This window comes from Pseudomonas aestiva (genome assembly GCF_039908605.1).
GTDB lineage: Bacteria > Pseudomonadota > Gammaproteobacteria > Pseudomonadales > Pseudomonadaceae > Chryseomonas > Chryseomonas aestiva.
In genome coordinates this window covers 2,033,584-2,090,111 of sequence record NZ_CP150916.1, presented here as the reverse complement: position 1 = coordinate 2,090,111, position 56,528 = coordinate 2,033,584, and the positions used below count along the sequence as shown (strand labels likewise).

The 56,528-nt window shown below is 65.6% G+C and carries 47 protein-coding genes, 6 tRNA genes and 1 other RNA gene (2 of these 54 only partly in view); 21 read left to right on the top strand and 33 right to left on the bottom strand.

Going from position 1 to position 56,528, the window contains the following annotated elements; genetic code table 11:
- From dnaX to smc, 6 genes are all read right to left on the bottom strand, one after another.
- A protein-coding gene (gene dnaX, locus AABM56_RS09685; RefSeq protein WP_133859286.1) for a DNA polymerase III subunit gamma/tau crosses the window boundary here: on the bottom strand, positions 1 to 1,935 show its 5' portion. The gene continues 45 nt to the left of window position 1, outside the view; the window shows 1,935 of its 1,980 coding nt (coding positions 1–1,935); it begins with the start codon at positions 1,933 to 1,935; its stop codon lies beyond the left edge, outside the window.
- Between the two features lie 178 nt (positions 1,936 to 2,113).
- Positions 2,114 to 2,395 (bottom strand): hypothetical protein, encoded by a 282-nt coding sequence (locus AABM56_RS09680; protein ID WP_133859287.1) that lies wholly within the window; start codon positions 2,393 to 2,395, stop codon positions 2,114 to 2,116.
- A gap of 185 nt (positions 2,396 to 2,580) precedes the next feature.
- Positions 2,581 to 2,677: signal recognition particle sRNA small type (ffs, locus tag AABM56_RS09675), an RNA gene on the bottom strand.
- A gap of 286 nt (positions 2,678 to 2,963) precedes the next feature.
- Positions 2,964 to 5,348 carry an NAD-dependent DNA ligase LigA gene (gene ligA / locus AABM56_RS09670; RefSeq protein ID WP_133859288.1) on the bottom strand — a complete coding sequence of 795 codons (2,385 nt, stop codon included), beginning with the start codon at positions 5,346 to 5,348 and terminating at the stop codon, positions 2,964 to 2,966.
- Between the two features lie 114 nt (positions 5,349 to 5,462).
- Positions 5,463 to 6,362, bottom strand: a complete 900-nt coding sequence (gene zipA / locus AABM56_RS09665; RefSeq protein ID WP_208690864.1) for a cell division protein ZipA — start codon at positions 6,360 to 6,362, stop codon at positions 5,463 to 5,465.
- A 205-nt stretch (positions 6,363 to 6,567) separates the two neighbouring features.
- A complete protein-coding gene (gene smc / locus AABM56_RS09660) occupies positions 6,568 to 10,053 on the bottom strand; it encodes a chromosome segregation protein SMC (protein WP_133859290.1) in 3,486 nt (1,161 codons plus the stop codon).
- 167 nt (positions 10,054 to 10,220) lie between these two features.
- Here smc and AABM56_RS09655 point away from each other — a divergent pair, with 167 nt between their 5' ends.
- Entirely contained in the window at positions 10,221 to 11,216 is a 996-nt protein-coding gene (locus AABM56_RS09655) for a sulfate ABC transporter substrate-binding protein (RefSeq protein ID WP_133859291.1), read from the top strand.
- A 91-nt stretch (positions 11,217 to 11,307) separates the two neighbouring features.
- Here the strand turns inward: AABM56_RS09655 and AABM56_RS09650 are convergent.
- The 6 genes from AABM56_RS09650 to AABM56_RS09625 all read right to left on the bottom strand — a co-directional run bounded on the left by AABM56_RS09650 (position 11,308) and on the right by AABM56_RS09625 (position 11,905).
- A tRNA-Gly gene (locus AABM56_RS09650) sits at positions 11,308 to 11,383 on the bottom strand.
- Positions 11,384 to 11,387: 4 nt separating this feature from the next.
- Positions 11,388 to 11,463, bottom strand: a tRNA-Glu gene (locus AABM56_RS09645).
- Between the two features lie 64 nt (positions 11,464 to 11,527).
- Positions 11,528 to 11,603 (bottom strand) — tRNA-Gly (locus AABM56_RS09640).
- A 4-nt stretch (positions 11,604 to 11,607) separates the two neighbouring features.
- A tRNA-Glu gene (locus AABM56_RS09635) sits at positions 11,608 to 11,683 on the bottom strand.
- Between the two features lie 64 nt (positions 11,684 to 11,747).
- Positions 11,748 to 11,823 (bottom strand) — tRNA-Gly (locus AABM56_RS09630).
- Positions 11,824 to 11,829: 6 nt separating this feature from the next.
- A tRNA-Glu gene (locus tag AABM56_RS09625) sits at positions 11,830 to 11,905 on the bottom strand.
- Between the two features lie 171 nt (positions 11,906 to 12,076).
- Between AABM56_RS09625 and AABM56_RS09620 the strand changes: the two genes are divergently transcribed.
- Positions 12,077 to 12,844, top strand: coding sequence for a hypothetical protein (locus tag AABM56_RS09620; protein WP_347884046.1), 768 nt, complete (start codon positions 12,077 to 12,079; stop codon positions 12,842 to 12,844).
- 25 nt (positions 12,845 to 12,869) lie between these two features.
- Here the strand turns inward: AABM56_RS09620 and AABM56_RS09615 are convergent, their stop codons facing one another.
- The 4 genes from AABM56_RS09615 to msrB all read right to left on the bottom strand — a co-directional run bounded on the left by AABM56_RS09615 (position 12,870) and on the right by msrB (position 15,231).
- Positions 12,870 to 13,358, bottom strand: a complete 489-nt coding sequence (locus AABM56_RS09615; RefSeq protein WP_133859292.1) for a GAF domain-containing protein — start codon at positions 13,356 to 13,358, stop codon at positions 12,870 to 12,872.
- Complete coding sequence (locus AABM56_RS09610) at positions 13,355 to 14,242, bottom strand: ATP-binding protein (protein WP_133859293.1); 888 nt, start codon at positions 14,240 to 14,242, stop codon at positions 13,355 to 13,357. Before AABM56_RS09610 ends, AABM56_RS09615 begins: the two co-directional genes overlap by 4 nt.
- Before the next feature lie 105 nt (positions 14,243 to 14,347).
- Positions 14,348 to 14,833 carry a glutathione peroxidase gene (locus tag AABM56_RS09605; RefSeq protein ID WP_133859294.1) on the bottom strand — a complete coding sequence of 162 codons (486 nt, stop codon included), beginning with the start codon at positions 14,831 to 14,833 and terminating at the stop codon, positions 14,348 to 14,350.
- Positions 14,830 to 15,231 (bottom strand): peptide-methionine (R)-S-oxide reductase MsrB, encoded by a 402-nt coding sequence (gene msrB, locus AABM56_RS09600; protein WP_347884045.1) that lies wholly within the window; start codon positions 15,229 to 15,231, stop codon positions 14,830 to 14,832. The genes AABM56_RS09605 and msrB overlap by 4 nt, the downstream gene beginning before the upstream one ends.
- A gap of 155 nt (positions 15,232 to 15,386) precedes the next feature.
- Here msrB and AABM56_RS09595 point away from each other — a divergent pair, with 155 nt between their 5' ends.
- The gene (locus AABM56_RS09595) at positions 15,387 to 16,598 is read left to right on the top strand and encodes a pyridoxal phosphate-dependent aminotransferase (RefSeq protein WP_133859296.1); all 1,212 of its coding nucleotides are present in this window, start codon (positions 15,387 to 15,389) and stop codon (positions 16,596 to 16,598) included.
- A 193-nt stretch (positions 16,599 to 16,791) separates the two neighbouring features.
- A complete protein-coding gene (htpX, locus tag AABM56_RS09590; RefSeq protein WP_007162229.1) occupies positions 16,792 to 17,670 on the top strand; it encodes a protease HtpX in 879 nt (292 codons plus the stop codon).
- Between the two features lie 39 nt (positions 17,671 to 17,709).
- On the opposite strand, the gene AABM56_RS09585 is transcribed toward htpX, so the two are convergent.
- Both AABM56_RS09585 and AABM56_RS09580 read right to left on the bottom strand, forming a co-directional pair.
- Entirely contained in the window at positions 17,710 to 18,885 is a 1,176-nt protein-coding gene (locus tag AABM56_RS09585) for a VWA domain-containing protein (protein ID WP_347884044.1), read from the bottom strand.
- A gap of 8 nt (positions 18,886 to 18,893) precedes the next feature.
- Positions 18,894 to 19,727 (bottom strand): MoxR family ATPase, encoded by an 834-nt coding sequence (locus tag AABM56_RS09580; protein WP_133859298.1) that lies wholly within the window; start codon positions 19,725 to 19,727, stop codon positions 18,894 to 18,896.
- A 110-nt stretch (positions 19,728 to 19,837) separates the two neighbouring features.
- Between AABM56_RS09580 and cysK the strand changes: the two genes are divergently transcribed.
- Positions 19,838 to 20,812, top strand: a complete 975-nt coding sequence (gene cysK, locus AABM56_RS09575; protein ID WP_133859299.1) for a cysteine synthase A — start codon at positions 19,838 to 19,840, stop codon at positions 20,810 to 20,812.
- Positions 20,813 to 20,916: 104 nt separating this feature from the next.
- Here cysK and AABM56_RS09570 read toward each other — a convergent pair whose 3' ends face one another.
- The 5 genes from AABM56_RS09570 to tig form a co-directional block, all read right to left on the bottom strand.
- On the bottom strand, positions 20,917 to 22,773 hold the full coding sequence (locus AABM56_RS09570) for a SurA N-terminal domain-containing protein (protein WP_347884043.1): 1,857 nt from the start codon (positions 22,771 to 22,773) through the stop codon (positions 20,917 to 20,919).
- 174 nt (positions 22,774 to 22,947) lie between these two features.
- Positions 22,948 to 25,344, bottom strand: coding sequence for an endopeptidase La (gene lon, locus AABM56_RS09565; RefSeq protein WP_133859301.1), 2,397 nt, complete (start codon positions 25,342 to 25,344; stop codon positions 22,948 to 22,950).
- A gap of 126 nt (positions 25,345 to 25,470) precedes the next feature.
- Positions 25,471 to 26,751, bottom strand: a complete 1,281-nt coding sequence (clpX, locus tag AABM56_RS09560; protein ID WP_133859302.1) for an ATP-dependent Clp protease ATP-binding subunit ClpX — start codon at positions 26,749 to 26,751, stop codon at positions 25,471 to 25,473.
- Between the two features lie 109 nt (positions 26,752 to 26,860).
- Complete coding sequence (gene clpP / locus AABM56_RS09555; RefSeq protein WP_007162222.1) at positions 26,861 to 27,502, bottom strand: ATP-dependent Clp endopeptidase proteolytic subunit ClpP; 642 nt, start codon at positions 27,500 to 27,502, stop codon at positions 26,861 to 26,863.
- Between the two features lie 90 nt (positions 27,503 to 27,592).
- Positions 27,593 to 28,903, bottom strand: a complete 1,311-nt coding sequence (gene tig / locus AABM56_RS09550; RefSeq protein WP_187979074.1) for a trigger factor — start codon at positions 28,901 to 28,903, stop codon at positions 27,593 to 27,595.
- Positions 28,904 to 29,184: 281 nt separating this feature from the next.
- Here tig and AABM56_RS09545 point away from each other — a divergent pair, with 281 nt between their 5' ends.
- On the top strand, positions 29,185 to 30,492 hold the full coding sequence (locus AABM56_RS09545; protein WP_133859304.1) for an Nramp family divalent metal transporter: 1,308 nt from the start codon (positions 29,185 to 29,187) through the stop codon (positions 30,490 to 30,492).
- A gap of 53 nt (positions 30,493 to 30,545) precedes the next feature.
- The gene (locus tag AABM56_RS09540) at positions 30,546 to 31,496 is read left to right on the top strand and encodes a 2-hydroxyacid dehydrogenase (protein ID WP_133859305.1); all 951 of its coding nucleotides are present in this window, start codon (positions 30,546 to 30,548) and stop codon (positions 31,494 to 31,496) included.
- 25 nt (positions 31,497 to 31,521) lie between these two features.
- Here AABM56_RS09540 and AABM56_RS09535 read toward each other — a convergent pair whose 3' ends face one another.
- Together AABM56_RS09535 and AABM56_RS09530 are read right to left on the bottom strand one after the other, a co-directional pair.
- The gene (locus AABM56_RS09535; protein WP_178083865.1) at positions 31,522 to 31,968 is read right to left on the bottom strand and encodes a hypothetical protein; all 447 of its coding nucleotides are present in this window, start codon (positions 31,966 to 31,968) and stop codon (positions 31,522 to 31,524) included.
- Positions 31,969 to 32,066: 98 nt separating this feature from the next.
- Positions 32,067 to 33,023: a LysR family transcriptional regulator gene (locus tag AABM56_RS09530; protein WP_133859306.1), complete on the bottom strand. Its 957-nt coding sequence runs from the start codon at positions 33,021 to 33,023 to the stop codon at positions 32,067 to 32,069.
- A gap of 208 nt (positions 33,024 to 33,231) precedes the next feature.
- On the opposite strand from AABM56_RS09530, the gene AABM56_RS09525 reads away from it, so the two are divergent.
- From AABM56_RS09525 to AABM56_RS09495, 7 genes are all read left to right on the top strand, one after another.
- The gene (locus AABM56_RS09525) at positions 33,232 to 34,965 is read left to right on the top strand and encodes an AMP-binding protein (protein ID WP_347884042.1); all 1,734 of its coding nucleotides are present in this window, start codon (positions 33,232 to 33,234) and stop codon (positions 34,963 to 34,965) included.
- A complete protein-coding gene (locus AABM56_RS09520; protein ID WP_133859308.1) occupies positions 34,962 to 36,476 on the top strand; it encodes a CoA-acylating methylmalonate-semialdehyde dehydrogenase in 1,515 nt (504 codons plus the stop codon). Before AABM56_RS09525 ends, AABM56_RS09520 begins: the two co-directional genes overlap by 4 nt.
- Positions 36,477 to 36,489: 13 nt before the next feature.
- Entirely contained in the window at positions 36,490 to 37,386 is an 897-nt protein-coding gene (gene mmsB / locus AABM56_RS09515) for a 3-hydroxyisobutyrate dehydrogenase (RefSeq protein ID WP_208694848.1), read from the top strand.
- Positions 37,383 to 38,435 (top strand): enoyl-CoA hydratase/isomerase family protein, encoded by a 1,053-nt coding sequence (locus AABM56_RS09510; RefSeq protein WP_347884041.1) that lies wholly within the window; start codon positions 37,383 to 37,385, stop codon positions 38,433 to 38,435. Before mmsB ends, AABM56_RS09510 begins: the two co-directional genes overlap by 4 nt.
- Positions 38,436 to 38,446: 11 nt before the next feature.
- On the top strand, positions 38,447 to 39,598 hold the full coding sequence (locus tag AABM56_RS09505; protein ID WP_133859311.1) for an acyl-CoA dehydrogenase family protein: 1,152 nt from the start codon (positions 38,447 to 38,449) through the stop codon (positions 39,596 to 39,598).
- Between the two features lie 138 nt (positions 39,599 to 39,736).
- Positions 39,737 to 40,537, top strand: a complete 801-nt coding sequence (locus tag AABM56_RS09500; RefSeq protein ID WP_133859312.1) for a universal stress protein — start codon at positions 39,737 to 39,739, stop codon at positions 40,535 to 40,537.
- Between the two features lie 148 nt (positions 40,538 to 40,685).
- Positions 40,686 to 41,237, top strand: a complete 552-nt coding sequence (locus AABM56_RS09495; RefSeq protein WP_133859313.1) for an ATP-dependent Clp protease proteolytic subunit — start codon at positions 40,686 to 40,688, stop codon at positions 41,235 to 41,237.
- Between the two features lie 62 nt (positions 41,238 to 41,299).
- Here the strand turns inward: AABM56_RS09495 and AABM56_RS09490 are convergent, their stop codons facing one another.
- On the bottom strand, positions 41,300 to 43,060 hold the full coding sequence (locus AABM56_RS09490; RefSeq protein WP_133859314.1) for a glycoside hydrolase family 5 protein: 1,761 nt from the start codon (positions 43,058 to 43,060) through the stop codon (positions 41,300 to 41,302).
- Positions 43,061 to 43,458: 398 nt separating this feature from the next.
- Here AABM56_RS09490 and AABM56_RS09485 point away from each other — a divergent pair, with 398 nt between their 5' ends.
- Together AABM56_RS09485 and AABM56_RS09480 are read left to right on the top strand one after the other, a co-directional pair.
- Complete coding sequence (locus AABM56_RS09485; protein WP_158891078.1) at positions 43,459 to 43,866, top strand: response regulator; 408 nt, start codon at positions 43,459 to 43,461, stop codon at positions 43,864 to 43,866.
- Between the two features lie 65 nt (positions 43,867 to 43,931).
- Entirely contained in the window at positions 43,932 to 44,144 is a 213-nt protein-coding gene (locus AABM56_RS09480; protein ID WP_273862864.1) for a hypothetical protein, read from the top strand.
- 15 nt (positions 44,145 to 44,159) lie between these two features.
- Here AABM56_RS09480 and AABM56_RS09475 read toward each other — a convergent pair whose 3' ends face one another.
- Positions 44,160 to 44,621 (bottom strand): Lrp/AsnC family transcriptional regulator, encoded by a 462-nt coding sequence (locus AABM56_RS09475; protein ID WP_027597697.1) that lies wholly within the window; start codon positions 44,619 to 44,621, stop codon positions 44,160 to 44,162.
- Between the two features lie 223 nt (positions 44,622 to 44,844).
- On the opposite strand from AABM56_RS09475, the gene AABM56_RS09470 reads away from it, so the two are divergent.
- The 5 genes from AABM56_RS09470 to AABM56_RS09450 are packed head-to-tail and all read left to right on the top strand — an operon-like array spanning position 44,845 to position 50,829.
- Positions 44,845 to 46,077, top strand: a complete 1,233-nt coding sequence (locus AABM56_RS09470; RefSeq protein WP_187979062.1) for a thiamine pyrophosphate-dependent enzyme — start codon at positions 44,845 to 44,847, stop codon at positions 46,075 to 46,077.
- Positions 46,078 to 46,081: 4 nt separating this feature from the next.
- Complete coding sequence (locus tag AABM56_RS09465) at positions 46,082 to 47,140, top strand: alpha-ketoacid dehydrogenase subunit beta (protein ID WP_187979061.1); 1,059 nt, start codon at positions 46,082 to 46,084, stop codon at positions 47,138 to 47,140.
- 1 nt (position 47,141) lies between these two features.
- Positions 47,142 to 48,428, top strand: a complete 1,287-nt coding sequence (locus AABM56_RS09460; RefSeq protein ID WP_273862862.1) for a dihydrolipoamide acetyltransferase family protein — start codon at positions 47,142 to 47,144, stop codon at positions 48,426 to 48,428.
- 2 nt (positions 48,429 to 48,430) lie between these two features.
- Positions 48,431 to 49,813, top strand: coding sequence for a dihydrolipoyl dehydrogenase (gene lpdA, locus AABM56_RS09455; protein ID WP_347884040.1), 1,383 nt, complete (start codon positions 48,431 to 48,433; stop codon positions 49,811 to 49,813).
- Positions 49,810 to 50,829, top strand: coding sequence for an AraC family transcriptional regulator ligand-binding domain-containing protein (locus AABM56_RS09450; protein WP_347884039.1), 1,020 nt, complete (start codon positions 49,810 to 49,812; stop codon positions 50,827 to 50,829). The genes lpdA and AABM56_RS09450 overlap by 4 nt, the downstream gene beginning before the upstream one ends.
- Here the strand turns inward: AABM56_RS09450 and AABM56_RS09445 are convergent.
- The 6 genes from AABM56_RS09445 to AABM56_RS09420 all read right to left on the bottom strand — a co-directional run.
- The gene (locus AABM56_RS09445; RefSeq protein ID WP_347884038.1) at positions 50,826 to 51,227 is read right to left on the bottom strand and encodes an ester cyclase; all 402 of its coding nucleotides are present in this window, start codon (positions 51,225 to 51,227) and stop codon (positions 50,826 to 50,828) included. The genes AABM56_RS09450 and AABM56_RS09445 overlap by 4 nt on opposite strands.
- 61 nt (positions 51,228 to 51,288) lie before the next feature.
- Positions 51,289 to 52,542 carry an amidohydrolase family protein gene (locus AABM56_RS09440; protein WP_347884037.1) on the bottom strand — a complete coding sequence of 418 codons (1,254 nt, stop codon included), beginning with the start codon at positions 52,540 to 52,542 and terminating at the stop codon, positions 51,289 to 51,291.
- Positions 52,539 to 53,846: an MFS transporter gene (locus AABM56_RS09435; RefSeq protein ID WP_347884036.1), complete on the bottom strand. Its 1,308-nt coding sequence runs from the start codon at positions 53,844 to 53,846 to the stop codon at positions 52,539 to 52,541. Before AABM56_RS09435 ends, AABM56_RS09440 begins: the two co-directional genes overlap by 4 nt.
- Before the next feature lie 183 nt (positions 53,847 to 54,029).
- Positions 54,030 to 54,932, bottom strand: a complete 903-nt coding sequence (locus tag AABM56_RS09430) for a LysR substrate-binding domain-containing protein (protein WP_347884035.1) — start codon at positions 54,930 to 54,932, stop codon at positions 54,030 to 54,032.
- Between the two features lie 65 nt (positions 54,933 to 54,997).
- A complete protein-coding gene (locus tag AABM56_RS09425; RefSeq protein WP_187979053.1) occupies positions 54,998 to 55,783 on the bottom strand; it encodes an enoyl-CoA hydratase in 786 nt (261 codons plus the stop codon).
- A 14-nt stretch (positions 55,784 to 55,797) separates the two neighbouring features.
- Positions 55,798 to 56,528: the 3' portion of an acetyl-CoA C-acyltransferase gene (locus AABM56_RS09420; RefSeq protein ID WP_347884034.1), read on the bottom strand. 454 nt of this gene lie beyond the right edge of the window; the window shows 731 of its 1,185 coding nt (coding positions 455–1,185); its start codon lies off the right edge, out of view; the stop codon is at positions 55,798 to 55,800.

The window sequence follows — 56,528 nt, the reverse complement described above, 5'->3', positions numbered from 1 at the left end:
GGCGGCGAACTGTTGCATCATCTGGCGGATGAGCGGGTCGTCCTGGATCGACAACTCCGCCTGCCGCTGCCGCTCCGCCCGGCGCCGCGCGGCGGCCTGGGCGGGCGTCTCCTGCTCGGGGGTCTGGATGGTGACCTCGAGCGTAATGGGGCGTCCCTGCTGCTGGTTCAGCGCATCGTTGAGCCGGCGCTGCTGGTTGGCATTGAACAGGGCGCTCTGCGCCGGATCCAGGTGCAGGTGCCAGCGATCGCCGTCCATGGCCACCAGGGTGCAGTTGGCGGCGATGCTGGCGGTCAGTCCGCCCAGCTTGAGATCGGGGAACAATGCCTGCCAATCGGCTGCCAGGCCCGTGGCCGGTTGCACCGCCGGCGCCGGCGCCGCGGCCACCGCTTCGGCAGTCGGCTCGCCGAGGCTGTCGAGATAGTCGTCCAGCCCCACCTCGTAGTAATCCTCGGCGGGTGGCGGCTCTTCGTCACCATCCAGATCGTCACCAGCGGTGTCCGCCGGCAGTTCGGCGATCACCGTGGCGTCTGGCGTCGTCTCGACCCGTGGCGTGGGCGCCGCCTGAGCGGCGGGCGCAGCGACCTGTGTCACCGGTGCGGGGGCTGGCGCCGCTGCCGCCTTGACCTGTGCTTGCCCAGACTCCTCCCAGGGAAGATCGACCGGCACCTCTACAGGGGTGGTATTGCTTGCAGGTGACGGCTCGGGAGCAGGCGCAGGGGCTGCCTGAGGCCTGGGGGCAGGCGTTGAAGCCACCGGAACCGCCGCGGCCACCGGACGGGGGTTGGAGTCAGCCGTGGCCGGGCTGGCTCCCGTCGTCTTTAGTGCCCGTCGCTCGGTAATCGCCGCGCCAGCCGGCCGGAAGGCCAGCATGCGCAGCAGGACCATCTCGAAGCCATGGCGCGGCTCCGGTGCCAGCGGCAGATCGCGCCGGCCAACCAGACCCAGCTGGTAGTAGTACTGGACATCCTCCGCCGGCAGCGTCTGCGCCAGGCTCAGCACCCGCTCGCGATCGCCCTGGCCGTTGTCGACCGCATCGGGCAGCACCTGGGCGATGGCCACGCGATGCAGCACATTGAGCAGCTCGGCCAGCACCCCGCCCCAGTCGGGGCCCTGCTCGGCCAGATGGCGAACCGCGTCCAGCACGGCGCGACCATCGCCTTCCAGCAAGGCCTGGAGTACGTCGTAGACCTGGCCATGATCGAGGGTCCCGAGCATGGCGCGCACATCGGCGGCCAATACCTTGCCCTCGCCAAAGGCGATCGCCTGATCGGTCAGGCTCATGGCATCGCGCATGGAGCCATCGGCCGCACGACCCAGCAGCCAGAGCGCATCGTCCTCGAAGGGAATGCCTTCCGCGGCGAGCACCTGCTGCAGGTGGGCAACGACCCGCTCCGGCGGCATGTTCTTCAGCGAGAACTGCAGGCAGCGCGAGAGAATGGTAACCGGCAGCTTCTGCGGATCGGTGGTGGCAAGCAGGAACTTGACGTGGGGCGGTGGCTCTTCCAGCGTCTTCAGCAGGGCGTTGAAGCTGTGGGTGGAAAGCATGTGCACCTCGTCGATGAGGTACACCTTGTAGCGACCGCGGGACGGCGCGTACTGCACGTTCTCCAGCAGCTCGCGGGTGTCTTCCACCTTGGTGCGACTGGCGGCGTCCACCTCGATGAGATCGACGAAGCGGCCTTCATCGATCTCGCGGCATACCGAGCAGCTGCCGCACGGCGTCGAGCTGACGCCGGTCTCGCAATTCAGGCACTTGGCCAGGATCCGCGCGATGGTGGTCTTGCCCACCCCGCGGGTGCCTGTGAACAGATAGGCATGGTGCAGCCGCTCGTTATCCAGCGCATTGATCAGCGCCTTGAGCACATGGGTCTGGCCGACCATTTCGCGGAACGACCGCGGGCGCCATTTGCGCGCAAGAACCTGGTAACTCATCGAGACCTGATCAGGAGAAGACGTGGGGGGAGCACATGCTAACGAAGAGGGGCCGCGAATGCATCCCGCAGCGTGGCATCGGAACGCCGCCACGCGGACTGCCGCTACCTCCCCAGATGGAGGCAGCCAGGCGGATTTTCAAGCGATCAGGAGGGGAAGCGGCAGCGAAAAAGCCGTTTCAGGCGCGCCGGCAGTGGTCTTCGCCGTCGGCCAGGACAACGCTGGAGACATAGGCTGCCAGGGCATCCAGCTGGCCGCGCAGGCGGCTCACGGTGGCGTTCATCTTGAATGGGTTGTTCGCCTCCTCGTTGGTCAGGTCGATCCTGATCAGCAGCAGGGGCTCGGAGGGGTGGTGGATCTGAGCGACCAGCGTCGTCTCGGTGTCGCGCCGGCAGTCGACGCGATACGGATGGAGGCCATTGCTCAGGACGCGTCCTGCGCTTTCGAGTCCGTTCTTCACGATGAATCCTTGGACATTCGTCCAGTAATGATGGTGCGGCGCGCATGATGGCATAGAGCCATGAACCAGAACAGTGCATTTCGTCACGAAAGCCGTGTGGCATGCTTCGCGGAGCGCTGAGCGGCGAGACAAAAAGGAAGGGGAAAAGCAGGAAGAGGAAAAGCGGGGGGCAGAAATGGAGGTGGCCCCGCCAGCCACACCCCGGCACACGACATCACCGCTGCGGCTGCTCCCTTCCGGGCCTGACCGGGTTCACGGTTGATCGTTGCGGGGGGACCGACAGAGCCACCATAACGCCTCACCCTGAGGTGAGGTGCATCATTCTACGCGGTTGGGGCGAAGTTGCAAGCCATACAAGGACTTAGGCTCGCCAAGGGATAACGGATGATACCTGGAACGGCAAAACTGTCCTGCTCCGGATCAAACGCCTACGACCTGCTGCCCGCGATAGCCAGGCAGGGGTATTGAGCAAGGCTGCGCCAGGATAGGACCACCCGTACCAGATCCAGTGAACACGAGCCGCCTCGGCCGCAGGTAGTGCCCGCACGACCGGAGCCTGCTCCTCTCGCTAGCGAACGCCCTGGGCTTCGAGGATCTGCAGGAAGGCGTCCTCGTCCAGCACCTTGATCCCCAGCTCGTTCGCCTTGGTCAGCTTGGACCCCGCCCCCGGACCGGCGACCACCACGGCGGTCTTGGCCGAGACCGAACCCGAGACCTTGGCGCCCAGGCCCTCCAGGCGTTCCTTGGCCTCGTCGCGGCTCATGGCCTCCAGCGTTCCGGTGAGCACCCAGGTCTGGCCGGCGAACGGCAGGCCCTGCACGGCCTGCCGGGTGCTTTCCCAGTGCATGCCAAAGGCCTTGAGCTGGGCCTCGATGGCCAGCGCCCGGGCGACGTTGTCCGCCTCGGCGAAGTACTCGCGCAGCCCCTGCTTGGCCCGTTCGTTGAGACCCGCGAGGGTCTTGAAGGTCAGCCAGTCCTGGGAGCCTTCGATCAGGGCCGCCAGGCTGGGAAAGGCAGCAGCCAGGGTCTTGGCGCCGGTCTTGCCCAGAGAGGGAATGTGCAACTGGTCGAGGAAGTCGGCGAAGGCGGCATAGCCGGCGAATTCGGCGTGCACCTCACCCTCGTCCGCCAGCGCGATGCCGTTGGCCAGCAGCGCCTCCAGGACCTCGCGGTTGTGCGCGGACTGGAAGAAGTTGTGGATCTCGAAGGCCACCTCCGGCCCGATGTCCGGCAGATAGACCAGCACCTCCGGCAGCGCCTCGCGAATGCGCTGCAGACTGCCCAGGGCGCGTGCCAGGCGCTTGGCGGTCTCTTCGCCCACTTCGGGGATGCCGAGGGCGAAGATGAAGCGGGCCAGCGCCGGCTGTCGGCTGGCTTCGATGGCCGCCAGCAGGTTGCGACTGGACACCTCGGCGAAGCCTTCCAGCGCGACCACCTGCTCGTAGGTCAGGGTGTACAGATCGGCCGGCGATTTCACCAGGTCGCGATCCACCAGTTGCTCGACGATGCGATCGCCGAGGCCGTCGATGTCCATGGCACGCCGCGAGGCGAAGTGGATGATCGCCTGCTTGAGTTGCGCCTGGCAGGCCAGGCGGCCGACACAGCGATAGACCACGCCTTCGCTGACCGACTCCCTGCCCTTGCCGCGCCTGATCAGCTGGGTGCGCTCCACCGCCGAGCCGCACACCGGGCAGTGCGTGGGGATCGCCACCGGCCGGGCATCCGCCGGTCGCCGCTCAGGCACCACCTGCATGATCTGCGGGATGACATCGCCGGCGCGGCGCACGATCACGCTGTCGCCGATCATCACGCCCAGCCGGGCGATCTCGTCCATGTTGTGCAGGGTGGCGTTGGTCACGGTGACGCCTGCCACCTGCACCGGCCTGAGTCGGGCCACGGGGGTGATGGCACCGGTACGCCCCACCTGGAATTCGACATTGAGCAATTCGGTCAGCTCTTCCCGGGCGGGAAACTTGTGCGCCAGCGCCCAGCGCGGTTCCCGGGCGCGGAAACCCAGCTCGCCCTGCCAGTCGAGCCGATTGACCTTGTAGACCACGCCATCGATCTCGTAGGCCAGGGCATCGCGGCGCTGGCCGATGTCCTGGTAGTAGGCACGACAACCTTCCGCGCCCTGCACCTTGCGCAGCTCGCGACTGATGGGGATGCCCCATTTCCGGAGCTGCTGGAGAATGTCGTACTGGGTGTCCGGCAGCGCCCCGCCCTCGACCCGTCCGAAACCGTAGCAGCAGAACTCCAGCGGCCGCTGGGCGGTGATCCGCGAATCCAGCTGGCGCAGACTGCCGGCCGCGGCATTGCGCGGATTGGCGAAGGTCTTGCCGCCGCTCTCCATGGCCCGGGCATTGAGCGTCTCGAAACCGGCGCGGGAGATGAACACCTCGCCGCGCACCTCCAGCACCGCCGGCCACCCTTCGCCCTGCAGGCGCAGCGGGACGTTGCGGATGGTGCGCACATTGGTGGTGATGTCTTCGCCGGTGGTACCGTCGCCGCGGGTGGCGCCGCGGGTCAACAGGCCGTTCTCGTACAGCAGACTGACCGCCAGCCCATCGAGCTTGGGCTCGCAGGTGTACTGGACACCGGAATCCGGTCCGGCGAAGTCGGTCTCGCCGAATTCCTCACGCAGGCGCTTGCCCACGCTGCGGTCGAAATCCTGCAGGTTCTCGTCGGCGAAGGCATTGCCCAGGCTGAGCATGGGTACTTCATGGCGAATGGTGCCAAAGGCGGCCAGGGCCGAGCCACTCACCCTCTGGGTGGGCGAGTCGGGTGTCACCAACTCGGGATGCTCGGCCTCCAGCGCCTTGAGTTCGCCGAACAGCCGGTCGTACTCGGCATCGGGCACGCTCGGCTCGTCCAGCACGTAGTAGCGGTAGTTGTGGGCGTCGATCTCGCTGCGCAGGGCGGCGATCCGGCTGACGGCATCTTGGGCGTCGGTCATGGCGGTCTCTCACTGTCGCCACCCAGGGGTGGCCCTGGCGGCACCCGGGGCGCCGCGGCAAAACTCACAAACAAAAAGAGCAGCCGAGGCTGCTCTTGGTTCGCTCCGGCGCGATCAGCGCTTGAGCATCAGGCTCTTGCGTTCGAAATCGACGATGCGCTGGCGATAGTGCTCGATGGTCTGGGCGGTCATGACGCTGCGCTGCTCGTCCTTCAGCTCGCCATTGAGTTCGGACGACAGCTTGCGCGCCGCTGCCACCATCAGGTCGAAGGCCTGCTTGGGATGGCGCGGACCGGGCAGACCCAGGAAGAAGCTCACCGCCGGGGTATGGAAGTCGTCGATGGCATCCAGATCGAAGGTGCCCGGACGCACGGCGTTGGCCATGGAGAACAGCACCTCGCCATTGCCCGACATGCTCTCGTGACGATGGAAGATATCCATGTCGCCGAAGCGCAGTCCGCTTTCCAGGATGCTCTGCAGCAGCGCCGGCCCGGAAAAGCCCTTCTCGTCACGGGAGATGACGTTGATCACCAGCACCTCGTCCACCGGCGCCATGGCGGCCTGACTGCTGCTCGTGCTGACGGGCTCGCTGACCGGCTCGCGCTCGGGCGCCTTGCTGCTCAGCGGCTTTTCCTTGCGCGGCTTGTCGCGACCACGGGTGGCGACTTCATCGGAATCGACGGCCAGGCCTGCCAGGCTTTCGTCGCTGGCGGACAGGTCGAAGCTGTCGGCACTGGGTTCTTCGCGGCGTTCATCGCGGCGCTTGCGCTGGGTGGAGCGCGGTGGCGTCGGCTCACCCGGATCATCCAGAGAGGGCTCCCTGGGCTCTATCACCCGTGTCGGGCCAACGATTTCCGGATCCTCGTCCTCGTGTTCCGGATGGCTGTTCAGCGACTGGTCAAGTTTGAACTTGAGCTTGCCCTTGCCGCTCATGCGACGCCAACCATCGAACAGAATACCGGCAATGACGATGACGCCGATGATGATCAGCCACTCGCGCAGACCCATATCCATGAAAAAGACATACCCCTGTGAAAATAATGGACCGACACCCGTCGGGAAACTTTGGAAAGTCGACGCTTGCGAGGTCTTTCCAAAACCTCCGAAACCTACGCCAAGTCAGTGTTCTTCCTAGCTTTTTCCACTTACCGCTAGCGCGGCCATAAGCTAGCACGACTGCTGCCAACTTTACACCGCCTAGCCGCGAGGCTGTGGGGCACTAGGCATCGACCATGGCCACCGCCTCTTCCACATCCACCGCCACCAGCCGTGAACAGCCCGGTTCGTGCATGGTCACACCCAGCAACTGATCGGCCATCTCCATGGCGATCTTGTTGTGCGTGATGTAAATGAACTGCACCTTCTCCGACATGCTCTTGACCAGCCGCGCATAGCGACCGACGTTGGCGTCATCCAGGGGTGCATCCACTTCATCGAGCATGCAGAACGGCGCCGGATTCAACTGGAAGATGGCAAAGACCAGTGCCAGCGCCGTCAGGGCCTTTTCGCCGCCCGACAACAAATGAATGGTGCTGTTCTTCTTGCCCGGCGGCCGCGCCATGATCGCAACCCCGGTATCGAGTAAATCTTCCCCAGTAAGTTCCAGGTAGGCGCTGCCACCCCCGAAAACTTTTGGGAACAGGGCCTGCAGGCCATGATTGATCTGGTCGAAGGTGTCCTTGAAGCGATTGCGGGTTTCCCGATCGATCTTGCGGATGACGCTTTCCAGGGTCTCCAGTGCCTCCACCAGATCGGCGTTCTGGGCATCCAGATAGGTCTTGCGCTCGGCCTGCTGCTGATATTCGTCGATGGCCGCGAGGTTGATCGGCCCGAGTCGGGCGATACGCGCCGCAACCGCCTCCAGCTGCTCTTCCCAGGCGGCTTCGCTGGCCTCCGCGGGCAGGGTCGCGATCACCGTCGGCAGGTCGTAGCCGTCGGCCGCCAGCTGCTCGGCGAAGCCACTGCGCCGGGTCGCCAGGCCCTGCCACTCCAGGCGATGCTGCTCCAGCTGGCCGCGCAGCAGCGTGGCCTGCTGTTCCGCCTGCAGGCGCCGCCGCTCGAAATCACGCAACTCCCGATCGGCATCCTCCAGCGCCAGCCGCGCCGTGCGCAGCTCCTCGTCCACCTGCAGGCGCCGCTCCAGCAACTCTTCCAGGCGCAGGCGTAATTCGTCGAGGGGCTCGCCGCCTTCCTCCAGATTGAGATTGAGCTGCTCGCAGCGCTCGCCGAGGCGCGCGGTCTGCAACTCAAGCCGCTCCAGCGCCTGGAGGGTCGACTGACGCTGGGCTCTCAGGGTGGTCAGCCGCACCGTCAGCTGATGCAGTTGTTCCTGCGCCTGGCGCTGGCGCTGGCGCGCCGCTTCCACCGCCTGCCGATGACGGTCGCGCTGTTCCTGCAATAGCGCGCGCTGCTCGGTATCCACGGCCATGGCGTCGAGGGCGTCCTGCAGGCGCAACCGGCATTCGCCCAACTCCTCCTGCTCATGCGCCAGCTGCTGCTCGACATCCTTGAGCTCGGCCTCCAGCTGCCGACGACGGATGCTCAACTGTTCAGCCCTTGCCTGTTGCGCGGACAGCTGGGCGCGGGATTCGGCCAGCCGCTGCTGCTCCTGCTGCTGGCGCCGCCGCGCCTCTTCACGCTCGCCTTCCAGCCGCTGCTGGGCCGCGCGACGCTCTTCCAGCCGTTCTTCCTGGAGGGCGAGCGCCTCGCTCAACTCCAGGCGCCGTGCCTGCAACTCTTCCAGTTCGCGTCCGCGGGCCAGGACACTGCCCTCGGCCGCCTGAGCACGCCGCACGCGCAGGAAATGCCGGGAGACCCAGTAGCCTTCCGGCGTGATCAGACTCTGCCCTGGGGCCAGGGCCGGCCGCCGCGCCAGCGCCTCGTCGTAACTGTTGGCGATCAGCACCTGACCCAGCCAGGGCGACAGGTCGCGCGGTGCCTGCACCCGCTCCAGCAGGCTACCCACCGCCACCGCTACCGAACCGGGCAGCGCCAGGTTCAGGGCGCCACTGGCGAAGGTGTCGAGCCGCAGGGACGCCAGATCATCCAGGCAGACCGCCTGCAGATCACTACCCAGCACGGTTTCCACGGCCAGTTCCCAACCCGGGGTGACCTGCACCTCGTCGGCCAGCTGCGGCGCCTGGTCGAGCCCTTCGGCTGCGAGCCACTGGGCTACCCCGGTTGCGGGAGCGAGGGCCGCCTGCTGCAGGGCCTCCAGCGAGGCGATGCGACCTTCCAGCCGCTGCAATTCGCCCTGACGCTGACTCTGCTCGCCCGCCAGCCCCAGCAATTCTTCCCGCAGCCGCTGCAGGCCCTCGGCGACCTGCAATTCCTGCTCGGCCAGGCCTTCCAGCAGCAACTCGTCCTCGGCGATCTGCTCTTCCAGCATGACCAGGCGCTCGGACGGACCGTCCTCGCCCAGCAGGGTGCGCTCGTCGCGCAGTCGACGCCGGCGTTCCGTGCCGCGCTCCAGACTCTGCTCCAGCGAGCGGATGCGTGCCTGCTGCACGTCCGCCTCCCGCTGCGGCTCGACGCTCGCCGCACTGAGCGCCTCCCAGCGCTGCTGCCAGTCCGCCAGCGCCAGCTCCGCCTCTTCCAGCGCGGCACCACCCTCCTCGCCCAGCTCCCGGGCCGCCTCTTCCTCGGGTTCGAGCATCGCCAGCTCTTCTTCGAAGGTGGCGAGCAGCACCCGGTCGTGCTCCAGGTGGGACTCGGCCTCGCTGCGGGCCTGTTCGGCCTCGCGCAGATCGTCCTGCAACTGCCGCTGGCGCTGCTGACCATGCTGAATGGTCTGCTCCAGGCGGGCGATGTCACCCCCCAGGGAGTAGAAGCGGCCCTGCACCAGGTTGAAGGCTTCGCTCAGCTCGTGATGGCCATCGCGCAGCCGCTCGATACCGGCATCCGCCTGGCGCTGTTCGGCAGTCAGGGCCTCGAGCGCGGTCTCCTGGTCGCGGATCACCTTTTCGCGCTGCTCGACGCGACCATCCAGTTCGCGCCAGCGCACCGCCTGCAACTGCGCCCTGAGTTGCCGCTCCTCCTGCCTGAACGCCTGAAAGCGCTCGGCCGACTGTGCCTGACGGTGCAGCCGCTCCAGCTGACGCTCCAGCTCTTCGCGCAGATCGGTCAGGCGGGCGAGATTCTCCTGGGTGCGGCGGATGCGATTCTCGGTCTCGCGCCGCCGCTCCTTGTACTTGGAGATGCCGGCGGCCTCCTCGATGTAGTGCCGCAGATCCTCGGGACGCGCCTCGATCAGCTTGGAGATCATTCCCTGCTCGATGATCGAATAGCTGCGCGGGCCGAGGCCGGTACCGAGGAAGATGTCAGTGATGTCGCGCCGGCGGCACTTGGTGCCGTTGAGAAAATAGGTGTTCTGGCCTTCGCGGGTCACCCGCCGGCGAATGGAGATTTCCGCGTAGCTCGCGTACTCCCCCACCAGAGTGTGGTCGGAGTTGTCGAAGATCAGTTCGATGGAGGCCTGGGACACCGGCTTGCGGCTGTTGGACCCGTTGAAGATGACGTCGGTCATCGACTCGCCGCGCAGATTCTTGGCCGAACTCTCGCCCATCACCCAGCGCACGGCGTCGATGATGTTCGACTTGCCGCAACCGTTGGGGCCGACCACCGCTGCCATGTTGCTCGGGAAATTCACCGTCGTCGGATCGACGAAGGATTTGAATCCCGCCAGCTTGATCGACCTCAACCGCATATCAGGAGCCCTTGTCCACCGCGCCGTGCCAACCGCAGGCGAAAGGGTGAAAGTCTACCACTGGCGACCACGACTGCCGTCGCCGCGCATGAGCTTATTTCCAGGCGTTCTGCACGCTGTCGGGACGACAGGCTATAGTCCTGCACCCTCACTCGCAGGATGCCCCCATGCAGATCCTTCGCCTCACCCTACTCGCCGCCGCCCTGGCGGCCAGCACCCAGATCCTGGCTGCTCCGCCGCTGCTCAACGTCTCCTATGACGTGATGCGTGACTTCTACAAGGACTACAATCCGGCCTTCCAGGCGCACTGGAAAGCCGAGCACGGCGAAACCCCGGTGATCCAGATGTCCCATGGCGGCTCCAGCAAGCAGGCGCGCGCGGTCATCGACGGTCTGCAGGCCGACGTCATCACCATGAACCAGGCGACCGACATCCAGGCCCTCGCCGATCGCGGCCTGGTGCCCAAGGACTGGGAAACCCGCCTGCCCGATCGCAGCGCGCCCTTCACCTCGGCCACGGTGCTCATCGTCCGCCAGGGCAACCCCAAGGGCATCCATGACTGGTCCGATCTGCTCAAGGACGGCGTCCAGGTGATCGTGCCCAATCCCAAGACCTCCGGGAATGGTCGCTACACCTATCTTTCCGCCTGGTCCTACGCCCTGCGCCAACCCGGTGGCGACGAGCAGAAGGCCCGCGGCTTCGTCGCCGAGCTGTTCAAGCACGTACCCATCCTGGATACCGGCGGTCGCGCCGCCACCACCACCTTCATGAAGAACCAGCAGGGCGATGTCCTGGTGACCTTCGAGAACGAAGCCGAGATGATCGCGCGGGAATTCGGTCGCGGCGGCTTCGAGGTGGTCTATCCGAGCATCTCGGTGCAGGCCGAGCCGCCGGTGAGCGTGGTCGACAGTGTCGTCGACAAGAAGGGCACCCGCGCCGAGGCCGAGGACTACCTCAGGTATCTCTGGTCCGACGAAGGCCAGAAGATCGCCGCGGACAACTTCCTGCGTCCGCGCAATGCCCAGATCCTGGCGCAGTACGGCGATCGCTTTCCCAAGCTCGAACTGATTGATGCCCAGAAGGAATTCGGTGCCTGGAGCGGTATCCAGAAGACCCACTTCGCCGATGGCGGGGTTTTCGACCAGATCTATACGCCCCAGTGACCGGCTCGCGCCCGGCCCGATGCCGGGCGTCTGGCGGACCGGAAAGACGCGCACACAAAAACACCGCCCTGAGGCGGTGTTTTTGTGTGTTTGGAGCGGGAAACGAGACTCGAACTCGCGACCCCGACCTTGGCAAGGTCGTGCTCTACCAACTGAGCTATTCCCGCAATATGGCGTCCCCTAGGGGACTCGAACCCCTGTTACCGCCGTGAAAGGGCGGTGTCCTAGGCCACTAGACGAAGGGGACGAAACCTCTTTCCACAAGGCCTTTCACCTTGCATCCCACTGTCATGAAACCGTGAGATTGTGTTTGGAGCGGGAAACGAGACTCGAACTCGCGACCCCGACCTTGGCAAGGTCGTGCTCTACCAACTGAGCTATTCCCGCAATATGGCGTCCCCTAGGGGACTCGAACCCCTGTTACCGCCGTGAAAGGGCGGTGTCCTAGGCCACTAGACGAAGGGGACGAAACCTCTTTCCACAAGGCCTTTCACCTTGCATCCGCCTGCCCGAGGGCAACCGGATTGTATTTGGAGCGGGAAACGAGACTCGAACTCGCGACCCCGACCTTGGCAAGGTCGTGCTCTACCAACTGAGCTATTCCCGCAATTTTTGGCGTCCCCTAGGGGACTCGAACCCCTGTTACCGCCGTGAAAGGGCGGTGTCCTAGGCCACTAGACGAAGGGGACCAGGTAGAATCCCTCAGGACCCTGACCTACCACTCGGCTGACGCTTGCCGCCGTTGGGAGTGCGCGCATTCTAGGGAGCCTTACCCTGGGCGTCAATAGCTGATTAAATACTTTTCAAATCAACGACTTCGCTCGCACGACAAACGGCGGGCAAGCACCATGGAGAAGGTCATGTCCTCAACGATGATTGCAGCGGTAGTGGGGCTTGGCATCCTCGTGTTGATCATGATCGCCTTCGTCAACCAGAAGCTCGAAGCGGGACGCCTGGAAAAGCAGCGCCTGGTCGCCGACCTCACCGACCGCATCAAGCGCTGCGCCCAGCTGGGCGGCAGTCTGCCCGGCCAGTTGATGACCCCGGCGCTCAAGCAGCTGTTCCACCGCATCGAGCTGGGGCTGATCGCCCGCCTCGCCGCCCTGCAGGCTCCTTCCGCCAGCCTCACCGCACGCAAGACCGAACTGGAAGAAGCCCTGGCCAAGGGTGACGACATCGAGGTCGGCAATGTCGCTCGGCCCGTGCACACCGAAGCCCGGGTCAAGGAAGTTCGCGGCTATCTGGAAATGCTCCATGCCCTCGTCGCCCATGCCAACCAGATCGGCATTCTCGATGGCCAGGAAGCGCAGCGCTGGGTCGGCGAGATGCGCTATCTGCTCACGGCGACCTATGTGGAATTCTTCCGCTACCAAGCCGAACAGCAGATCAAAAGCGAGCACTACATCCAGGCGCGGCAGTCGTACGAGCGGGCGATCATGCAGATTCGCAAGCAGCAGCAACCCGAGCGCTATACCGAATTGCTGGCCCATCTGGAAGAGCATATCACCCAGGTGAAACGCCAGCAGAGCGAAATGGTCGAGCAGGCCAGCAGCAGTTCCAACGAGCTGTCGGACAGCGTGGACACGCTCAAGGACGACAGTTGGCGCAAGAAGAACGACTACGAGTGAGGGCTTCCCTGCCCTCCTCCGGCGATCAGCAGTCGGTCGCGACCAGAAAGGCCGCTACCAGCGCTTCGATACCGGCCTGATCCGCCGCGCTGAAGCGCCCCGGATGCGGACTGTCCAGATCCAGCACGCCGATCAGGCGACCGCCCTGGACCAGCGGCACCACCAGCTCGCTGCGCGAAGCGGCGTCACAGGCGATATGTCCGGGAAAGGCATGGACATCCTCGACGCGCTGGGTACGCCGCTCGCGGGCGGCGGCACCGCATACGCCCTTGCTGAAGGGAATCCGCATGCAGGCCACCTTGCCCTGGAAGGGCCCGAGCAGCAGCTGGTCCCCATTCTCGACGAAATAGAAGCCGGCCCAGTTCAGGTCCGGCACTTCCTGATAGATGAAGGCCGACAGCTGGGCGGCATTGGCCACCAGATTGCGCTCACCGGCCAGCAGGGCTTCAACCTGGGCGGCCAGCATGGCGTAGCCTTCGAGTCCCGCCCCTACGCCCGTCAGTTCTACGGTCATGCTTTCTCCAACAGTTTGAGCCCGACCCATTGCCGGGCGAATTGATAGGCGCAGCGGCCATTGCGGTTGCCGCGCCCGGAAGCCCAGCGGATGGCCTCGCGATCGGCTTCTTCGGACCACTCCAGCTGCAGGCCGGACTTGCCGGCCAGGGTCGCGCACCAGTGGCGCACCACGGCGAGATAGTGATCCTGGGTGAAGGGATAGAAGGACAGCCACAGACCGAAGCGATCCGACAGGGCGATCTTGTCTTCGGCCGCCTCGCTCGGATGCAGTTCGCCGTCGACGTGCTCCCAGTTGGCATTGTCGCTCTGCCGCTCGGCCACCAGATGACGCCGGTTGGAGGTGGCATAGAGCACCACGTTGTCCGGCGCCTGCTCCAGGGAGCCATCCAGCACGCTCTTGAGCACCCGGTAGTCGTCGCTGCCGGAATCGAAGGAAAGGTCGTCACAGAACACCACGAAGCGCTGCGGCTGACCGGCGAGCTGCTCCACGGCGCGGGGCAGATCGGCGAGATCGTCACGCTCGATTTCGATCAGCCGCAGACCGTCTCCGGCATATTCCGCCAGCAACGCCCGGATCAGCGACGACTTGCCGGTGCCCCGCGCGCCCCACAGCAAACTGTGGTTCGCCGGCAGTCCAGCCACGAATTGCCGGGTGTTGCGGGCGAGCTGGTCGCGCTGGCGATCGATACCCAGCAGATCGGCCAGGCGCAGTTCCAGATTGACCTCGAGCGGCTGCAGATAGCCGCCATGGCCCTCCCGGCGCCAGCGCGCGGCATAGCAGCGCTGCCAGTCCAGCGGCTCGCGACGATGGGGCAACAGGGGTTCGAGACGCTCCAGCACCTGCCGCGCGTGGAGCAGAAAGTCTTCTAGGGAGGCATTCACAGGGATGATCCTTGACGACAAGAAGAGAAGCGGGCCAGCCGCCAGCCAGGCCGCGCATTATCGTATGACCTTCACCTTCCAGACAAAGGCCGGACGAACCAGGGGCTAGGACGCCAGCGCCTGGCGGACATGCTTTTCCAGCTGCGACGGCCGGGTTATGGGCGCGAAGCGCTGCACGCGCCCCTGCGCCGGGGTGACCAGGAACTTGGTGAAATTCCAGCGGATCGCGCCGCCCAGGAGGCCCGGGGCCGCCTGCTTGAGGGCGACGAACAGCGGATGGGCGCCGTCGCCGTTGACGTCGAGCTTGGCCATCACTGGAAAGCTGACGTTGAAGCGGGTCAGGCAGAAGGTCTGGATCTCGGCATTGCTGCCGGGCTCCTGGCCGCCGAACTGGTTGCAGGGAAAGACGATCACCCGCAGCCCTTGGGCCAGATAGCGCTGCTGCAACAGCTCGAGGCCATCGTACTGGCGGGTGAAGCCGCAACGACTGGCGGTATTGACCACCAGATAGGCCCGCGCCGGCCAGTCGGCCAGGCAGGCCCGCTGGCCGTCAGCCGTTTCGAACGGCAGGTTGAGGAGGTCCTTGATCACGCGGAGGCCCTGGGCTGCAGCTGCAAGGCCACCGAATTGATGCAGTAGCGTAGGCCGGTCGGTGGCGGACCGTCGGGAAAGACGTGTCCCAGGTGCGCATCGCAACAGGCGCAGAGCACCTCGACGCGGTGCATGCCGTGACTGAAGTCCTCCTTTTCCCGTACCGCCTCGGCAGCGATGGGCGCGTAATAGCTGGGCCAGCCGCAGCCGGAATCGAACTTGGTGCTGGAGTCGAACAGTGCCAGCTCGCAGCAGGCGCAGTGATAGACGCCGGGCGTCTTGGTGTTGCAGTAGGCGCCGGTGTAGGGTCTTTCGGTCGCGGCCAGGCGACAGACGCGAAACTGATCGTCGGTCAGGCGCTCACGCCAGTCTTCCGGGCTACGCTGTACTTTTTCCATGATGACCTCGCTGGATGCCGGCGCATCTTTTGTAACAGGCGATGCAGCCGTATGATTCCCGCTCAGTCTGGCATCCGCCCCCGGATGCTGCCAAGCGCCGGTCGGCGTCCGTTCCCGCCGAGTCTTTCTCGCCCTTTTCCAGGATTCATTTCCCCATGCAGGTCTCCAAGTCGAACAAGCTCGCCAATGTCTGCTACGACATCCGCGGCCCGGTCCTCAAGCATGCCAAGCGCCTCGAAGAGGAAGGCCACCGCATCCTGAAGCTCAACATCGGCAATCCGGCACCCTTCGGCTTCGAGGCGCCCGAGGAGATCCTGCAGGACGTCATCCGCAATCTGCCGACCGCCCAGGGCTACAGCGACTCCAAGGGTCTGTTCAGCGCGCGCAAGGCGGTGATGCAGTACTGCCAGCAGAAGCGCATCGAGGGTGTCGGCATCGAGGACATCTACCTGGGCAATGGCGTCTCCGAACTGATCGTCATGGCCATGCAGGCGCTGCTCAACAACAACGACGAGGTGCTGATCCCGGCGCCGGACTATCCGCTGTGGACCGCCGCGGTCAGCCTGGCCGGCGGCAAGCCGGTGCACTACCTGTGCGACGAGCAGGCGGGCTGGTTCCCCGACCTGGCGGACATGGAAGCCAAGATCACCAGCAACACCAAGGCGCTGGTGCTGATCAATCCGAACAATCCCACCGGCGCGGTCTACTCCAAGGAGGTGCTCGAAGGCATCGTCGAACTGGCGCGGCGGCACAACCTGGTGCTGTTCTCCGACGAGATCTACGACAAGATCCTCTACGACGAAGCCCAGCACATCTCCACCGCCTCCCTGGCACCGGACGTCCTGTGCCTGACCTTCAACGGGCTGTCCAAGTCCTATCGCGTCGCCGGTTTCCGCTCGGGCTGGCTGATCGTCTCGGGCCCCAAGCATCGCGCCCACAGCTATATCGAAGGCCTCGACATCCTCGCCAACATGCGCCTGTGCGCCAACGTGCCGGCGCAGCATGCGATCCAGACCGCGCTGGGTGGCTACCAGAGCATCAACGACCTGGTGCTGCCGCACGGCCGCCTGCTGGAACAGCGCAATCGCACCTGGGAGCTGCTCAACGACATTCCCGGGGTCAGCTGCGTGAAGCCGATGGGCGCGCTCTACGCCTTCCCGCGGATCGACCCCAAGGTCTGCCCCATCCACAACGACGAGAAATTCGTTCTCGACCTGCTGCTCTCGGAAAAGCTGCTGGTGGTCCAGGGCACGGCCTTCAACTGGCCCTGGCCCGATCACTTCCGCGTCGTCACCCTGCCCCGCGTCGATGACCTGGAGCAGGCCATCGGCCGCATCGGCAACTTCCTCGGTGGCTACTCCCAGTAGCGGTAAAGCATTTCCGGGTCTTTCATCGGTTGGCGCCACCCGCGGCGTCAACCAGCGCCGGCCCTTGCGTGACCGTCATCGGCTGACCGGCCAGACCATCGACGACACAGTTTGCAATAGAGGAAACGTTGAATGGATCGGGGCCGAACCTTATATAGCCGGCAGATAAACCTGTGAGGAGCTATACCCCACCATGATGCGCATTCTGTTATTTCTGGCTACCAACCTGGCGGTGCTGATCGTTGCCAGCATCACCTTGAAGGTGCTTGGCGTGGATCGCTACACCGGTCAGAACTATGGCAGTCTGCTGGTGTTCTGTGCCGTGTTCGGTTTCGCCGGCTCGCTGGTCTCGCTGTTCATCTCCAAGTGGATGGCGAAGATGAGCACCCGCACCGAGGTCATCAGCCAGCCGCGGACCCGCCATGAGCAGTGGCTGCTGCAGACCGTCGAGGAGCTGGCCCGCGAAGCCGGCATCAAGACCCCCGAGGTCGGCATCTTCCCGGCCTACGAAGCCAACGCCTTCGCCACCGGCTGGAACCGCAACGACGCGCTCGTCGCGGTCAGCCAGGGCCTGCTGGAGCGCTTCTCCCCTGAAGAGGTGCGCGCGGTGCTGGCCCACGAGATCGGTCACGTCGCCAATGGCGACATGGTGACCCTGGCGCTGATCCAGGGCGTGGTGAACACCTTCGTGATGTTCTTCGCGCGGATCTTCGGCAACTTCGTCGACAAGGCCATCTTCAAGAACGAGGAAGGCCACGGCATCGCCTACTTCGTGACCACCATCGTCGCCGAACTGGTGCTGGGCATCCTGGCCAGCATCATCGTCATGTGGTTCTCGCGCAAACGTGAATTCCGCGCCGACGAAGCCGGTGCGCGCCTGGCCGGCCCCAATGCCATGATTGGCGCCCTGCAGCGCCTGCGTGCCGAGCAGGGTATCCCGGTGCAGATGCCCGACACCCTGAACGCCTTCGGCATCAACGGCTCGCTGAAGAACGGCCTGGCCGGTCTGCTGATGAGCCACCCGCCGTTGGAAGACCGCATCGAGGCCCTGCGCCGCTATGGTCAGCGCTAAGCGCGAGCGATGAAAAAACCCGGCTTCGGCCGGGTTTTTTCATGGGCGGGTCAAGGATCGAATGGCCTCGCCTAGCCCCTCGCCGGTCAGGGGAAACATGCGCTGGGCCATGAGTTCGCGCAGCAGCTGGATCGAGGTACTGCTGGCCCAGCCCTCCTGGGGATAGGGGTTGAGCCAGGCCGCCCGTGGGAAGTGCTGGCAGAGTCGCTGGATCCACAGGGCACCGGGCTCTTCGTTCCAGTGCTCGACGCTGCCACCTGGATGGGTGATCTCGTAGGGCCCCATGCTGGCGTCACCGACGATCACCAGGCGGTAGTCCGCGCCATGGCGGCGCAGCAGCTCGGCGGTGTTCAGCCCCTCCTCATGGCGCCGGGCATTGTCACGCCAGACGCGTTCATAGACGCAATTGTGGAAGTAGTAGTACTCCAGGTGGCGAAACTCCAGGCGACAGGCGCTGAACAACTCGCTGCACAGGCGCACATGCAGGTCCATGGAGCCGCCGACATCGAGTAGCAGCAGCAGCTTGGTCGCATTGTGCCGTTCCGGTCGATAGCGGACGTCCAGCAGACCACCCTCGCGTGCCGTGGCCGCGACGGTACCCTCCAGATCGAATTCCGCCGCCGCGCCCTGCCGGGCGAAGCGCCTGAGCCGGCGCAGGGCCAGTTGCAGGTTGCGGCGGTCCAGCGGCGCGCGATCGTCCAGGTTACGGTAGTCGCGCTGCTCCCAGACCTTGGCCGCTTGTCCCTGCCGAGTACCAGCCTCGCCGATGCGCACGCCGAAGGGATTGTAGCCACCGCTGCCGAAGGGACTGGTGCCCCCCGTGCCTACCCACTTGTTGCCACCGGCATGCCGCTCGCGCTGTTCGGCGAGGCGCTGCTGCAGGGTGGCGAGCAATTCATCGAGGCCACCCAGCGCCTGAAGCCGCTGGCGATCCTCCTCGGACAGCCGCCGCTGCAGCTCCAGTCGCAGCCAGTCCGCGGGAATCGCCTTGGTATCCGCCGATCGCTCCGACCTGGCCAGCTCGCCGGCATAGACCTGATCGAAACGGTCGAAGAAGCGCTCGTCCTTGACCAGCACCGCACGGGCCAGCAGATAGAAGGCGTCGGGATCGGCCACCACCAGGCCCGCATCCAAGGCCGCATGCAGATCCAGCAGTTCGCCCAGGGACACCGGGATGCCCGCCGCCCTGAGTCGGGTGAAGAAATCGAGGAACATGCCTCTCCTCAGCTCCGCCGACGACGCATGAAGGCCTGGCGCTCGAGCAACTGCAGATCCTGCTCGTTCTTCAACAGGGCGCCCGCCAGCGGCGGCAGACCACTCTCGCCATGCAGTGCCCGCTGCGCCGCCTCATCGCCCAGCAGCAGCGCCAGCCAGTCCACCAGCTCCGAGGTGGACGGTTTCTTCTTCAGCCCCGGCACGCTGCGCAGGTCGAGGAAGAGATCCAGGGCCTCCTGGACCAGACGCTGCTGGAGATCGGGATAGTGCACCTGGACGATGCGTTCGAGGGTTTCGCGCTCGGGAAAGCGGATGAAGTGGAAGAAGCAGCGGCGCAGGAAGGCGTCCGGCAACTCCTTTTCGTTGTTGGAGGTGATGATGATGATCGGGCGCCGCTGGGCGCGGATGGTCTCGCCGGTCTCGTAGACGTGGAACTCCATGCGATCGAGTTCCAGCAGCAGATCGTTGGGAAATTCGATATCGGCCTTGTCGATCTCGTCGATCAGCAGCACCACTGGATCCTCGGCGGTGAAGGCGTCCCACAGCTTGCCCGGCTTGATGTAGTTCGCCACCTCCTGCACCCGGGGATCGCCGAGCTGGGAATCGCGCAGGCGGCTCACGGCGTCGTATTCATAGAGGCCCTGCTGCGCCTTGGTGGTGGACTTCACATGCCAGGTGATCAGCCGCGCGCCCTGGCTCTGGGCCACCTGCTCGGCCAGCAGCGTCTTGCCGGTACCGGGCTCACCCTTCACCAGCAGCGGACGCCCCAGCCGGATGGCCGCATTCACCGCCAGACTGAGTTCGGCCGTGGCCACATAACGCTCGGTACCCTGAAAGGCCATCACTGATCCTCGGCAGCTGTTTCGCCTGACGATAGCATGCCGCGCCCGGGCTGGACGTCATCGGACGCAAGGCCTAGGCTGCGAGTTTTCCGCGCCGCACAGGATCCGTCATGAGCCGCATCTTCGCTGACAATGCCCAGTCCATCGGCAATACGCCGCTGGTCTACATCAATCGTCTCGGCCCCAAGGGCGTCACCCTGCTCGCCAAGATCGAGGGACGCAATCCGGGCTATTCGGTCAAATGCCGCATCGGCGCCAACCTGATCTGGGACGCCGAAGCCAAGGGCCTGCTCAAGCCGGGCATGAGCCTGGTGGAACCGACGTCGGGCAATACGGGGATCGGCCTGGCCTATGTCGCCGCGGCCCGGGGTTACCGCCTGGTGCTGACCATGCCCGCCTCCATGAGCCTGGAGCGGCGCAAGGTGCTCAAGGCGCTGGGTGCGGAGCTGGTGCTGACCGAGCCGGCCAAGGGTATGAAGGGCGCCATCGAAAAGGCCCGGGAAATCGCCGAGAGCGAGGCCGCTCGCTATTTCATGCCGCAGCAATTCGACAACCCGGCCAATCCGGCCATCCACGAGAAGACCACCGGTCCCGAAATCTGGAACGACACCGATGGTGCCATCGATGTGCTGGTGGCCGGCGTGGGTACCGGCGGTACCCTGACCGGTATCTCGCGCTTCATCAAAAACACCAAGGGCAAGCCGATCCTGTCGGTGGCCGTCGAGCCGGAGACCTCGCCGGTCATCAGCCAGACCCTCGCCGGTGCCGAGGTGAAACCCAGCCCGCACAAGATTCAGGGCATCGGCGCCGGCTTCGTGCCCGGCAACCTGGACCTTGCCATGGTCGATCGCGTCGAGCAGGTGAGCGATGAGCAGGCCAAGCTGATGGCCCAGCGACTGATGCGCGAGGAAGGCATTCTCTGCGGCATTTCCTGCGGCGCCGCCATGGCCGCGGCGGTCCGACTGGCCGAGACGCCGGAGATGCAGGGCAAGACCATCGTGGTCATCCTGCCGGATTCCGGTGAGCGCTATCTGTCGACGATGCTCTTCGACGGTCTGTTCGACGAGCAGGACCTGGTCCAGTAGGACCCTGGGGGTAACTGCCCTCCCCCATTGCGGGGTTGCTCTCCAGCTAGCGAACCCCTTGTCACCACTCAAGAAAAAGCCCGGTTTCCCGGGCTTTTTTCGTATCAGAGATGCTTGATCTCGGCCTTGGCGTCCAGGGCGCGACGGTAGGCGGCGAAATCGACCTGTCCGGCGCGCGAGGCGAGGTAGCGGCGATACAGCGCCTTGTCCTCGGCGCTCAGGGCTTCCTTGGGTACCCCTACGCCCTGCAGGCGGATCAGCACGAAGTCACCGTTCTGCAGGCTGATGCCGGCATAGGACGGCTTGTCGGCTTCCGGCTTGGCCATGCGGAAGGCTGCCTGCAACACCTGGGGATCGACACCCTCCTGGTTGCGGGTGGCGGCTTCGACGGTACGCCAGTCACCCGCGGCGGCCTTGCCACCTGCCTGCAGGGTCTTGAGCTGTTCTTCGCCAGCCTGCTTGGCTGCGGCTGCGGCCTTTTCCTGGGTCAGGCGGGTCACGATATCCTTCCTGACCGCATCCAGGGGTTGCAGCTGCGGCGTGCGATGCTCCTTGTCGCGGATCACCACCAGGGTCTCCGGATCGAGCTGCAGCGCGGTGCTGTTGGCGCCGTTGCGTAGAACGTCCTCGCTGAAGGCCGCCTCGATCACCTGACGGTTGGCGGTCAGTCCCTCGCCTCCTTCACGACCGAAGGGAGCGCTGGTCTTGACCTGCAGACCCAGTTCCTGGGCCGGCTGGCTCAGGTCGGAGGATTCATAGGCGGAGCTTTCCAGCTTGCGGCCCGCTTCCACGAACAGGCGGTCGGCATCTTCCGCCTTGAGCTGCTGCTCCAGACGCGGCCGGACACTGGCCAGGGTAGGTACTTCCGGTGCCTGCACGCCCTGCAGCTTGATCAGGTGCCAGCCAAAGCTGGTGCGCACCGGGGCCGACACCTGCTGGGGTGCCAGGGCATACAAGGCCTCTTCGAAGGCCGGGTCATAGACGCCGCGACCGGCGAAGCCGAGGTCACCGCCGTTGGCCGCCGAACCGGGATCCTGGGAGAACTCCTTGGCCAGCTTGGCGAAGTCCTCACCCTTCTTCAGGCGCTCCTGGATCTGCTGGATCTTGGCCTTGGCCTGGTCGTCGTTCTGCTTGTCGTTGACCTCGATGAGGATATGCGCAGCGTCACGCTGCTCCGACAGGTTGGCGATCTCGGACTTGTAGGCGGCCTGCAGGCGGCTTTCGTCGACCTTGGCTTTGGCCAGGAAGGCGGACTTGTTCAGCTCGACGTAATCGATGACCACCTGTTCGGGCGTCATGAAGGCGTTCTTGTGGCTGTCGTAGTAGGCCTGGACTTCGTCCTGGGTCGGCGTGATGCCGGCCGGCGAGGCCTTGACGGTACGCATGGCGAAATCACGGGTCTGACGTTCGAGCGCGGCGAAGGCTTCGATGTCGGCGTCGGTGACGAAGTTGCTGCCGACGATGCCGGCGCGCAGCTGACCGATCAGCATCTCGTCACGCAGCAGATCGCGGAATTGCAGGCGGTTGTAGTTCATCTGGCGAACGGCCTGATCGAAGCGCTGAGGATCGAAACGCCCTTCGGTCTGGAATTCGGGGGTATTGAGGATCAGCTGATCCAGCGCCTGCTCGGAGAAGGCGAAGCGATCGGTTTTGGCGCTCTGCAGCAGCAGTTGCTTGTCGATCAGTGCCTTGAGCGCGGACTCGCGCAGCAGACGATCATCCAGAGTGGAAGGATCGAAGCCCTGACCCAATTGCTGCTGCAGCTGGCGACGCTGCATTTCCACGGCCTGGGCCAGCTCCGTCTGCTTGATCTCGTCGCCGTTGACCAAGGCGACGGCGCCCTGGTGACCCGTGGCGCGGATGATCGCTTCGAAGCCGGTCAGTGCCATCAGCAGGATGATGAATCCGATGATGACTTTGGCAATCCATCCCTGCGAACGGTCCCTGATGTTTTGTAGCATGTTCCCCCCACGAGCTGTGGCCGGACCGGCCATGGCGAAATCGTCGAATAGCAAATAGCGAAAAGGCGCATCTCGAGATGCGCCTTTTCGTCGATCAAGGACCTTGCATCCAGCAGGACGGCGGAGCACCAGCAACCTCGTCTGGCAGCCCGCCCATCAAGCCCAGGTGCGCCGTCAGTGGGTACTGACGCGCTCCTTGCCTTCCTGATCCCGCTTCTCATCCTTGCTGACGAGCTCCGGACCATCGTCCGGAAGCGGCTCCGGCGTGTATTGCAGCGCAACCTCCAAGACCTCGTCAATCCATTTGACTGGCTTGATCTGCAAGTCGGCCTTGATGTTGTCCGGAATGTCCCGCAGATCCCGGACGTTTTCTTCCGGAATGATCACGGTACGGATGCCGCCGCGGTGGGCTGCGAGCAGCTTTTCCTTGAGCCCGCCAATCGCCAGGACCTGACCACGCAGGGTGATCTCGCCGGTCATGGCCACGTCGGCCCGTACCGGAATCCGGGTAGCCGCCGAGACCAGCGCCGTGCACATGCCGATACCGGCACTCGGACCGTCCTTGGGCGTCGCGCCTTCGGGAACGTGGATATGGATGTCGTGCTTCTCGTGGAAGTCCTTGGGAATACCCAGGCTGCGGCCACGGCTGCGGACCACGGTCAGGGCCGCGGTGATGGACTCGGCCATCACATCGCCCAGCGAGCCGGTCTTGATCATCTGGCCCTTGCCGGGAACGACCGCGGACTCGATGGTCAGCAATTCGCCACCCACCTGGGTCCAGGCCAGGCCGGTCACCTGACCGATCTGATCCTGCTGCTCGGCGAGACCGTAGCGGAACTTGCGCACGCCCAGCCAGTGCTCCAGGGTGTCCACGGTGACGCTGGCCGTACGCTCCTTGCTCAGGGCGTGCTGCTTGACCACCTTGCGGCAGACCTTGGCGACCTGCCGTTCCAGGCTCCGAACGCCCGCTTCGCGGGTGTAGTAGCGGATGATGTCGCGCAGGGCATCTTCATCGAACTCCACCTCGCCCTTCTTCAGGCCATTGGCCTTGACCTGCTTGGGAATCAGGTAGCGGATGGCGATGTTGACCTTTTCCGCCTCGGTATAGCCCGGCAGGCGAATGACTTCCATGCGGTCCAGCAGCGGCGCCGGAATGTTCATGGAGTTGGCGGTGCAGACGAACATCACGTCGGAGAGGTCATAGTCCACTTCGAGGTAATGGTCGTTGAAGGTGTGGTTCTGCTCCGGATCCAGGACCTCGAGCAATGCGGAGGCAGGATCGCCACGCATGTCGTTGCCCATCTTGTCGATTTCGTCGAGCAGGAACAGCGGATTGCGCACCCCGACCTTGGTCATCTTCTGGATGAGGCGACCCGGCATGGAGCCGATGTAGGTGCGACGGTGACCGCGGATCTCGGCTTCGTCACGCACGCCACCCAGGGCCATGCGCACGAACTTGCGCCCGGTGGAGCGAGCGATGGACTCCGCCAGGGAGGTCTTGCCCACGCCGGGCGGGCCGACCAGGCACAGCACCGGGCCGCGTACCTTCTTCACGCGCTTCTGCACGGCGAGGTATTCGAGGATGCGTTCCTTCACCTCTTCGAGACCGTAGTGGTCCTTGTCGAGGACTTCCTCGGCGCGCCCCAGATCCAGGCGGACCTTGCTTTCCGCCTGCCACGGTACGTTCACCAGCCAGTCGATGTAGGAGCGCACCACGGTGGCTTCCGCCGACATCGGCGACATCTGCTTGAGCTTGTTCAGCTCGGCATTGGCCTTGGTCAGGGCATCCTTGGGCAGACCAGCCGCTTCGATGCGACGCTTGAGGTCATCGACCTCGTTGTGTCCTTCGTCGATGTCACCCAGTTCTTTCTGGATGGCCTTCATCTGTTCGTTGAGATAGTACTCGCGCTGGCTGCGCTCCATCTGCTTCTTGACGCGGCCGCGGATGCGCTTCTCCACCTGCAGGAGGTCGATTTCGGCATCCAGCAGGGCCAGCACGTGCTCGACGCGCGCGCCCAGCTCGGTGATCTCGAGGATCTCCTGCTTCTGCTCGATCTTCAGCGCCATGTGGGCGGCCATGGTATCGACCAGACGGCTGGGATCCTCGATGCTGTTGAGCGAGGACAGCACTTCGGCGGGGACCTTCTTGCCGAGCTGCACATACTGCTCGAACTGACTCATCAGGCTGCGCGAAAACACCTCGGATTCACGATCCGGGGCTTCGCTGTCCTCGATCAGCGTGACCAGCGCACGGGCATAGGCCTGGCTTTCGACGAAGGACTCGATACGGCCACGCTGCTCGCCTTCGACCAGGACCTTGACGGTGCCGTCGGGCAGCTTGAGCAGCTGGAGAACGGTTGCCACCGTACCCATGTGATACATGTCATCCGCGGCGGGATCGTCATCGCCGGGATTCTTCTGCGCGACCAGCAGGATCTGCTTGTCGCCAGCCATGGCGGCCTCGAGGGCCTCGACGGACTTTTCCCTTCCGACGAACAATGGGATGACCATGTGGGGATAGACCACTACGTCACGTAGGGGCAGCAGGGGAAGTTCTATCGTCGTAGTCATGGGATACGGGTCTCGGCAAATAATCGGCCGCAGATGCGGTTAAGGCCTCGGTTTTTCCTAACATGAGGTTGGCCGCCGCAAAATACAACCGTCGCTGAAATGAAAAAGGGGCCGAAGCCCCTTTTGTCACGCGTCCGGCGCCGCCTTGGCGGGCTCGCTGTTCTCGTAGATGAGCAGCGGCTGGGAACTCCCGTCGATGACGCTCTCGTCGATGACCACCTTGCTGACTTCCTTCTGCGAAGGAATCTCGTACATGGTCTCGAGCAGGATGCCTTCGAGGATGGATCTCAGACCCCGGGCACCGGTCTTGCGCTCCAGCGCCTTGCGGGCAACCGCCTTGAGCGCGTCGGGACGGAATTCCAGATCCACGTCTTCCATCTCGAACAGCTTGGCGTACTGTTTGGTCAGGGCGTTCTTCGGCTCGGTCAGGATCTGCATGAGCGCCGGCTCGTCCAGCTCGTCCAGGGTCGCGATGACCGGCAGACGACCGACGAACTCCGGAATCAGACCGAACTTGACCAGATCCTCGGGCTCGGCGTCACGCAGGGATTCGCCGATCTTCTTGCCCAGCTCCACGCTGCGCACCTCGGCGTTGAAGCCGATACCGCCGCCCTTGGTGGAACGATTCTGGATGACCTTTTCCAGGCCGGCGAAGGCGCCACCGCAGATGAACAGGATGTTGCGAGTATCGACCTGCAGGAATTCCTGCTGGGGATGCTTGCGGCCACCTTGGGGCGGAACCGACGCCACGGTACCTTCGATCAGCTTCAGCAGGGCCTGCTGCACACCCTCACCCGAGACGTCACGGGTGATGGAGGGGTTGTCGGACTTGCGCGAGATCTTATCGATCTCGTCGATGTAGACGATGCCCATCTGGGCCTTTTCCACATCGTAGTCGCACTTCTGCAGCAACTTCTGAATGATGTTCTCGACGTCCTCACCCACATAACCGGCTTCGGTCAGCGTGGTGGCATCGGCGATGGTGAAAGGTACGTTGAGCAGCCGCGCCAGCGTTTCCGCCAACAGGGTCTTGCCCGAACCGGTCGGACCGATGAGCAGGATGTTGCTCTTGCCCAGTTCGACGTCGTCTTTCTTCTCGCGCTGATTCAGACGCTTGTAGTGGTTGTAGACGGCAACGGCGAGGACCCGCTTGGCACGCTGCTGACCAATGACATACTGGTCGAGGATAGCGCTGATTTCCTTCGGCGCTGGCAGCTTGTGCGCATTGCTTTCGGCCTGAGCTTCCTGGACTTCCTCGCGGATGATGTCATTGCACAGGTCGACGCATTCGTCGCAGATGAAGACGGAGGGTCCAGCGATCAATTTACGTACTTCGTGCTGACTCTTGCCGCAGAAGGAGCAGTAAAGCAGCTTGCCGTTATCGTCGCTATTGCGCGTATCTGTCATTCGATCGATCCAATGGAATGTGCTTACATCAACAAGATGGAGCCTATTGCACGGTTTTTCAAGCCTACCTGCCCAAACGACGGCGCCTGGGCAGGTGGTCGAGGCGGGGTCAGGCGGGGATGTTGCGCTTCTCGAGGACCTTGTCGATCAGGCCGTAGGCAACGGCTTCGGGGCCACTCATGAAGTTGTCACGGTCGGTATCGCGGGCGATCACGTCCATGGGCTGACCGGTGTGATGCGCCAGTACCTTGTTCAGACGCTCGCGGATGGTCAGAATTTCACGGGCGTGAATTTCGATGTCCGACGCTTGACCCTGGAAACCGCCCAGGGGCTGGTGAATCATCATCCGCGAATGCGGCAGGCAGAAGCGCTTCTCGGCGGCGCCACCTGCCAGCAGCAGGGCGCCCATGCTGCAGGCCTGTCCGATGCAGATGGTGGAAACGTCGGGCTTGATGAACTGCATGGTGTCGTAGATCGACATGCCAGCGGTCACCGAACCACCCGGGCTGTTGATATAGAGGTGGATGTCCTTGTCAGGATTCTCCGCTTCCAGGAACAGCAACTGGGCGACGACCAGGTTGGCCATGTAGTCCTCGACCTGACCCACCAGGAAGATGACCCGCTCCTTGAGCAGCCGGGAGTAGATGTCGTAGGCGCGCTCGCCCCGGGCGGATTGCTCCACCACCATGGGTACCAGACCGCCAGCGGCTTGAATATCGGGCATGGATTGCATGTATGAATTGCGGGACATGTCCTGCACTAGCTCCCTATCTGGATGACCTGTCAAAAACACATAAGCCAGCACGAGGCTGGCTTAGGTGAACTAGCAACTGGAGGCAGATCAGGCTGCTTGCGGAGCCTCGGCCGGTTTGACCGCGTCCTCGTAGGAGACCTGCTTGTCGGTGACTTTTGCCTGCTTGAGGACAGTATCCACGACTTGTTCTTCCAGTACAACCGAACGCACTTCGTTCAGCTGCTGCTCGTTCTGGTAGTACCACTTCACTACCTGCTCGGGCTCCTGATAGGCCGCAGCCATTTCCTCGATCAGCTCGCGAACGCGGGCGTCATCGGGCTTGAGCTCGAACTGCTTGACCATCTCGGCGATGATCAGACCCAGCAGCACGCGGCGCTTGGCCTGCTCGCTGAACAGCTCGGCCGGCAGTTGCTCGGGCTGGATGTTGCCACCGAACTGCTGGACGGCCTGAACACGCAGACGATCCACTTCGTTGCTGATCAGGGCAGCCGGGACGTCGATCTGGTTGGCGGCCAGCAGACCGTCCATGACCTGGTTCTTGACCTTGGTCTTGAGGGCCTGGCGCAGCTCGCGGTCCATGTTCTTACGCACTTCGGCGCGGAAACCTTCGACGGTGGTCTCTTCCACGCCGAACTGCTTGAAGAAGGCTTCGTTCAGTTCGGGCAGCTCGGGAGCGGCCACTTCCTTGACGGTGACCTTGAACTGGGCGGCCTTGCCGGCCAGATCCAGGTTCTGGTAGTCCTCGGGGAAGGTCAGGTCGAGCACACGCTCGTCACCCGCCTTGGCGCCGACCAGGCCGTCTTCGAAACCGGGGATCATGCGACCCGAGCCCAACACCAGCTTGGTGCCTTCGGCGGAACCACCGGCGAAGGCTTCGCCGTCCTGGGTACCGACGAAGTCCAAGGTGAGCTGGTCATCGTTGGCAGCAGCGCGGTCAACGGCTTCATAACGGGTGCCCTGCTTGCGCAGCACGTCGAGCATCTTGTCGATGTCAGCGTCTTCGACGCTCGCGTCCTGACGCTCGATCTCGATGCCGTCCAGGCCCTTGACTTCGAACTCGGGGAAGACTTCGAAGGTGGCAACGTATTCCAGGTCCTTGCCCTTCTCGAACACCTTGGGTTCGACGGCGGGTGCGCCGGCCGGGTTGAGCTTCTGCTCGACAACGGCTTCGTAGAAGGTTTCCTGAATGAGATCACCCAAGGCTTCCTGACGAGCCGAGGCTTCGTAGCGCTGGCGGATGACGCTCATGGGTACCTTGCCCGGGCGGAAACCGGGAACCTTGGCACGCCGTGCAGTCTGCTGCAGACGCTTGTTCACTTCGGTTTCAATACGCTCGGCCGGCACGCCAATGGTCATGCGACGCTCGAGAGCAGAGGTGTTTTCAACGGAAACTTGCATGGATATTCCTCGTGGCACAGAAACAGGCCGGCACTCCGACCCCCCAGAATCAAGGGCGACCATTCTAGAGACAGTCTCAGGGGAAGTCACCTGGCTTGATCCCGCGCCGCGCCCGGAGGCTCCCGCAGCGAGCCCGACCGAGCGGGTCGAAAGCAACATTTTGTTGCCCGCCTTAAGTTGTACGACGTCGTATGTAGTGCTAAACCCTGAAGGGCAAGCTAACGAAAAGGCCGCCTCCGGCCCTATTCACAACAACAACAATCGTTAGGAGAACCGCCCTAATGGACCAATCTGGTTCCGTCGAGAAATCCATACCCGAGAGCAAGGAGCAGAGCTCCGGCCTGCGCCGCCTGGCGAAGCTGCTGGGCCCTGGCGTCATTGCGGTGCTGTCCTGGCTGGGCGCCGGGGACCTCATCACCTCCTCGGTGGCAGGGGCCAACTACGGCTACGCCATGATGTGGGTGCTGGCGGTGTCCCTGCTGCTGCGCTTTCTCATCGTCAACATCATCGCCCGTTTCCAGCTGTGCAATAACCGCGGCATGTCGATCCTCGAAGGCTATGCCCAGCTGCACCCGGTGTTCGCCTGGTTCATGCTCGGCTACGCGCTGATCATGGGGCACCTGACCAATGCCTACATGCTCAAGGGCGCCGGCGAAGCCCTGGCCACCCTGCTCCACCTCGACCAGCCGCTGCTCTGCTCGGTGGCGGTGGTGATCGCGGTCTGGCTGCTGGTGGGTCGCAACTTCTATGCGCTGATCGAAGGGGTGATGAAGGTGTTGCTGGCGGTCATGACCCTGGCCTTCATCACCCTGGCGGTGATGTCGGGGCCGGACCTGGGCGGCATCCTGCGCGGCACCATCGGCTTCAGCATCCCGGCGGACGAAGGCGTGCATGGCGCCCTGCTGGTGGCGGTTTCGGTCATAGGCGCCGTGGCCGGCTCCATCGCCAACTTCGTGCATCCCTATGTGATGAAGGAAAAGGGCTGGACCGGCCCGGAACACAAGCGCATGCAGCGCAACGACCTGCTCTTCGCGGTGGTGGTCGGCATCATCATTAATCTGGCCATCTGGGTGGTCGGGGTGGAGATCCTCAGACCCAATGGCCTGCAGGTGAATACACTGAGCGACCTGGGCGCGGCCCTGGAGCTGTTCTTCGGCACCGGCGGCTGGCTGATCTTCTTCACCGGGGTCTTCGCCACCCTGTTCGCCAGCGTGGTGGGCAAGACCACGGCCTTCCCCATGCTAATCACCGATGCCCTGCAGCACATCCGTCCGGAACGCCGTGAACGCTATGGCAAGACCTTTCACAAGGACCCGGCGCACAGGTGGTTCCTGCTCTTCATCCTGGTGACGCCGCTGGTATGGTCGCTGCCGGGCATGCCCGACTTCGTGACCCTGACCATCGGCGTGAATGCCCTCAACATCGTCGGCCTGCCGGTGATCTCCCTGGGGCTGCTGATCATGTCCAACCAGAAGTCGCTACTGGGCGACAAGTACCGCAACAACTGGTTCGAAAATCTGGCGCTGGGCTTCGCCACCCTGCTGGCGATCTGGGTCGCGATCCAGTTGGGCCTGCAGTTGCTCGGCTGAGCCCCCGTTTCGGGGCGGATTCGCCGCCCCTGCTTTCTTCAAGGAGTCTAGAGATGCCTGAACAGAACGAACGTCAATTGCTGCTGCAGGTGGGTCCGCTGCTGCCTGCCCTGCAGGACGCCCTCACTTCACGCCATGAGGTGCTGCGGCTCTGGGAAGCACCCGACCCGTCCGCCCTGCTCGCCGCGCGTGGTCAGGACGTAGTGGCTTTGGTCACCTCCGGGGTGCATGGCGCGACGCGCGAGCTGATGAGCGCCCTGCCTGGCCTGAAGGCGGTGTTCAGTTTCGGGGTGGGCTACGACAGCATCGACATCGCCGCCGCCCGGGATCTGGGCGTGGTCGTGAGCAATACCCCGGGCGTGCTGGACGACTGCGTCGCCGACACCGCCTTCGCCCTGCTGATCGATGTGGCGCGGGGCATCAGCGCCGCGGATCGCTTCGTGCGTCGCGGCGACTGGCAGCAGGGCAAGTTTCCGCTGACCTCGCGCCTGGCCGGCAAGACCTGCGGCATCGTCGGCCTGGGCAATATCGGCAAGAGCATCGCCCGCCGGGTCGAGGCCTTCGGCATGGAGGTGGCCTACCACGGTCGCCAGCAGCAACCGGACATCCCCTATCGCTATCACGCCGAGCTGGAAGACCTGGCCAAGGCAGCGGATTTCTTGGTCCTGTCGCTGCCCGGCGGACCGGCCACCGATGGACTGATCGATGCGCGAATCCTGGCCGCCCTGGGACCGCGTGGCTATCTCATCAACATCGCCCGCGGCAGCGTGGTGGATGAAGCCGCCCTGGTGGCCGCCTTGCAGGCCGGCAGCCTGGGTGGCGCCGGCCTGGATGTCTTCGCCGAGGAGCCGGCGGTGCCCGCCGAGTTGCTGACGCTGGACAACGTGGTCCTCACTCCGCACCTCGGCAGCGGCACCCACGAGACCCGCCAGGCCATGGCCGACCTGGTACTGGCCAACGTGGAGCGTTACTTCGCCGAGGGACACCTGGTCACGCCGGTCTGACCGCAGTCACCTGCCGGCCGGCAGGCTACTCGATGGCCGGCAGGGTCTTGCCACGGATGCGCCGGGCCAGGGAGTCGTAGATCTCGCGGCAGCCTTCGGCCCAGAAGCGATCGGGATCGTCCTGAGGTTCGAGGGTGACGGAGAACTCGCCATCGCGCTCCTTCAGCACGAAATGGTCGTTGGTATAGAAGAAGGACAGGCCGATGGCGAAGGTCTGGGGGGTGCCGGCGAGGTCATCGACGATCACCGTGAGGTCATAGCGGGCATAGACCTCCAGTTCGCGCACGATATTGCCATCGACGCGCTTTTCCAGGCCCAGGCCGGCATCCACCTGATCGGCCGGGGTGAGCCCCAGGTAGCGGGTGAAGCAGTCCGGCAATTCATGCAGGCGGCGCTCCAGTCCCTGCCAATAGGCTTCTTCCCGCTCGGCCGCCTTGCTCAGCGCCTGACTCAATGCCTGATATCGTTCCATTGCCGTTCCCATGTGTTCACTGGAGGCCGTCAACGGACGACCGACAGCTCTGAGACCCCAGCCGGGTCCCGGGGTGCCGCAGCGATTGGCGACGGGCTTCAGGCTGCCGGCCAGCCCAGCACCGGGGCGCGGGTTTCACCGAGCAGGAAGCCCCGATTGGCGTCGGTGCAGGCGCGCAGATAGTCGGTAACCAGGGTGATGCGTCGCAGGCGGCGCAGGTCTTCGCGGTAATAGAGCCAGAATTGCCGGGTGATCTGGATCTGCTCCGGCAACAGCGCCACCAGTCGCGGATCGGGCTCGGCGACGAAGCACGGCAGGATGGCCAGGGCGTGCCCGCACAGGGCCGCCTGGTACTGGGCGATCACGCTGGTACTGCGCAGGCCGCTGCTGGCCTCGGGCAGGATCCGCTCCAGATAGAGCAGTTCAGGGCTGAAGGCGAGATCGTCGACATAGGTGATGAATCTGTGGCGCTGCAGGTCCGCCAGTTGCGTGACGGGCGGATGGCTGGCCAGGTAGTCGGCGGTGGCATAAAGCCGCAGGCGGTAGTCGCACAGCTTGCGGCAGACATAGGGCCCGCGCTCGGGGCGCTCCAGGGTGATGGCGATGTCGGCTTCGCGACGCGACAGGTTGACGAAGTGCGGCACCGGCAGCACCTCCAGGGTGATGCCGGGATAGCGATCCTGGAAGAAACTCAGCTGAGGCGCGACGAAGTAGCTGCCGAAGCCCTCGGTGGCGCCGATGCGCACCTGGCCGGACGGCGCCAGTCGGGTGTCGGAGATCTGCTCGCAGGCGGTCTGCAAGGTGCTTTCCAGGGTTTCCGCGTGCACCAACAGGCGCTGTCCCTCCATGGTGAGGCTGAAACCGGTGCTGCGCGACTTCTCGAACAGCAGCGCTCCCAGCGCCTTTTCCAGGGCGGCGATCCGCCGCGAGACGGTGGTGTAGTCCACCCCCAGCCGCCGGGCCGCGGCGCTGGCCTTCTGGGTGCGCGCCACTTCGAGGAAGAATCTGAGATCGTCCCAGTCGAGACGTCCCGCCGGGTTATTGGATTTTTGCATATCGGTCGGGCGTTTTTGTCGGAAGCCAGGGGACTTTTGCCGGAACTATACTGCTTACCATGTCGCGTCACGAGCGGTGACGGCGCGAATCTCTGCCAGCCAACAACAATAAAGAGCAGACCACCATGACCCACCCGCACGCCCCATCCCGGCGCCAGGCCGGACGCTGCCCTTCCTTCCCGCCCCTGCCGGCCGCGGGGGATCGCCCATGACCGCCGGCGACGCCTTCCGTGAAGCACGCGACTTCCTGCTGCGCCATCGCACCGACTACGCCACGGCCGTCCGCGATTTCCGCTGGCCGGAGCTGGAACACTTCAACTGGGCGCTGGACCATTTCGATCGCCTGGCCGAGGAGCATAGCGGTCCGGCGCTGTGGCGGCTGGATGCCGAAGGCCGGGAGGAGCGCTACAGCTTCGCCGAGGTGCGCCAGGCGTCGAATCGCACCGCCAATTTCCTGCGCGCCCAGGGTGTTCGTCGCGGCGAACGCATCCTGGTGATGCTGGGCAATGAGGTGGCGCTGTGGGAGACGCTGCTCGGTGCCTTCAAGCTGGGCGCCGTGGTGGTGCCCGCCACCACCCTGCTCAGCGATGCCGATCTGCAGGATCGCGTGCAGCGCGGGCGTATCGCCCACCTGGTGGTGGGCAGCGCCCATACGGAGCGTTGCGCCAGTCTGGATCCTGGCCTCACCCGCATCTGCGTCGGGGCGTCGGTGGCCGGCTGGCAGCCCTATGCGCCGGGCGCCTGTGCCAGCGATTTCCTGCCGGACGGCCCTACCCTCGCCACGGATCCGCTGCTGCTCTATTTCACCTCGGGGACCACCTCGCGGCCCAAGCTGGTCCTGCACAGCCACAGCAGCTATCCGGTCGGGCACCTGTCCACGCTCTACTGGATCGGTCTGCAACCCGGCGATGTGCACCTCAACATCTCCTCCCCCGGCTGGGCCAAGCATGCCTGGAGTTGCGTCTTCGCGCCCTGGAACGCCGGTGCCTGCGTGTTCATCCATGACGTGCCGCGCTTCAAGCCCCAGGCGCTGCTGGAGGTGCTGGCGCACTATCCGGTCACCAGCCTCTGCGCGCCGCCCACGGTATGGCGGATGCTGATCCAGGAGGACCTTGCCGCCTATCGCGATCGACTCGACCTGCGCGAGCTGGTCGGCGCGGGCGAGCCGCTCAATCCCGAGATCATCGACAGCCTGCAGGCGGCCTGGGGGCTGACCCTGAGAGACGGCTTCGGCCAGTCGGAAACCACCGCGCTGGTGGGCAACACCCCCGGACAGTCGCTCAAGCCGGGCTCCATGGGTCGTCCGCTGCCCGGGTGCCACGTCGAATTGCTGGATGCCGATGGCCGACCGGGCGACGACGGCGAGGTGGCCCTGTCCCTGCAACCGCGGCCGGCCGGGCTGATGCTGGGCTACGAAGACAGTCCGGAAAAGACCGCCGAGGTGATGCGCGACGGGCACTACCGCACCGGCGATACCGCGGTGCGCGACGCCGAGGGCTACATCACCTTCGTCGGCCGCGCCGATGACGTCTTCAAGTCGGCGGACTACCGCATCAGCCCCTTCGAGCTGGAGAGCGCCCTGATCGAGCATCCGGCGGTGATGGAGGTGGCGGTGGTACCGAGCCCCGATCCCCTGCGCCTCAATGTACCCAAGGCCTTCGTCATCCTCGCCGCCGACCACGCGCCTTCGCCCGCGCTCGCGCAGCAGCTGCTCGGTTTCGCCCGTGGCTGCCTGTCGCCCTACAAGCGGGTGCGGCGCCTGCAATTCGTCAGCGAACTGCCCAAGACCCTGTCCGGCAAGATCCGCCGCATCGAATTGCGCCTCGGCGAGGCCCAGCGCCGCGCCAGCGGCACCCCTGATGTCCACGACTACGCCGAAGAAGACTTCGCCGCTCAACCTGCCCCGGCCACCCCGGCCACCGCTCAGGAATCCCTGTCATGACCCAGACCGCCATCAAAGACGTGCCGCTGCTGATCGACGGCCAATTCGTCACCTCCACCAGCCGCGAAGGCCGCGAGGTGATCAATCCGGCGACCCAGGAGGTGCTGGCGCGGGTGCCCTTCGCCACCGCCGAGGAGGTGCAGCGCGCCGTGGCCAGTGCCAAGGCGGCCTTCGCCACCTGGCGCAAGACGCCCATCGGCGCGCGGGCGCGCATCTTCCTGCGCTACCAGCAGCTGATCCGCGAGCACATGAGCGAATTGGCGGCCTTGCTCACCGCCGAACAGGGCAAGACCCTGGCCGACGCCGAGGGCGATGTCTTCCGTGGCCTGGAGGTGGTGGAGCACGCCGCGGCCATCGGCAACCTGCAGCTGGGCGAGCTGGCCAACAACGTCGCCAGCGGAGTGGACACCTATACCCTGCTGCAACCCCTGGGCGTCTGCGCCGGCATCACCCCCTTCAACTTCCCGGCGATGATTCCGCTGTGGATGTTTCCCATGGCCATCGCCTGCGGCAACACCTTCGTCCTCAAGCCTTCGGAGCAGGATCCGCTGGTGACCATGCGCCTGGCCGAGCTGGCGCTGGAAGCCGGGGTGCCGCCCGGGGTGCTCAACGTGGTCCATGGCGGACCGGCGGTGGTGGACGCCCTCTGCGATCACCCGGACATCAAGGCGCTGTCCTTTGTCGGCTCGACCCGTGTCGGCACCCATGTCTATCGCCGCGCCAGCGAAGCCGGCAAACGCGTGCAGTGCATGATGGGCGCCAAGAACCATGCGGTGGTGATGCCCGACGCGCCCCGCGAGCAGACCCTGGCCAATCTGGTGGGCGCTGCCTTCGGGGCGGCGGGTCAGCGCTGCATGGCGGTCTCGGTGGTGGTGCTGGTGGGCGAGGCCAACAGCTGGGTGCCGGACCTGGTGGCCAAGGCGCGCAGCCTCAAGGTGGGTGCAGGTCACGAGCACGGCACCGACGTCGGCCCGCTGATCTCCTGCCAGGCCCTGGACCGGGTCAGCGGCCTGATCGAGCGCGGGCTGAGCGAAGGCGCGACCCTGGAGCTGGACGGCCGCAACATCCAGGTCGAGCGCTACGAGAAGGGCAACTTCGTCGGCCCGACGCTGTTTTCCGGGGTGACCACCGACATGACCCTGTACCGCGAAGAACTGTTCGGACCGGTGCTCTGCGTGATGCACGCGGCCACCCTCGACGAGGCCATCGCCCTGATCAACGCCAACCCCAACGGCAACGGCGTTGCCCTCTTCACGCGCTCCGGCGCCGCGGCACGGCGCTTCCAGGAAGACATCGACGTCGGCCAGGTCGGCATCAACGTGCCCATCCCGGTACCGGTACCGCTGTTCTCCTTCAGCGGTTCGCGCGCCTCCAAGCTGGGTGACCTGGGGCCCTACGGCAAGCAGGCGGTGCTCTTCTATACCCAGACCAAGACCATCACCACGCGCTGGCCCGACGAGCAGGACGTCGGCAGCGCCGGGGTCGTCAACACCACCATCACCCTCAAGTAAGGGAGACGCCAGCATGCATCTGGGATTTCTGGGACTGGGCAACATGGGCGCCCCCATGGCCCGCAACCTGCTCAAGGCCGGCCATCAGCTGACCGTCTTCGACCTCTCCACCGCCGCGCTGGAAGCGCTGCGCGCCGAAGGGGCCGAGGTTGCCGCCTCGCCTACCGCCGTGGCGGAAAGTGGCGCGGAAGTGATCATCACCATGCTGCCCGCGGCCGCCCATGTAAAGACGGTCTATCTCGGTGACGACGGGCTGATCGCCCGGGCCCGCCCGGGCACCCTGCTGATCGATTCCTCCACCATCGATCCGCTCAGCGCCCGGGCGGTGGCCAGCGCCGCCGCCGAGCGCGGCCTGGAAGTGCTGGACGCCCCGGTCTCCGGCGGCACCGGCGGCGCCGCGGCCGGCACCCTCACCTTCATGGTCGGCGGCAGCGAGGCGGGCTTCCAGCGTGCCCAGCCGCTGCTGGCCGCCATGGGTCGCAACCTGGTGCACTGCGGCGCCAGTGGCAACGGCCAGGTGGCCAAGGTCGCCAACAATCTGCTGCTGGGCATCTCCATGATCGGGGTGGCCGAGGCCATGGCCCTGGGTACCCGCCTGGGCATGGACGCCAAGACCCTGGCCGGGGTGATCAATACCAGCAGCGGGCGCTGCTGGAGTTCGGAGGTCAACAACCCCTATCCGGACGTGCTGCCCCAGGCGCCGGCCTCGCGCGGCTACCAGGGCGGCTTCGCCGCCGAGCTCATGCTCAAGGACCTGGGCCTGGCCACCGAGGCGGCGCGTGCCGTGCGCCAGCCAGTGATCCTTGGAGCTGTCGCGCAGCAGCTCTATCAGAGATTCAGCCGCGCGGGTGGCGGCGGCCTGGATTTCTCGGCCATCATCCAGGACTACCTGGACGAGGACGGTGCATGAGCGACGCCAAGGTGCTGTTGGAAAGACGCGGCGGGGTCGGCTATCTGACCCTTGATCGCCCGACCGGGCTCAATGCCCTGGATCTGCAGATGGTGCGCGCCCTGCACGGGGCGCTGCGCGACTGGGAGCAGGACCCGGCCGTGCGGGTGATCGTGCTGCGCGGCAACGGACCCAAGGCCTTCTGCGCCGGTGGCGACGTCCGCGCGCTGTACGACAGCTACCAGCGCGGCGACGACCTGCACCTGAGCTTCTTCACCGAGGAATACGCCCTCGACCTGGCGCTGCACCGCTATCCCAAGCCCATCCTGGCGCTGGCCCATGGGCTGGTGCTGGGCGGCGGCATGGGCCTGGTGCAGGCGGCGCGGCTGCGGATCGTCAGCGAGCGCACCCGGATGGCCATGCCGGAAACCGCCATCGGCTATTTCCCCGACGTCGGCGCCAGTCATTTCCTGCCACGCCTGCCCGACCAGCTGGGTCTCTATCTGGGCCTGACCGGGGTGCAGATCGGCCCGGCCGACGCCTTGGCCGCCGGCCTGGCCGATGTCTTCATTCCAGAAGCGGCGAACGACGACCTGCTGCAGCGCCTGGAGGCGGCCACCGCCCGCGGCCCGACCGATCTGGCCGCGCTGCTGCAGGAGTTCGCCGCGGCGCCGGCCGAAGTCGCGCGCCTGACCGAGCTGCGCCCGGCCATCGCCGAGCACTTCGCGGCGGCCACCGTCGAAGAGTTGCGCAGCGGCCTGCAGGCGGAGCAGCGCCCTGCCTATCGCGACTGGGCGCAGGAAACCCTTGCCACCCTGGACGCTCGTTCACCGCTGGCGGTCGCCACCGCCTTGGAGCTGTTGCGCCAGGGCGGTGGGCTGTCCCTGGAGCAGTGCTTCGCCCTGGAGCTGCACCTGGATCGCCGCTGGTTCGAGAAGGGCGAGATCATCGAAGGGGTGCGCGCCATGCTGGTGGACAAGGACCGCACGCCACATTGGAATCCGGCCCGCTGGCAGGATCTGGACCCCCGTCGCGTCGCGGCCTTTTTCTCCGACTTTCGCCATTCCTGAGGGAGGCTCCCATGCACGACATCGAACTCACCGAAGAACAACGCATGATCCGCGACCTGGCACGCGACTTCGCCCGCCGCGAGGTCGCGCCCCACGCCCGCGCCTGGGAAAAGGCCGAGTGGATCGACGACGCCGTGGTCGCCCAGCTGGGTGAGCTGGGCCTGCTGGGCATGGTGGTGCCCGAGCAATGGGGCGGCACCTACCTGGATTACGTCGCCTATGCCCTGGCCGTGGAAGAGATCTCCGCCGGCGACGGCAGCCTTGGCGCCCTGATGAGCATCCACAGCTCGGTGGGCTGCGGCCCGCTGCTGCGCTACGGCAACGCCGCGCAGCAGGATCACTGGTTGCCCGACCTGGCCGCCGGCAAGGTCATCGGCTGCTTCTGCCTGACCGAGCCCCAGGCCGGTTCCGAGGCGCACAATCTGCGCACCCGCGCGGTACTCGACGGCGACAGCTGGGTGCTCAATGGCAGCAAGCAATTCGTCAGCAACGGGCGCCGTGCGGGCCTGGCCATCGTTTTCGCGGTGACCGATCCGGAACTGGGCAAGAAGGGCCTGTCGGCCTTTCTGGTACCCACCGACACACCCGGCTTTCGCGTCGAGCGCACCGAGCACAAGATGGGCCTGCGCGCCTCCGACACCTGCGCGGTCACCCTGGACAACTGCCGCATCCCGGCGGCCAACCTGCTGGGCGAACGCGGCAAGGGCCTGGCCATCGCGCTCTCCAATCTGGAGGGCGGTCGCATCGGCATCGCTGCCCAGGCCCTGGGCATCGCCCGCGCGGCCTTCGAGGCGGCGCTGGGCTATGCCCGCGCGCGCATCCAGTTCGACAAGGCCATCATCCAGCACCAGAGCATCGCCAACATGCTGGCCGACATGCATACGCGCCTGAACGCCGCGCGACTGCTGATCCTGCACGCCGCGCGGCTGCGCACGGCTGGCCAGCCGTGCCTGAGCGAAGCCTCCCAGGCCAAGCTGTTCGCCACCGAGACGGGCGAATGGGTGTGCTCCAAGGCCATCCAGATCCATGGCGGCTATGGCTACCTGGAGGACTATCCGGTGGAGCAGTACTACCGCGACATCCGCATCACCCAGATCTACGAAGGCTCCAGTGAAATCCAGCGCCTGCTGATCACCCGGGAACTCGATCGCTACGAAATGTGAGGGCGTACGGGATGACGGCCGTGACCTGTCCAGCAAAAGCCGAAGATGACATCCAGGCGTCATCTGGACAGCGCCAGGCGGGTGCTACGCTCCGGACAGGGATCGTGTCTGGTCCCGGTCTTGCCAAGGAATACCGTTATGGCCTCCCTGCTCGCCTGCATCGATGGATCCCCCCACGCCGAGAGCGTCTGCGACCACACCGCCTGGTTGTCGCGACGCCTGGATGCGCCCGTCACCCTGCTGCATGTGCAGGAGTCGGCCAGTAGCGGCAAGAAGGTCGCCAATGGCGCGCCGGTCTATCTGGACGACGATGTCGGTGCCGGCATGGCCAAGGCGCTGCTGCTCAATGCCCGCCAACGCCTCCTCCAGCAGGGCCTGACCTCGGCACCGCAGATCCTGCGCCGCCCCGAGGGACTGGTGGATACGCTCAAGACCCTCGAAGGGGACACCCGCCTGCTGGTGATCGGCAAGCGCGGCGAGCGCTCCGGGGACAGCGGCATCGGCAGCCAGCTGGAAGCCGTGGTACGCGCCGTGCACCGGCCGATCCTGATCTGCTCGGGCCCCTTCAAGCCGCCGCGCCAGTTCACCATCGCCTATGACGGCCGGGAAGCTACCCACCAGGGCATCCTGGCGCTGGCGCGCAGTCCGCTGCTGACCGGCATGAGCGGCACCCTGCTGCGGGTCGGCGAAGACGATCCGATCCTGCGCAAGCGCCTGGAAGACCTGGCGTTGCTGCTGCGCAGCGCCGGGTGCCGGGTCGACACCACCGTCGCCCATGGCGACGTGGAGCGCATCGTCCCCCGCCACCTCGACGAACGCCGGGCCGACCTGCTGATCATGGGTGCCTACAGCCACTCCTCGGTCTGGCGCTTCCTGCGCGGCAGTCGCACCACCCAGCTGCTGCACAAGACCGAAGTGCCTATGCTGCTGCTGCGCTGATCCTGGTTGCGCCGAGACACAGTCCATCCGTCCGGGACGCGCTTCGTCGGCCAGCCGACCTCCACGCTCAAGCCCGTTCGAAAGTCGCCGAAGCACCTCTTATAGAGCCCCGCCCTCCGCCGGGCTCCCCGGCGCGTCGGTAGGCCCCATGAGCACCCATGTCATCCATTTCACCGGTCCCATCAATTCCACCAGTTGCGGCCAGCTGATCGCCCAGTGCTCCCAGGCGGTCCAGCAGGATGCCTCGCGGATTCTGCTGAAGATCGCCACCATGGGCGGCGATTGCAGCTACGGCTTCACGATGTACAACTTCCTGCTGTCCCTGCCGCTGCCGGTGCACACCCACAACCTGGGTACGGTCGAATCCATGGGCAACATCCTGTTCCTGGCCGGCGAACACCGCACCGCCAGTCGCCACAGCAAGTTCCTCTACCATTCCTTCTACTGGAACCTGAACAACTCGGTGGACCATGCGCGCATGGCCGAATACGCCATGTGCCTGGACTACGACCTGGACCTCTACGCCGGCATCGTCGCCGAGCGTACGGCCGGTGCCGCCGAAGCCCTGGACATCTACAGCTGCCTCAAGGCCAACGCTCGGCTGCTGAGTCCGGAAGCGGCCCTGACCACCGGGGTGATCCATGCGGTGGACGAGTGCCGAGTACAGCCGGACGAGGTCACCACCTTCATCCACCTTTAAGCGGGCAATAAAAAACCCGGTGGCCCACGTCCACCGGGTTTTTTATTGCCCGCTGCTGGAGATCAGCGGCTGAAGGACACCAGGGTGTTGGGGTAGCCGACGCTGGCATCCAGGCGGCTGGCGTCGAAGAACACCCCCAGGTTGCTGGCGCCCTCCTGCACATAGCTGATCTTGAGGATCTGCCCATTGACGAGGCGTACCGAGCCACCCAGCTTGAAGGCCGAGCGATTGGCCGCGGTGGCCGGGATGGAAATGGCGGCGCCGCGACGGTAGACACCGCGATTCCAGTCGGAATTGGTGAAGTCGTTGATGGCGCTGCTGACGCTGGCGGCGCTGGTCACGCCGGTGGGCGACACGGTCACGGACTTGGGATAGCCCACGGCGTTGCCGTTGAACGGCGTGCCCTCGGTGAAGACGCCCAGGCTGTTGCCGACCTGCACCCCGGAAATCCGCCGCACCTGGCCATCCGCGGTGGTGAGATAGGCACCGGCCTTGAAGGCGGCGCGATTCACCGCGGTACCGGGTACCGAGATCGCGGCCTTCTTGAGGAACACCCCCTTGTGCCAGTCCGGGTTGGTGAAGTCGTTGATCACCGAGGTCACGGTACCGGCGGTCGCACCGGTGCTCGGCGGAATCTGGACCCCGGCATTGCTACCGGTGTTGCCTGCGTTGCCGGTACCGGTGCCGCTGCCGGAATTGCCGCCGACGCTGCCGCCTGCCGAACCGCTGTTGCCGGTGGCACTACCACCGGTGGCCGGCGTGGTGCTGCCACTGGCGACCGGACCGATGGCGGTGCAGCTGCTGTCGTCCAGGTACTTGCGCAGGGTCGGCCACTGCGGCCGCTCCTGGCCGTTGATCGGCTCCACGGACATGAAGTAGCTGCCCCAACCGGGACCGGCGGCCCAGTAGGACGCCGGGATGCAGTTCTGCTTTAGGTAGGCGAGCATGTTGTCCATCAGCAGATTCCAGCGCGGATTGTTGTCCGGGACGCCGAATTCACCGATGTAGCCGCGCTTGTTGTTCTTCTTCAGCCAGTCGACAAAGGGCTTCACCCGGGTCACGCCATAGTTGGCATCGAGCTTGTTGACGTCGGTCTTGTCGTAGCTGCCGCCGGCGTTCTCGTCGAAGTAGGAATGCGCCGAGAAGATGATGTTGTTGGCCGGATCCTTCAGCCCCAGCAGGGCGTCGTTGAATTCGGCCCAGCGGGTGGCGCTCGACCAGCCGTTGCCTTCGACGATGACCGGGCGGGTGCTGTCCACCGCGCGCACGCCATTGATGCCGTACTGGGCCGCGGTCGGCCAGTAGGCCATGGCATCGTGGGGCTCGTTCATGATGTCGTAGGCGTACAGCGAGGACTGGCCGCTCCACTGCCGCGCGATGAGGGTCATGATCTCCTGGTAGCGGGCATAGGGTACGCCGCTGGTGCCGATCACCTGGCCGCGATAGCGGGCGTAGTTGTGCAGGTCGAGAATGATCTTGATGCCGTGCTTCTGCGCATAACCGAAGGTCTGGTTCACCAGGGCCACGTAGGCGCTGTCCAGCGGGCCGCCCAGACGCGGCTGCAGGCGCTCCCAGATGATGGGGAAACGGATCAGCTTGACGCCCCGCGCGCTCCACTGCTGGAAGTAGGCCTCCACCGGGAAGATGTAGTTGGTGCCATTGATGCCGGGCAGCACCTGGGGCGCGAAGCCCGCACCCGACAGATTCAGACCGACCAGGCTGACAGGCTCGGCCTGGGCAACGCCAGCGGACAGCGCGAGAACGGTAGCGGCCGCGGCGAGCGGACGACGAAGGGCGGTAGCGAAGGAGCGGATAGGCGTCATGGTCGGATACTGCTCAGGGAGGCGTGGCGTCGATATCCTTTGTGTACGAGCAAAGCCTGGGTTTAGGTAAGGCCACTGGGACGTGACAAAAAAAGCACTCTGCGTCCTGCAGTTGCCTTACCCAATACAAGTCATATGCCAGGTGGCTGAAACCTTTCACCCCAAAAGTAGTCCTTCCGCTTCACTGTCACGCTGAAACCCCTGACCTAGAGCCTTTACGGCAAACGTAACCAAATGTGCGCGGCATGGGGTCGCAGTGTCGAAACGCTGCGTCTAACAAGATAATCGCACCCTGAAGACAGAAATCTGACGCCAAATTCATTGACGCTCAGACTGGGGAATTTTCCTGGGTCGCGGCTATCCAAGGCTCAGCAACGTCTTGTATATAAGGTCCAGTCATGCGCGCAGAACAGCCGGGAACCCCTGTCTTCCGACCCACTCTCCTGGTGGTGGACGACGAGCCACTGGTCGCGGATTTCGTCCGCGAGATCCTCGAACCCGAAGGCTTCAACATCATCGCCGCTGACTCCGCCGACACCGCGTTGACGCTGTTGGAAAAGGAAGACGCCAACATCGACCTGCTGCTCACGGATATCCGTATGCCGGGTTCGATGGACGGGGCGCAGCTGGCCAACATGGTCTGCCAGCGCTGGCCAGATATGCCGATTATTGTCATGTCCGGCTACGAAACGCCGTCCACCGCAAGCATCAAATGCCAGGTGCGCTTCCTGCCCAAGCCCTGGTCCATCGGTCAGCTGATCGATGCAGTGAACGGCGTCGCCTATTCGGTTACGCCCAGCGCCTGAAGACCTGGGAACCTTGGCGATGTGAATAGTGTCACATCGCCACCCTGGTACTTAGGACAATAACAATGCTCGCCCTCACCCATCAGTTCGTCGCTCAATTGCCCAACATCGATTGCCTGTTTGGCCCGTTGACCCCGGATGGCGGTCTGCCCGTGCAGCTCGGTCGTTCCTGCGACGAGCGCCGGCTGACCCTGATGCTGGATATGGCGCGCCTGCGTGATAGCGCCTATTGTGCCGCTCAGGCGCAGCAGGTCCGCAGCTCGCTCGGCATTCGCTAACGGCTTCTCCTGCGCTCAGAGCGGTGGCGCCGGCCTGAGTAGCACCGCCTTCAGCGAAAAGGCCGAGGTCACACTGGCCACCCCGGGAATGCAGGTCAGGGTCTCGGCCAGAAAGTGCTGATAGGCCGCGAGATCCTGCACCACCACTCGCAACACATAGTCGGCATCCCCGGTCATCTGGAAACAGCTCATCACCTGAGGTGCCTTGACGATCTCCCGTTCGAAGGCGCGCAGGTAGTCGGTGGACTGCTTTTCCAGGCGCACCGAGACGAAGACGCTGACACTGCCGGCCAGCCGGGTCTCGTCGAGTTGGGCGTGATACCCCTGGATGTAGCGCTCCTCCTCCAGACGCTTGACCCGCCGTAGCGTCGGGGTCAGCGACAGCCCGATCTTCTGCGCCAGATCGCGCCAGCTCAGCCGCCCATCGGCGGACAGGGCATTGAGGATGCGCAGGTCGATACGATCCAGACCAGCCATGGTGCAAAACCTCTACTGTTGTTCTTGTACTGAGTTCAATAGCACCAAAAGCCCGGGCTGCCCACCCCGAAATTGCGGCAAAACGGCTAGTGGAGCCGGCCTATACTCAGGTGACCAATAACAAGAATGCCGAGGCCTCCACCATGTGGCACCCTGCATCGCATCCGGACGGCCAACCCGTCCTGCGACCCGCCCGCACCCTCATCCAGCTGGAGGGGCGGCCATGAGCGACTACCCTCCCCTGCGCCTGCACGTCCCCGAGCCCAGCGGCCGACCGGGACGTCCCACGGATTTCAGCTACCTGCAACTCTGCCCCGCCGGTCGTGCGGAAAGGCCGCCGGTGGACGTGGCACCGGTGGATACCCGGGAACTGGCCACCCAGCTGATCCGCATCCTCGACGAAGAGGGTCGCGCCGTCGGCCCCTGGGCCAGCGAAGAAGCGCCCGAACTGCTGCTGCAGGGCCTCAGGGCCATGCTCAAGACGCGGCTGTTCGATGCGCGGATGCTCAAGGCCCAGCGGCAGAAGAAGCTCTCCTTCTATATGCAGTGCCTCGGTGAGGAAGCCATTGCCGTCGGCCAGACCCTGGCGCTGCGCCCGGACGACATGCATTTCCCCACCTATCGCCAGCAGGGCATCCTCATCGCCCGCGAGGCGCCGCTGGACGAGATGATCTGCCAACTGTTGTCCAATGCCCGGGATCCGCTCAAGGGTCGCCAGCTGCCGGTGATGTACTCCTACCGCGACCTCGGCTTCTTTTCCATCTCCGGCAACCTGGGCACCCAGTACATCCAGGCGGTGGGCTGGGCCATGGCTTCGGCGATCAAGGGCGATACCCGCATCGCCGCCGGCTGGATCGGCGACGGCGCCACCGCCGAAGGCGACTTCCATGCCGCCCTCACCTTCGCCCACGTCTACCGGGCGCCGGTGATCCTCAACATCGTCAACAACCAGTGGGCCATCTCCACCTTCCAGGCCATCGCCGGCGGCGAGGGCATCACCCTGGCCACCCGTGGCCTCGGCTATGGCATCGCCGCCCTGCGGGTGGATGGCAACGACTTCCTCGCCGTGCTGGCCGCCTCGCGCTGGGCCGCCGAACGTGCCCGACGCAACCTGGGGCCGACCCTGATCGAATGGGTGACCTACCGCGCCGGTCCCCACTCCACCTCGGACGATCCGTCCAAGTACCGTCCCGCCGATGACTGGACGCACTTCCCCCTGGGCGATCCCATCGACCGGCTCAAGGCGCACCTGATCGGTCGCGGGCTCTGGTCGGACGAACAGCACCAGGCGCTGACCGCCGAGCTGGAAGCCGAGGTGGCGACCGCGCAGAAGGCCGCCGAAGCCCATGGCACCTTTGCCAGCGATCTCGCCCCCAGCGCCGCCGACATGTTCGAGGAGGTCTACCAGGACCTGCCGCCGCACCTGCGCCGCCAACGCCAACAGCTCGGGAAGTGACGCCATGACCGTACAACAGGAAACCGACCTGCCGACCCAGGCCGGCAGCCGCAGCACCCTGACCATGATCCAGGCCATCCGCTCGGCGATGGACGTGATGCTCGAACGCGACGACAACGTGGTGGTGTTCGGCGAGGACGTCGGCTACTTCGGCGGCGTCTTTCGCTGCACAGAGGGCCTGCAGGCCAAATATGGCGCCTCGCGGGTGTTCGATGCGCCCATCTCGGAGAACGGCATCGCCGGCGCCGCGGTGGGCATGGGCGCCTACGGCCTGCGCCCGGTGGCGGAGATCCAGTTCGCCGACTACGTCTACCCGGCCATCGACCAGATCGTCTCCGAGGCGGCGCGGCTGCGCTATCGCTCGGTCGGCCAGTTCACCTCGCCGCTGGTGTTCCGCATGCCCTGTGGCGGCGGCATCTATGGCGGCCAGACCCACAGCCAGAGTCCCGAGGCCATGTTCACCCAGGTGTGCGGCCTACGCACGGTGATGCCCTCCAATCCCTACGACGCCAAGGGCCTGCTGATCGCCTCCATCGAGAGCGACGACCCGGTGATCTTTCTCGAACCCAAGCGCCTCTACAACGGCCCCTTCGACGGCCATCATGATCGTCCGGTAACGCCCTGGTCGGGCCACCCGGCCAGCGCCGTGCCAGACGGCTATTACCGTGTGGAGCTGGAACGGGCCGCCGTGGTCCGCCCTGGCAAGCAGGTCACGGTGCTGACCTATGGCACCACCGTCTGGGTCGCCCTGGCGGCCGCCGCCGAGACCGGCATCGATGCCGAGGTGATCGACATCCGCAGCCTCTGGCCGCTGGACCTGCAGACCCTCACCGATTCGGTGAACAAGACCGGCCGCTGCGTGGTGGTCCATGAAGCCACCCGCACCTGCGGCTATGGCGCCGAGCTGGTGTCCCTCATGCAGGAGCACTGCTTCCATCGCCTGGAGGCGCCCATCGAGCGCGTGACCGGCTGGGACACCCCCTATCCGCATGCCCAGGAATGGGACTACTTCCCGGGTCCGTCCCGGGTCGGCGCCGCGCTCAAGCGCGTCATGGAGGTCTGAGATGGGTACCCATGTCATCAAGATGCCCGACATCGGCGAAGGCATCGCCGAGGTGGAACTGGTCAAGTGGTACGTGGCGGTAGGGGATGAAGTCGGCGAAGACCAGACCCTGGCCGACGTCATGACCGACAAGGCCATGGTGGAGATCCCCTCCCCGGTAGTGGGCCGGGTGGTCGCCCTGGGCGGCGAGCCCGGCCAGGTGCTGGCCGTGGGCGCCGAGCTGATCCGCCTGGAGGTGGCCGGTGACGGCAATCTGCGCGAGGCCAGTCGCCCCGTGCCGATGGAAGCCGCGCCGGCGCCAGCACCCAAGGCGGAAGCGCCCAGGCCCGAAGCGGCCCCTGCTCCGCGACGCCCGGAAGCGGAGCTCCCGCGCGACGACGAGCGACCGGCTTCCCGTCCGGCCCCCGGCAGTCCGCCGCTGGCGTCTCCCGCGGTGCGCCAGCACGCCTGGGACCTGGGCATCGAATTGCGCTTCCTCACCGGCAGCGGACAGGGCGGGCGCATCCTGCATGGCGATCTGGAAGCCTATGTGCAGCAACGCGACGCCGGACTGCCACCGGCCACTGGCGGCGGTGGCCTGGCGAAACGCAGTGGCGAGGAGCGCATCCCGCTGATCGGCCTGAGACGCAAGATCGCCGAGAAGATGCAGGCCGCCAAGCGGCATATCCCCCACTTCACCTATGTGGAAGAGGTGGATGTCACCGAGCTGGAAGCCTTGCGAGCCACCCTCAACCAGCGCTGGCAGGGGCGTCGTGCCCATCTCACCCTGCTGCCCTTCCTGGCGCGCGCCCTGGTAGTGGCGGTGCGGGACTTTCCGCAGATGAATGCGCGCTTCGACGAAGACAGCAGTACCGTGACCCGCTATGGCGCCGTGCACCTGGGCATCGCCACCCAGGGCGAACAGGGTCTCGCGGTGCCGGTGGTACGGCACGCCGAGACCCTGGATCTCTGGGGCTGCGCCCAGGAGGTGGCCCGGCTGGCCACCGCGGTGCGCGGCGGCAAGGCCGGTCGCGACGAACTGTCCGGCTCGACCCTGACCATCAGCAGCCTCGGTCCGCTGGGAGGAATCGCCTCCACGCCCATCATCAACCATCCCGAGGTGGCCATCATCGGCGTCAATCGCATCGTCGAGCGCCCGGCCTTCCGCAACGGCCTGGTGGTGCCACGCAAGCTGATGAATCTGTCCGCCTCCTTCGACCACCGGCTGATCGATGGCCAGGACGCCGCCAGCTTCATGCAGGCCGTGCGCCAGCTGCTCGAACAACCCGCCACCCTTTTCCTGGAGTAGCCATGGACACCCGACTCCTCATCATCGGCGGCGGCCCCGGCGGTTATGTCGCCGCCTTGCGCGCCGCCCAGCTGGGCATCGCCACCACCCTGGTGGAGGGCGCTGCCCTCGGCGGTACCTGCCTCAACGTCGGCTGCATTCCCTCCAAGGCGATGATCCATGTCGCTGAGGAATATCATCGCGCCAGCGGTCGCGCTGAGCATGGCAGCCTGGGCATCCGCCACGGCCGCCCGGAGCTGGATCTTGGCCAGGCCGTGGCCTGGAAGAACGGCATCGTCGATCGTCTCTCCACCGGCGTCGCCGCGCTGCTCAAGAAGCAGGGCGTGACGGTAATCGAGGGCTGGGCCGAAATCCTCGATGGCAAGACCGTCGAGGTGCAGCGCGCCGGCGGCGAGCGGCTGCGCATCCGCACCGAGCACCTGGTGCTGGCGATGGGCTCCACCTCGGTGGAATTGCCCAGCCTGCCCTTCGGTGGTCCGGTGATATCGGCCACCGAGGCCTTGTCACCCACGGAAATTCCCGACCACCTGGTGGTGGTGGGCGCTGGCTATATCGGTTTGGAACTGGGCATCGCCTATCGCAAGCTGGGCGCCCGGGTCGCGGTGGTGGAAGCCCAGTCGCGTCTGCTGCCCGGCTACGACGCCGAGCTCACGGCGCCGCTGCGGCAGCGGTTGGAACGCCTGGGCATCGAGCTGCACCTGGGCTGCACCGTCGCCGGTCTGGCCGCGGACGGCGCGGGTCTGCGGATGACTCGTAGCGACGGCCGGGAAGAGCTTCTGCCGGCCCAGCGCATCCTGGTCGCCGCCGGCCGCCGCCCCCGCACCGAAGGCCTGGAGCGCCTGCCGCTGGACTACGACGGTCGCTACATCCGCGTCGACGACGGCTGTCGTACCAGCATGACCGACGTCTGGGCCATTGGTGATCTTACCGGCGAACCCCTGCTGGCCCATCGCGCCATGGCCCAGGGCGAGGTAGTGGCCGAGCTGATCGTCGGCAAGCGGCGGCGTTTCGCCCCGGTGGCCATCCCGGCGGTCTGCTACACCGATCCGGAGATCGTGGTGGTCGGCCTCACCCCCGAGCAGGCCAAGGCCCAGGGGCTGGAGACCAAGGTCGCCAGCTTCCCCTTCGCCGCCAATGGCCGTGCCCTCACCCTGGAGGCGCCGGAAGGCTTCGTGCGGGTGGTGGCCCGCGCGGACGACCACCGTATCCTCGGCTGGCAGGCCACCGGGCAGCAGGTGGCGGAACTGGCCACGGCCTTTTCCCACAGTCTGGAAATGGGCATGCAGCTGGAAGACGTCGCCGCCACCCTGCATCCCCACCCCACCCTGGGCGAAGCGGTGCAGGAAGCGGCGCTGCGGGCCCTGGGCCGGGCCCTGCATCTGTGACCGGCCTGCCGCGCGACAGCCTGGCGCGGGGCATCCTCGACGAGGCCCTGGCCGGGCTGTGCCGGCGCAGTGGTCTGGCGCCGGACGCCCTGCTCGCCGCCGAAGGCGTCCAGCTAGCCGACCTGCTGCTTGGCCACGGGCGCCTCTCGGCGCCGCTGTTCGGCCAGCTGTGGTATCGCCTGGCGCGGCGTTTCGATGATGAATTCTTCGCCCTCGGTCCGCGCCCGCTGCCGGCGGGCAGCTTCGCCTTTCTCTGCCAGAGCACCCGCCTGCAACCGACCCTCGGCGATGCCCTGCGGCAAAGCGTCGACTTCCTGCGGCTGACCCTCGGCGTCGACCTGCGCCTGCAGCGCAATGGCGAGCAGGTGACCCTGCGGCTGGCCCCGGGCAGTCTGCCGGGCAGCTTCGCCGTCTTCACCCTCTGGCTGATCCTGCACGGCCTGGCCTGCTGGCTGGTGGGCCGTCGCTTGCCGCTGGAGGACATCCGCCAGACTGCCGAGGAGCCGCCAGCGGAACTGCTGGCCGACTATCGGCAGCGCTTCGGCTCCAAGCTGAGCTTCGCTCGCGGCGAAGACTGCCTGGTGCTAAACGCTGCCGTGCTGGGCCTGCCGATCCGCCGTACTGCCGCGGACGCGCGCCGCTTCATCGCCGCCGCACCGGGCAATCTGCTGGTGCATTATCGCGACGACGCCAGCCTGATCGCCCGCATCCGCACCCTGTTGCGTACTTGTGCACCAGAGGACTGGCCGGACGCCGTCAGCCTGGCCGAGGCCCTGGGCTTGGCCCCCGCTACCCTGAGGCGCCAGCTGGCCGCGAGCGGCCAGACCTACCAGGGCCTCAAGGACGAACGCCGGTGCCGCCTGGCCTGCCGCCAGCTGGACCAGGGCGCCTTGCCCCTGGACGAGCTGGCCCTGCGCCTGGGTTTCGCCGATCCCCGCTCCTTCCAGCGCGCCTTTCGCAAGTGGACGGGCCTCAGCCCCCTCGGCTATCGCCAACGCCAGACCCGGGCGGGTTAGCCGTCGGCCAGTTGGGCGGCGATGGCGGCGGTATCGATCACCGAGCGCACCTCACGGATGCGTCCGTTCTCGAAGCGATAGAAGACATGTTCGCTGAAGCGTACGCGCCGTCCGTTCACCGCCAGCCCGAACAGCTCGCCACGCGGCGTACAGTCGAAATCCAGCTGCGCGACCAGCCAGGGTGCTTCCACCACCAGCAGATGCGCGGTGAAGTGCAGATCGGGAATGGCGGCATGATCGCCTTCAAGCATGGCCTGGTAGCCCGCCAATCCCAGGGGCCGGCCGTTGTGCTCGACGGCGTCGTCGACATAACGGCCAAGCTCCGTCCAGGCCTGGCGGTTGAGGCAGTCGAGGTAGGCCTGGTAGTGGCTGCCGAGTTCGGTTGCGGCAAGGGGCATGACACGTTCTCCATGGGCGTTGACTGCTACAGGGGACCGCGCCAGTCCGGCACGACTCCCGTTACCCGAGGCGATTCTTCACCAGACGGCCACCTTGCAGGATGACGTCGAGTCTTTCGCCCTGCCCCACCAGACAGGAGATATCAGCCAGCGGATCGCCATCCACGACCAGCAGATCGGCCAGGGCTCCGGTCGCGATACAACCCAGTTCGCCCTCGCGTTCAAGGATGCGTGCCGCGATACTGGTGGCGCTGCGCAAGGCCTCCAGATTGCCCAGCACCTCGGCGCGGATGCGCAGTTCCTGGGTCTGGTTTTCGTGCATCTCGCCCAGCAGGTCGGAGCCGTAGCCCATGGGCACGCCCGCCTCGGCGAAGAATTCCAGGGCGCGACGGCCCGCCAGACGGACATCTTCGATCTTGGCCACGGAATCCGCCGGCAGGCCATAGCGCGCGCCGTGCTCGGCGAGCATCTCGTAGGTCACCTGGGTGGGCACGGCGAAGGCGCCCCGCTCGCGCATCAGCTGCGCCGTCTCCCGGTCGACCAGATTGCCGTGTTCGATGGTGCGTACCCCGCACGCCACGGCGCGGCGAATGGCGCGGGCGGTATAGGCATGGGCCATCACATAGGTGTTGGCCGCCTCGGCTTCCTCGACGATGGCGCAGATCTCGGCTTCGCTGTACTGGGTATTGGCGATGGGATCAGTAGGTGAGGAAACACCGCCGGAGGCCATGATCTTGATCTGGCTGGCGCCCTGCTGCAGTTCTTCGCGCACCGCCTTGCGCACGTTGTCCACCCCATCCACCACCCGGGCGATGGCACCGGCGCGGAAACAGCAACTGCACGGCTCGTTCAGCAGGAGCTCCCCACGCGCCCGCATGTCCCCGTGGCCGCCGGTCTGCGACAGCGCCTTGCCGGAGGCGAAGATCCGCGGGCCCGGCACCAGTCCCAGGGCAATGGAGCGCGCCAGCGCCCAGTCCGCACCGCCGGCATCGCGGACGGTGGTGAAACCGCGCTCGAGCATCGCGCCCAGGATCGGCAGGGCGCGGTACATGATGATGGCGTTGGGCTGCAGGGCGTTGAAACCCAGGTTGGCACTGGACGCCAGTACATGCACATGGCAATCGATGAGGCCCGGCATCAGGGTGCGGCCGCCCAGATCGATGACGGTGACACCTGCCGGCGGCGCAGCGCTCTGGTCGCGTACGGCGGTAATGCGCTCACCGTCCACCAGGACTTCTTTACCGCTGATCAGGGTGCCGGTGGTGAGATCGAGCAGCTTGCCGTTGCGCAGTAGTAGAGAGGTGTTTTGAGTCATGCGGATTCTCCCGAGGGTCGGCCGCTGGCGGCGTCGCGGAACAGCGCTGCGCCCCCGGCACTGATGGCCGCGGCGAACATGATGTAGAAGGCTGGCGCCAGATGGCTGCCGGTAGCAGCGATAAGCCAGGTCACGGTAAAGGTGGCGAAGCCGCCAAACAGGGTCACGGCGAAGTTGTAGGCCACCGACAGTCCGGTGGAGAGCACTCGCGTCGGCAACAATTCGCCGAAGGCTGCCAGCAGACCGCCCAGATAGCCGGAGATCAGCAGCCCCAGCACGGCCTGGAACACCAGCAGGGAAGGCAGGCCCGGCCAGCGATTGAGCATCCAGAACAGCGGCCAGGCGGCGCAGAAGATGGCCACGGCCGACCCCAGCAGCCAGGGTCGCTTGCCATGGCGATCTGCCAGGCGCCCTACCAGGGGCGTCGCCACCAGCAGCACCACGCCACCGAGTACACCGGCGGTGAAGCCCAGGCCGCTGGGCAGGCCCAGCACCCGAGTAGAGTAGGACGGCAGGTAGAACAGCACGGAGTAGGTGCAGACCGTCCAGAGCACGACCATGGAAAAGGTAATGGCGGTCTGGCGGGGATAGATGCGCACTACCTCCCGCAGCGGCGACTGGGCACGCTCGACGGAGGCATAGGCAGGGGTTTCGTCGATGCGGCTACGGATGTAGAAACCGACGGGGCCGATCAGGGAGCCGAACAGGAACGGCAGGCGCCATCCCCAGCTCTCAAGTTGCTCCGGGGTCAGCAACGCCGACAGCAGCGCGCCGGCGCCTGCACCTAGGGCGACCGCCACCCCGATGCTGGCCTGGATCCAGCTGGAGTAGTAGGCCTTTTGCCCAGCGGGCGCGTGTTCGGTGAGAAAGGCGGTCGCGCTGCCCATCTCGCCACCCGCCGAAAAGCCTTGCAGCAAGCGCGCGAAGACGATGAGCGCCGGGGCGAACAGCCCCCACTGGGCATAGCCCGGGGTCACGGCGATGATCAGGGTACCGGCGGCCATCAAGAGGATGGTCAGCGACAGCGCCGCCTTGCGACCGCGGCGATCGGAGTAGATGCCGAGCAGGATGCCACCGACCGGCCGCATGAAGAAGCCGACGCCAAAGGTGGCCAGGGCCAGGAGGTATGAGGTGAGTTCGCTGGCGCTCGGAAAGAACACCTTGGCGATGATCACGGAGAAGAAGCTGTAGACGGTGAAGTCGAACCACTCCAGACCGTTGCCGATCACGGTTGCGACCACCGCCTTGTTGGCCTGGCGGCGCTGGACGGCGGACGGCTGCGGAAAGGTCGTAGCGCTCTGCATTGTTGGCTCCCTGAATGCAAGTCGCGCAGGAAACTCGGGAGTCCCTGCACCGGCGACGGCAGTTTCGATAAAGGAAACAGGACGAGGATCTCCGCCCTCTGCCGCCGAGCTTAAGGGGCTACCGGGGACGCAGGAAAACGCTGATTGCAGGGGTTTGCATGCGCCTGACGCATGCAAGAGGGATCAGTGCGACGCGCGCAGGCTGTCGTTCAGCCAGGTCTCGAAACGGCGCGCCGCCAGGCCCGGCTGACGATCGCCCGGCCACAGCAGGTAGTAACCACCCTGCCCCTGCACGCATTCGCTACAGGCTGCCACCAGCGCACCCGACCGCAGGTGGGCATCGATCATGGGGCGCCAACCCAGGACGATACCGTGGCCGGCAATCGCCAGATCGACCAGGATGGGGTACTGACTCACGGTGAGCCGCTGGCGGATCCGCGGGGCGGCATAGCCCAGCCGCGCGAACCATTCCGCCCAGGAGAGCCAGCGCCGCTGACCGTCCTCGATCATCAGCAGGCACCGGTCGAGCAGCTCCGGGGGTGATAGCTGACGCCCGCCCAGGTAGTCCGGCGCGCAATAGGCGCCTACCCACTCGGGAAACAACTGGCGGCCAGCCAACCCTGGGGGCGGCGGTTCACGCAGGAAATAGAGCGCCAGATCGAATTCGGGCTTGAGCAGGGTATCGAGGTTGTCCAGCACCCGCAGGCGCACGTCGATGCCGGGAAAGGCACTGGCGAAGCGGCCGATCAGCGGGCCCAGCCACAGCGCGGCCACGCCCGAGGAACAGGCCAGCACCAGCTGCTGCTCGCCACTGATATCCATGACGTCCGCGGTGGTTTCCGCGAGACCCGCGAGCAGCTGCTGAACCCGCTCGGCATAGCGCTGCCCGGAGACGGTCAGGTGCAGCCGCTTGTGCTCTCGGCGAAACAGCGCGCGACCGAGAAAGGCCTCCAGCTGCGCCACCTGACGGCTGATGGCGCTCTGCGTGAGGTTGAGCTCCAGCGCCGCCCGCGTAAAGCTGCCGAGCCTGACCGTTGCCTCGAAGGCAATCAGATTGGTCAGGGGTGGCAAGGGCTCGATACGCATCCGGAGGCTCTGCAACACTGGGCTGAAACGGCCAGTCTAGCGCCTCTGACGGGCGCGGGGCGTGCTCAACGATGCTCGAACTTCGCCGGTCGCTTCTCGATGAAGGCCGCCATGCCTTCCTTCTGGTCGGCGCTGGCGAACAGCGAATGGAAGACCCGGCGCTCGAAGCGGATGCCCTCGGCCAGGCTGGTCTCGAAGGCGCGATTGACGCTTTCCTTGAGCAGCAGGGTCGCCGGCAGCGAACGACTGGCGATGCCGCGGGCGGCCTCCAGGGTGCGCTCCAGCAGCTCGTCGGCGGGAAACACCTGGGCGACCAGCCCGGCACGCTCGGCTTCGGCGGCGTGCAGCTGCCGCCCGGTCAGGCACAGTTCCATGGCCTTGGCCTTGCCCAGGGCGCGGGTCAGCCGCTGGGTACCGCCGATGCCCGGAATGACGCCCAGAGTGATCTCCGGCAGGCCGAAGCGTGCGGTGTCGGCGGCATAGATGAAGTCGCACAGCAGCGCCAGTTCGCAACCACCGCCCAGCGCATAGCCGGCGACGGCGGCGATCAGCGGTTTGCGCCGCTCGGCGATGCGGTCGGCGACGCGGAAGTAGTCGTCCAGGTAGATCTGCGGATAGCCCTGCCCGGCCATTTCCTTGATGTCGGCGCCCGCGGCGAAGGCCTTGGCCGAGCCGGTGAGCACCACGCAACCGACCTCGGGATCGGCGTCCAGGCGCGCCAGCATGGCATCCAGCTCATGGAGCAGCTGGGCATTGAGGGCGTTGAGCGCCTTGGGGCGATTGAGGGTGATGAGGGCGACGCGCGCCTCGATCTCCAGCAGCAGGGTCGATTCGGTAGAGGCTTCGCTCATGGTCTTGTCCTTGTCTAGTCGTTGAGTTCCAGCGCCATGGCCGTGGCCTCGCCGCCGCCGATGCAGATGGCCGCCACACCCCGGCGCAGACCGCGCTGGCGCAGCGCCTGGATCAGGGTGACCAGGATGCGTGCACCGGACGCGCCGATGGGATGGCCCAGGGCACAGGCGCCACCGTGCACGTTCAGGCGTTCCGGGTCCAGCCCCAAGGCATCCTGAGCGGCCAGGGCCACCACGGCGAAGGCTTCGTTGATCTCGAACAGGTCGACTTCGCTCAGCTGCCAGTCGATGCGCACGAGCAAGGTACGGATGGCGCCGATGGGCGCGGTGGGAAAGTCGCCCGGCGCGCCGGCATGGGCGGCATGGCCACGGATCGTCGCCAGCGGCCTCAGCCCTTCGCGCGCTGCTGTGCTGGCCCGCATCAGCAGCAGCGCTGCGGCGCCATCCGAGATGGAACTGGCGTTGGCCGCGGTGACGGTACCGCCTTCACGAAAGGCCGGCTTGAGGGTGGGAATGCGTGCCAGATCGGCACGGCGGGGTTGCTCATCGGTGTCGATGCTCAGGGTTTCCTTGCGTCCCGCTACCTCCACCGCCACGATCTCGCTGGCGAAGGCACCGCTGGCCTGCGCCTGGCGCGCCCGGGCGAGGGACTGCTGGGCATAGGCATCCTGGCGTTCGCGGCCGATGCCCAGGCGCGCGGCGCAATCCTCGGCGAAGGTGCCCATCAGGCGCCCGGGTTCATAGG

Bases quoted from the DNA above. Each gene is read 5' to 3' on its own strand.
- ligA (WP_133859288.1), bottom strand. From the start codon at position 5,348: ATGACCGACGCCCAAGATGCCGTCAGCCGGATCGCCGCCCTGCGCAGC.
- zipA (WP_208690864.1), bottom strand. From the start codon at position 6,362: ATGGATATGGGTCTGCGCGAGTGGCTGATCATCATCGGCGTCATCGTC.
- smc (WP_133859290.1), bottom strand. From the start codon at position 10,053: ATGCGGTTGAGGTCGATCAAGCTGGCGGGATTCAAATCCTTCGTCGAT.
- AABM56_RS09655 (WP_133859291.1), top strand. From the start codon at position 10,221: ATGCAGATCCTTCGCCTCACCCTACTCGCCGCCGCCCTGGCGGCCAGC.
- AABM56_RS09620 (WP_347884046.1), top strand. From the start codon at position 12,077: ATGTCCTCAACGATGATTGCAGCGGTAGTGGGGCTTGGCATCCTCGTG.
- AABM56_RS09615 (WP_133859292.1), bottom strand. From the start codon at position 13,358: ATGACCGTAGAACTGACGGGCGTAGGGGCGGGACTCGAAGGCTACGCC.
- msrB (WP_347884045.1), bottom strand. From the start codon at position 15,231: ATGGAAAAAGTACAGCGTAGCCCGGAAGACTGGCGTGAGCGCCTGACC.
- AABM56_RS09595 (WP_133859296.1), top strand. From the start codon at position 15,387: ATGCAGGTCTCCAAGTCGAACAAGCTCGCCAATGTCTGCTACGACATC.
- htpX (WP_007162229.1), top strand. From the start codon at position 16,792: ATGATGCGCATTCTGTTATTTCTGGCTACCAACCTGGCGGTGCTGATC.
- AABM56_RS09585 (WP_347884044.1), bottom strand. From the start codon at position 18,885: ATGTTCCTCGATTTCTTCACCCGACTCAGGGCGGCGGGCATCCCGGTG.
- AABM56_RS09580 (WP_133859298.1), bottom strand. From the start codon at position 19,727: ATGGCCTTTCAGGGTACCGAGCGTTATGTGGCCACGGCCGAACTCAGT.
- cysK (WP_133859299.1), top strand. From the start codon at position 19,838: ATGAGCCGCATCTTCGCTGACAATGCCCAGTCCATCGGCAATACGCCG.
- AABM56_RS09570 (WP_347884043.1), bottom strand. From the start codon at position 22,773: ATGCTACAAAACATCAGGGACCGTTCGCAGGGATGGATTGCCAAAGTC.
- lon (WP_133859301.1), bottom strand. From the start codon at position 25,344: ATGACTACGACGATAGAACTTCCCCTGCTGCCCCTACGTGACGTAGTG.
- clpX (WP_133859302.1), bottom strand. From the start codon at position 26,751: ATGACAGATACGCGCAATAGCGACGATAACGGCAAGCTGCTTTACTGC.
- clpP (WP_007162222.1), bottom strand. From the start codon at position 27,502: ATGTCCCGCAATTCATACATGCAATCCATGCCCGATATTCAAGCCGCT.
- tig (WP_187979074.1), bottom strand. From the start codon at position 28,903: ATGCAAGTTTCCGTTGAAAACACCTCTGCTCTCGAGCGTCGCATGACC.
- AABM56_RS09545 (WP_133859304.1), top strand. From the start codon at position 29,185: ATGGACCAATCTGGTTCCGTCGAGAAATCCATACCCGAGAGCAAGGAG.
- AABM56_RS09540 (WP_133859305.1), top strand. From the start codon at position 30,546: ATGCCTGAACAGAACGAACGTCAATTGCTGCTGCAGGTGGGTCCGCTG.
- AABM56_RS09535 (WP_178083865.1), bottom strand. From the start codon at position 31,968: ATGGAACGATATCAGGCATTGAGTCAGGCGCTGAGCAAGGCGGCCGAG.
- AABM56_RS09530 (WP_133859306.1), bottom strand. From the start codon at position 33,023: ATGCAAAAATCCAATAACCCGGCGGGACGTCTCGACTGGGACGATCTC.
- AABM56_RS09525 (WP_347884042.1), top strand. From the start codon at position 33,232: ATGACCGCCGGCGACGCCTTCCGTGAAGCACGCGACTTCCTGCTGCGC.
- AABM56_RS09520 (WP_133859308.1), top strand. From the start codon at position 34,962: ATGACCCAGACCGCCATCAAAGACGTGCCGCTGCTGATCGACGGCCAA.
- mmsB (WP_208694848.1), top strand. From the start codon at position 36,490: ATGCATCTGGGATTTCTGGGACTGGGCAACATGGGCGCCCCCATGGCC.
- AABM56_RS09510 (WP_347884041.1), top strand. From the start codon at position 37,383: ATGAGCGACGCCAAGGTGCTGTTGGAAAGACGCGGCGGGGTCGGCTAT.
- AABM56_RS09505 (WP_133859311.1), top strand. From the start codon at position 38,447: ATGCACGACATCGAACTCACCGAAGAACAACGCATGATCCGCGACCTG.
- AABM56_RS09500 (WP_133859312.1), top strand. From the start codon at position 39,737: ATGGCCTCCCTGCTCGCCTGCATCGATGGATCCCCCCACGCCGAGAGC.
- AABM56_RS09495 (WP_133859313.1), top strand. From the start codon at position 40,686: ATGAGCACCCATGTCATCCATTTCACCGGTCCCATCAATTCCACCAGT.
- AABM56_RS09490 (WP_133859314.1), bottom strand. From the start codon at position 43,060: ATGACGCCTATCCGCTCCTTCGCTACCGCCCTTCGTCGTCCGCTCGCC.
- AABM56_RS09485 (WP_158891078.1), top strand. From the start codon at position 43,459: ATGCGCGCAGAACAGCCGGGAACCCCTGTCTTCCGACCCACTCTCCTG.
- AABM56_RS09480 (WP_273862864.1), top strand. From the start codon at position 43,932: ATGCTCGCCCTCACCCATCAGTTCGTCGCTCAATTGCCCAACATCGAT.
- AABM56_RS09475 (WP_027597697.1), bottom strand. From the start codon at position 44,621: ATGGCTGGTCTGGATCGTATCGACCTGCGCATCCTCAATGCCCTGTCC.
- AABM56_RS09470 (WP_187979062.1), top strand. From the start codon at position 44,845: ATGAGCGACTACCCTCCCCTGCGCCTGCACGTCCCCGAGCCCAGCGGC.
- AABM56_RS09465 (WP_187979061.1), top strand. From the start codon at position 46,082: ATGACCGTACAACAGGAAACCGACCTGCCGACCCAGGCCGGCAGCCGC.
- AABM56_RS09460 (WP_273862862.1), top strand. From the start codon at position 47,142: ATGGGTACCCATGTCATCAAGATGCCCGACATCGGCGAAGGCATCGCC.
- lpdA (WP_347884040.1), top strand. From the start codon at position 48,431: ATGGACACCCGACTCCTCATCATCGGCGGCGGCCCCGGCGGTTATGTC.
- AABM56_RS09445 (WP_347884038.1), bottom strand. From the start codon at position 51,227: ATGCCCCTTGCCGCAACCGAACTCGGCAGCCACTACCAGGCCTACCTC.
- AABM56_RS09440 (WP_347884037.1), bottom strand. From the start codon at position 52,542: ATGACTCAAAACACCTCTCTACTACTGCGCAACGGCAAGCTGCTCGAT.
- AABM56_RS09435 (WP_347884036.1), bottom strand. From the start codon at position 53,846: ATGCAGAGCGCTACGACCTTTCCGCAGCCGTCCGCCGTCCAGCGCCGC.
- AABM56_RS09430 (WP_347884035.1), bottom strand. From the start codon at position 54,932: ATGCGTATCGAGCCCTTGCCACCCCTGACCAATCTGATTGCCTTCGAG.
- AABM56_RS09425 (WP_187979053.1), bottom strand. From the start codon at position 55,783: ATGAGCGAAGCCTCTACCGAATCGACCCTGCTGCTGGAGATCGAGGCG.